This is a genomic window from Paenarthrobacter sp. AB444, from assembly GCF_028736865.1.
Lineage (GTDB): Bacteria > Actinomycetota > Actinomycetes > Actinomycetales > Micrococcaceae > Arthrobacter > Arthrobacter nicotinovorans_B.
Genome location: NZ_JAQZBY010000020.1, coordinates 1 through 42,651 on the forward strand (window position 1 = coordinate 1; position 42,651 = coordinate 42,651).

The 42,651-nt window shown below is 63.8% G+C and carries 42 protein-coding genes and 1 pseudogene; 21 read left to right on the top strand and 22 right to left on the bottom strand.

Features of this window, described 5'->3' with window-relative positions; all coding sequences use genetic code 11:
- Window positions 1-458: 458 nt before the first annotated feature.
- Together PQ627_RS18965 and PQ627_RS18970 are read left to right on the top strand one after the other, a co-directional pair.
- Window positions 459-584, top strand: a pseudogene (locus tag PQ627_RS18965) (hypothetical protein); the annotation flags it as partial.
- A gap of 152 nt (window positions 585-736) precedes the next feature.
- A complete protein-coding gene (locus tag PQ627_RS18970; protein WP_274262938.1) occupies window positions 737-1,642 on the top strand; it encodes a hypothetical protein in 906 nt (301 codons plus the stop codon).
- 27 nt (window positions 1,643-1,669) lie between these two features.
- Here PQ627_RS18970 and PQ627_RS18975 read toward each other — a convergent pair whose 3' ends face one another.
- Together PQ627_RS18975 and PQ627_RS18980 are read right to left on the bottom strand one after the other, a co-directional pair.
- Complete coding sequence (locus tag PQ627_RS18975; RefSeq protein WP_274262902.1) at window positions 1,670-2,803, bottom strand: App1 family protein; 1,134 nt, start codon at window positions 2,801-2,803, stop codon at window positions 1,670-1,672.
- Window positions 2,804-2,833: 30 nt separating this feature from the next.
- Window positions 2,834-3,400, bottom strand: coding sequence for a TetR/AcrR family transcriptional regulator (locus PQ627_RS18980; protein WP_274262903.1), 567 nt, complete (start codon window positions 3,398-3,400; stop codon window positions 2,834-2,836).
- Window positions 3,401-3,496: 96 nt separating this feature from the next.
- On the opposite strand from PQ627_RS18980, the gene PQ627_RS18985 reads away from it, so the two are divergent.
- Entirely contained in the window at window positions 3,497-4,330 is an 834-nt protein-coding gene (locus PQ627_RS18985) for an alpha/beta fold hydrolase (RefSeq protein WP_274262904.1), read from the top strand.
- Window positions 4,331-4,425: 95 nt separating this feature from the next.
- Here PQ627_RS18985 and PQ627_RS18990 read toward each other — a convergent pair whose 3' ends face one another.
- The 9 genes from PQ627_RS18990 to PQ627_RS19030 form a co-directional block, all read right to left on the bottom strand.
- Window positions 4,426-6,024, bottom strand: a complete 1,599-nt coding sequence (locus PQ627_RS18990; protein ID WP_274262905.1) for an ABC-F family ATP-binding cassette domain-containing protein — start codon at window positions 6,022-6,024, stop codon at window positions 4,426-4,428.
- A 178-nt stretch (window positions 6,025-6,202) separates the two neighbouring features.
- The gene (locus PQ627_RS18995; protein ID WP_274262906.1) at window positions 6,203-7,132 is read right to left on the bottom strand and encodes an NADP-dependent oxidoreductase; all 930 of its coding nucleotides are present in this window, start codon (window positions 7,130-7,132) and stop codon (window positions 6,203-6,205) included.
- 56 nt (window positions 7,133-7,188) lie between these two features.
- The gene (locus tag PQ627_RS19000) at window positions 7,189-7,422 is read right to left on the bottom strand and encodes a DUF6480 family protein (protein WP_144663359.1); all 234 of its coding nucleotides are present in this window, start codon (window positions 7,420-7,422) and stop codon (window positions 7,189-7,191) included.
- A gap of 97 nt (window positions 7,423-7,519) precedes the next feature.
- Window positions 7,520-8,392, bottom strand: coding sequence for an SMP-30/gluconolactonase/LRE family protein (locus PQ627_RS19005; protein ID WP_274262907.1), 873 nt, complete (start codon window positions 8,390-8,392; stop codon window positions 7,520-7,522).
- 10 nt (window positions 8,393-8,402) lie between these two features.
- Window positions 8,403-9,863 carry an MFS transporter gene (locus PQ627_RS19010; protein WP_274262908.1) on the bottom strand — a complete coding sequence of 487 codons (1,461 nt, stop codon included), beginning with the start codon at window positions 9,861-9,863 and terminating at the stop codon, window positions 8,403-8,405.
- Between the two features lie 163 nt (window positions 9,864-10,026).
- Window positions 10,027-10,830: an ABC transporter ATP-binding protein gene (locus PQ627_RS19015; RefSeq protein WP_274262909.1), complete on the bottom strand. Its 804-nt coding sequence runs from the start codon at window positions 10,828-10,830 to the stop codon at window positions 10,027-10,029.
- Window positions 10,827-12,602 (bottom strand): dipeptide/oligopeptide/nickel ABC transporter permease/ATP-binding protein, encoded by a 1,776-nt coding sequence (locus PQ627_RS19020; protein ID WP_274262910.1) that lies wholly within the window; start codon window positions 12,600-12,602, stop codon window positions 10,827-10,829. The genes PQ627_RS19015 and PQ627_RS19020 overlap by 4 nt, the downstream gene beginning before the upstream one ends.
- Window positions 12,595-13,641 (bottom strand): ABC transporter permease, encoded by a 1,047-nt coding sequence (locus PQ627_RS19025; protein ID WP_274262911.1) that lies wholly within the window; start codon window positions 13,639-13,641, stop codon window positions 12,595-12,597. Before PQ627_RS19025 ends, PQ627_RS19020 begins: the two co-directional genes overlap by 8 nt.
- 14 nt (window positions 13,642-13,655) lie before the next feature.
- Window positions 13,656-15,239, bottom strand: a complete 1,584-nt coding sequence (locus PQ627_RS19030; RefSeq protein WP_274262912.1) for an ABC transporter substrate-binding protein — start codon at window positions 15,237-15,239, stop codon at window positions 13,656-13,658.
- Window positions 15,240-15,554: 315 nt separating this feature from the next.
- Here PQ627_RS19030 and PQ627_RS19035 point away from each other — a divergent pair, with 315 nt between their 5' ends.
- From PQ627_RS19035 to PQ627_RS19075, 9 genes are all read left to right on the top strand, one after another.
- Complete coding sequence (locus PQ627_RS19035; RefSeq protein WP_274262913.1) at window positions 15,555-16,187, top strand: RraA family protein; 633 nt, start codon at window positions 15,555-15,557, stop codon at window positions 16,185-16,187.
- A 48-nt stretch (window positions 16,188-16,235) separates the two neighbouring features.
- The gene (locus PQ627_RS19040) at window positions 16,236-17,585 is read left to right on the top strand and encodes an MFS transporter (RefSeq protein WP_274262914.1); all 1,350 of its coding nucleotides are present in this window, start codon (window positions 16,236-16,238) and stop codon (window positions 17,583-17,585) included.
- Between the two features lie 93 nt (window positions 17,586-17,678).
- Window positions 17,679-18,482, top strand: coding sequence for a LamB/YcsF family protein (locus tag PQ627_RS19045; RefSeq protein WP_274262915.1), 804 nt, complete (start codon window positions 17,679-17,681; stop codon window positions 18,480-18,482).
- Window positions 18,483-18,509: 27 nt separating this feature from the next.
- A complete protein-coding gene (locus tag PQ627_RS19050) occupies window positions 18,510-19,265 on the top strand; it encodes a 5-oxoprolinase subunit B family protein (protein WP_274262916.1) in 756 nt (251 codons plus the stop codon).
- Window positions 19,265-20,293 (top strand): biotin-dependent carboxyltransferase family protein, encoded by a 1,029-nt coding sequence (locus tag PQ627_RS19055; protein ID WP_274262917.1) that lies wholly within the window; start codon window positions 19,265-19,267, stop codon window positions 20,291-20,293. Before PQ627_RS19050 ends, PQ627_RS19055 begins: the two co-directional genes overlap by 1 nt.
- A gap of 98 nt (window positions 20,294-20,391) precedes the next feature.
- On the top strand, window positions 20,392-21,189 hold the full coding sequence (locus PQ627_RS19060) for an SDR family oxidoreductase (protein ID WP_274262918.1): 798 nt from the start codon (window positions 20,392-20,394) through the stop codon (window positions 21,187-21,189).
- Between the two features lie 44 nt (window positions 21,190-21,233).
- Window positions 21,234-22,412, top strand: coding sequence for a pyridoxal phosphate-dependent aminotransferase (locus PQ627_RS19065; protein ID WP_274262919.1), 1,179 nt, complete (start codon window positions 21,234-21,236; stop codon window positions 22,410-22,412).
- Window positions 22,409-23,023 (top strand): TetR/AcrR family transcriptional regulator, encoded by a 615-nt coding sequence (locus tag PQ627_RS19070; RefSeq protein ID WP_274262920.1) that lies wholly within the window; start codon window positions 22,409-22,411, stop codon window positions 23,021-23,023. The genes PQ627_RS19065 and PQ627_RS19070 overlap by 4 nt, the downstream gene beginning before the upstream one ends.
- A gap of 18 nt (window positions 23,024-23,041) precedes the next feature.
- Window positions 23,042-23,629: a TetR/AcrR family transcriptional regulator gene (locus PQ627_RS19075; protein WP_274262921.1), complete on the top strand. Its 588-nt coding sequence runs from the start codon at window positions 23,042-23,044 to the stop codon at window positions 23,627-23,629.
- Window positions 23,630-23,679: 50 nt separating this feature from the next.
- Here the strand turns inward: PQ627_RS19075 and PQ627_RS19080 are convergent, their stop codons facing one another.
- Window positions 23,680-24,204 carry a hypothetical protein gene (locus PQ627_RS19080; RefSeq protein WP_274262922.1) on the bottom strand — a complete coding sequence of 175 codons (525 nt, stop codon included), beginning with the start codon at window positions 24,202-24,204 and terminating at the stop codon, window positions 23,680-23,682.
- Between the two features lie 769 nt (window positions 24,205-24,973).
- On the opposite strand from PQ627_RS19080, the gene PQ627_RS19085 reads away from it, so the two are divergent.
- From PQ627_RS19085 to PQ627_RS19100, 4 genes are all read left to right on the top strand, one after another.
- Entirely contained in the window at window positions 24,974-25,564 is a 591-nt protein-coding gene (locus PQ627_RS19085; RefSeq protein ID WP_274262923.1) for a gluconokinase, read from the top strand.
- Between the two features lie 701 nt (window positions 25,565-26,265).
- Entirely contained in the window at window positions 26,266-26,619 is a 354-nt protein-coding gene (locus PQ627_RS19090) for an ArsR/SmtB family transcription factor (RefSeq protein WP_274262924.1), read from the top strand.
- Entirely contained in the window at window positions 26,609-27,073 is a 465-nt protein-coding gene (locus tag PQ627_RS19095; RefSeq protein WP_274262925.1) for an SRPBCC family protein, read from the top strand. The genes PQ627_RS19090 and PQ627_RS19095 overlap by 11 nt, the downstream gene beginning before the upstream one ends.
- Complete coding sequence (locus tag PQ627_RS19100; protein ID WP_274262926.1) at window positions 27,070-27,843, top strand: alpha/beta fold hydrolase; 774 nt, start codon at window positions 27,070-27,072, stop codon at window positions 27,841-27,843. The genes PQ627_RS19095 and PQ627_RS19100 overlap by 4 nt, the downstream gene beginning before the upstream one ends.
- On the opposite strand, the gene PQ627_RS19105 is transcribed toward PQ627_RS19100, so the two are convergent.
- Entirely contained in the window at window positions 27,840-28,439 is a 600-nt protein-coding gene (locus tag PQ627_RS19105; RefSeq protein ID WP_274262927.1) for a TetR/AcrR family transcriptional regulator, read from the bottom strand. The two genes, PQ627_RS19100 and PQ627_RS19105, sit on opposite strands and share 4 nt — an antisense overlap.
- A gap of 113 nt (window positions 28,440-28,552) precedes the next feature.
- Between PQ627_RS19105 and PQ627_RS19110 the strand changes: the two genes are divergently transcribed.
- Window positions 28,553-29,632 (top strand): ABC transporter permease, encoded by a 1,080-nt coding sequence (locus tag PQ627_RS19110; protein ID WP_274262928.1) that lies wholly within the window; start codon window positions 28,553-28,555, stop codon window positions 29,630-29,632.
- Window positions 29,633-29,663: 31 nt separating this feature from the next.
- Here PQ627_RS19110 and PQ627_RS19115 read toward each other — a convergent pair whose 3' ends face one another.
- From PQ627_RS19115 to PQ627_RS19150, 8 genes are all read right to left on the bottom strand, one after another.
- Window positions 29,664-30,926: an MFS transporter gene (locus PQ627_RS19115; protein WP_144663350.1), complete on the bottom strand. Its 1,263-nt coding sequence runs from the start codon at window positions 30,924-30,926 to the stop codon at window positions 29,664-29,666.
- The gene (locus tag PQ627_RS19120) at window positions 30,923-31,384 is read right to left on the bottom strand and encodes a MarR family winged helix-turn-helix transcriptional regulator (protein ID WP_274262929.1); all 462 of its coding nucleotides are present in this window, start codon (window positions 31,382-31,384) and stop codon (window positions 30,923-30,925) included. The genes PQ627_RS19115 and PQ627_RS19120 overlap by 4 nt, the downstream gene beginning before the upstream one ends.
- A 227-nt stretch (window positions 31,385-31,611) precedes the next feature.
- Complete coding sequence (locus PQ627_RS19125; RefSeq protein ID WP_144663349.1) at window positions 31,612-32,901, bottom strand: adenylosuccinate synthase; 1,290 nt, start codon at window positions 32,899-32,901, stop codon at window positions 31,612-31,614.
- 196 nt (window positions 32,902-33,097) lie between these two features.
- A complete protein-coding gene (locus PQ627_RS19130) occupies window positions 33,098-34,876 on the bottom strand; it encodes a choice-of-anchor G family protein (protein ID WP_274262930.1) in 1,779 nt (592 codons plus the stop codon).
- Window positions 34,873-35,607 (bottom strand): LPXTG cell wall anchor domain-containing protein, encoded by a 735-nt coding sequence (locus PQ627_RS19135; RefSeq protein WP_274262931.1) that lies wholly within the window; start codon window positions 35,605-35,607, stop codon window positions 34,873-34,875. The genes PQ627_RS19130 and PQ627_RS19135 overlap by 4 nt, the downstream gene beginning before the upstream one ends.
- 7 nt (window positions 35,608-35,614) lie before the next feature.
- Window positions 35,615-36,181: a signal peptidase I gene (locus PQ627_RS19140; protein WP_274262932.1), complete on the bottom strand. Its 567-nt coding sequence runs from the start codon at window positions 36,179-36,181 to the stop codon at window positions 35,615-35,617.
- 48 nt (window positions 36,182-36,229) lie between these two features.
- Complete coding sequence (locus PQ627_RS19145; protein ID WP_260842552.1) at window positions 36,230-36,940, bottom strand: SipW-dependent-type signal peptide-containing protein; 711 nt, start codon at window positions 36,938-36,940, stop codon at window positions 36,230-36,232.
- A 203-nt stretch (window positions 36,941-37,143) separates the two neighbouring features.
- A complete protein-coding gene (locus PQ627_RS19150) occupies window positions 37,144-37,482 on the bottom strand; it encodes a hypothetical protein (RefSeq protein WP_274262933.1) in 339 nt (112 codons plus the stop codon).
- A gap of 259 nt (window positions 37,483-37,741) precedes the next feature.
- Between PQ627_RS19150 and PQ627_RS19155 the strand changes: the two genes are divergently transcribed.
- The gene (locus tag PQ627_RS19155) at window positions 37,742-38,374 is read left to right on the top strand and encodes a uracil-DNA glycosylase (protein WP_144663344.1); all 633 of its coding nucleotides are present in this window, start codon (window positions 37,742-37,744) and stop codon (window positions 38,372-38,374) included.
- A gap of 71 nt (window positions 38,375-38,445) precedes the next feature.
- Here PQ627_RS19155 and PQ627_RS19160 read toward each other — a convergent pair whose 3' ends face one another.
- Window positions 38,446-39,504: an ABC transporter substrate-binding protein gene (locus PQ627_RS19160; RefSeq protein WP_443192766.1), complete on the bottom strand. Its 1,059-nt coding sequence runs from the start codon at window positions 39,502-39,504 to the stop codon at window positions 38,446-38,448.
- A gap of 87 nt (window positions 39,505-39,591) precedes the next feature.
- Between PQ627_RS19160 and PQ627_RS19165 the strand changes: the two genes are divergently transcribed.
- From PQ627_RS19165 to PQ627_RS19175, 3 genes are read left to right on the top strand one after another with little or no spacing between them, the layout of a single operon-like run.
- Complete coding sequence (locus tag PQ627_RS19165) at window positions 39,592-40,698, top strand: iron chelate uptake ABC transporter family permease subunit (RefSeq protein WP_274262934.1); 1,107 nt, start codon at window positions 39,592-39,594, stop codon at window positions 40,696-40,698.
- On the top strand, window positions 40,695-41,750 hold the full coding sequence (gene fepG, locus PQ627_RS19170; protein ID WP_274262935.1) for an iron-enterobactin ABC transporter permease: 1,056 nt from the start codon (window positions 40,695-40,697) through the stop codon (window positions 41,748-41,750). The genes PQ627_RS19165 and fepG overlap by 4 nt, the downstream gene beginning before the upstream one ends.
- Entirely contained in the window at window positions 41,747-42,568 is an 822-nt protein-coding gene (locus PQ627_RS19175) for an ABC transporter ATP-binding protein (RefSeq protein WP_274262936.1), read from the top strand. Before fepG ends, PQ627_RS19175 begins: the two co-directional genes overlap by 4 nt.
- Window positions 42,569-42,651 lie beyond the last annotated feature (83 nt).

Below are 42,651 nucleotides of genomic sequence, written 5' to 3' on the forward strand. Positions count from 1 at the left end.
AGCCCGATCAGGCCCGGCGAGAATAAACTCCAACGGCCCCGACACGCTTATGCAGATGGCGTATCGGGGCCGTTGGCCTTTTAAGAGCGGGTAAAGGTACCGGCCGGCAACCCTCCCCAAGCGTTCCTGCCCGGTTAACCTCCGTGCCATCACGCTTGCCTACTGTGATCCCGCTGGGGGGGGATCGGAAACAACAGAGGGAAGATGCAATGTGCACCGGAGAACACACCCAAACCACGCACAGTCGGAGCGTGGAGCTGGCAGATGCCGAGTTGAAGTCCATGGGGTTGAGCCGACGACTCATCCTGCAGTCGGCGGGCATCCTGGCCGCAGGCGCCGCCGCCTCAACTGCGATGGCCAAGCCCGCCATGGCCAACCCCGGCGGCAACGACCCCCAGCTGAAATGGCTGGTCGGTGACCACCACGTTCACACCCAGTACAGCCACGACACGAAGTACATGATCAAGCAACAGCTGGACACCGCCCAAAACTACGGCGTGGATTGGTTGGCGCTCACGGAACACAGCAACTTCGGCCACGCCAACAACGGGGGCGCGGTCAACGCCAACAAAGAAATCCAGGCGCAGCGTGCGGCCCGTCCCGGAATGCTGATCTTCCAAGGGCTCGAGTGGTACATCCCCGGTGCAGAACATGCGTCCGTCGTCGTCGCCCCCGGCCCGAACGAAGTCAGCCTTCTGCGCACCTTCGAACTCGTATGGGACGGCAAGCTGAACCAGTGGGAGAAACCAACCCCGGGTACCCCGCAGATGCCTTCCGCCCCTACGGCGGCTTTGACTGGGCCACGGCAACGGTGGCTGGCGTATGGGATTCAATGCTCGCCGAAGGCCTGCCGTTCTGGATCACCTCCAACTCCGACAACCACCTCACGGTCAAGGACACCTGGAAGACCGGGCCGTACCCGGCGGTGGAGCCCTATCTCAGCCTGCCCAATGAATTCGACCGCTGGTCCGTCACCGGCAAGCGACCGGACCCGTTCGACACCGGAGAAAAGCAGGGCGGCAGCGACTACTGGCCGGGTCAGTTCAGCCGCATCCACACCGGCGTTACCCAGCACTCCTACATTGGAGTCTTGGAAGCGATGCGCAACGGCCGCATGTGGGTTGACCACGGTCACCTCCTCCAGGGACTCGATGTCCGCGTCCGCGAGGTGCGCGGGAACAGCGCCGCCAACAGCAACGGACGCAACGGCGTCACCTTGAGGTCGCGTCTGCAGGTGAGGCGAGGTGCCGACGTCGAAATTTCCATCACCATTACGACGACGGACTACCGCAACTTCGCTGGTATCCTCCCGAAACTCGCGCACGTTGACGTCATTGGTGGCGCCGTCACCGGCGCGGCAGCAGACCGCGACACCATGACGGCTCCGGGGACGACGGTTTGGAAGCAGATCGATGTATCCGGGCGCACGGGAACGTTCACCATCAAGCACGTCATCAAGGACGTCCAAGGATCCTGCTACTTCCGCCTCCGCGGAAGCGACGGCAACCGCCACGGCGCAGGCTACTACGGAGCGTCCGTGGATCCGGCCGGCCCCGTTCGCCATGGCCTGAACCTCGGCGACGCTGACCCGTGGGCGGACACCTGGTTCTACGCGAACCCGGTCTTCATCGACGTCGCGTAGCTGCTGGGCAGGAAGGCGGCAACTGGATCAGGACTGGACGTCGCCTTCCTCGGGGTCATCGGCAGAGCGGACCTCGTTCCTGATGATGCCCAGTTCCTCCAGCTGCGCGGACATCCCGGCACCATCGGGGGCGTAGATCCAGGGAACACCGGGGGTCGGCTGTCCACCGGACTTGGAGCGGCCACCTGCCAGGACGGCTTCACCGGCGGAGAGCTGGCGGATGGCGATGGCCCGGACGTTTTCGGGGTGGCGCTGGGCGAATTCGGAGTAGATGGCTTCGTCATGCTGCCCGTCATCACCTACAAGCAGCCATTTGATGTTGGGGAATTCCTCAGCGAGGCGTTCCAATGATGTCCTCTTGTGCTCCTGGCCGCTGCGGAACCAGCGGTCAGGCGTTGGTCCCCAGTCTGTCAGGAGCTTGGGACCGGCCGGGTACAGGTTGCGGGACAGGAAGCGGGACAGCGTAGGAGCAACATTCCAGGCACCGGTGGAGAGGTACAAGACCGGGGCAGATGGAGCGGTGCGTGCAATCCGTTCGTACAGGACTGCCATGCCAGGCGTTGGGGTCCTGGCGTGCTCGTTGAGGACGAACGTATTCCAGGCAGCCAAGAAGGGACGCGGAAGAGCGGTCACCATCACGGTGTCATCAATATCGGACACGACTCCGAAGTCGGCATCGTCGGCCACTACTTCCACGGGAGCCTCCACCGTTTTGGAGCCACCGGATTTCAAGGTAATGGTGTGCCATCCAGCCGTCAGCGCCACCGGGATCTGGGCGTCCACCACGCCTCCACGGTCGGCCACGACGTCATGGGTGGTGCCGGCGATGGTGACTTGCACGGCCGCATGTGCCACAGGGGCGCTGGTGAAGTTCCGCCAGCCTCGCATGCTCTCCTGCAAGGGGTTCGCGTGACCGGCAGCGTCCCGGGGATCACTTCGGACCACCCGGGCCAGGACCCTCACCCAGGACGTGCTGCCGTACCCGGTGTACGGGATGACGGTTTCCACCCGGCCACGGCGGATGGCCAGGCGGGTCTGCAGCCTCAGCCACGCGTCGTCGAGCCTCATCGCGATGTGGCGCGCTTGCTCGCGGGGCGGTGTCAAGCTGATGCTGCTGCCTGCAGTGGACATGGGGCGCGGCCTTGCGGGACGAAAAGACATGTTTCCAGTCTTCCATGGCCGGGACTTAGGTTACGGAACGCGACCCACAGCGGAATCAATCAGCACTTCGGCGGCTTGGCGCGCTTGTCCGGCGGCCTCGGGCGATCCGGCGATGGCCGCCGTCGTTTGCGCCCCCTCTGCCAGGATCGAAAGCTGCGGTGCCAGATACGGCGGTGCGCCCGCTTCGGCGGCGAGCCCGGCGACGTACTCCTGGAAGGATTCCTTGTGCTTCCGCGCATAGTCCGCCACTTCAGGGCTGACTGCGCCCAGCTCGGCGAAGCTGTTGATGAAGCCGCAGCCGCGGAACGAGTCCTGGCAGAACCAGCCGGCGAGGTAGTCGAATATGGCCAGCAGCTTGGCCCGCGGATAAGCAGCCTGGCGCACCGTTGCGTCCAGCCCCTGGGTCCAGGACTCGTGGCGGCGCTCCAGCACGGCCATCACGATGCTGCTCTTGGAGGGGAACTCCTGGTACAGCTTCTTCAAGGAGACACCGGCGGCCGTCCGCAATTCATCCATGCCCACGGACTGGATGCCTTTGGCGTTGTAGAGTCCATCGGCTGTCGCGACGATGCGTTGACGAACCTCGGAAATATCCATGGGTCAATAGTACTTGAATTGAGAACGATCGTTCTATAGTATTTGTCCTAGAGAGAGAACGATCGTTCTCTACTTCGAGAAAAGGGAAACAGAATCATGGGCTTCATCAAAGTCGGAACTGAAAACACCACGGACATCGAGCTCTACTACGAGGACCACGGCACAGGCCAGCCCGTCGTCCTGATCCACGGCTATCCCCTTGACGGCGCTTCCTGGGAGAAGCAGACCGCCGCCCTCCTCAACGCCGGCTACCGCGTCATCACCTACGACCGTCGCGGCTTCGGCAAATCCAGCAAGACCACCACCGGCTACGACTACGACACGTTCGCAGCGGACCTCAACACAGTCCTGGAAACCCTCGACCTGCAGGATGCCATCCTGGTGGGCTTCTCCATGGGCACCGGCGAAGTCGGGCGCTACATCGGCACCTACGGCGAGGCCCGGGTGGCCAAGGCCGTCTTCCTGGCCTCCCTCGAACCCTTCCTCCTCCAGACCGATGACAACCCCACGGGCGTTCCGTCCTCCGTGTTTGACGGCATCCGCAACGCCGCGATCGAGGACCGCTACGCCTGGTTCACCAACTTCTACAAGGACTTCTACAACACGGACAACTTCCTCGGAAACCGTCTCAGCGAAGAAGCACTGCGCAACTCCTGGAACGTCGCTGCGGGCTCGTCCTGGTACGCGTCGTTCGCAGTGGTTGACACGTGGCTGACCGACTTCCGCGCCGACATCGAGAAGGTCACCGTGCCCTCCCTGATCGTCCACGGAACCGGCGACCGCATCCTCCCCATCGACTCCACCGGCCGCGAATTCACCAAGCGCCTTCCCTCTGCGGAATACGTGGAGATCGAGGACGCACCGCACGGCTTCCTCTGGACTCACGGCGCTGAGGTCAACGAGATCCTGCTCGGCTTCCTGGCCAAGTAGCGCTTGCGCGCCAACTGATCAAAGAACGACGGCGGCAGCTCACCGGCGGTTCCGGAAGGAACCAAAGGTGGGCTGTCGCCGTCGTTTATGTCCGCTTACGCCGACCGCACTTCGGTGAGGGAACCGTCATGGTCCAGGCGCAGAGTGAGGTCCAGGTCGAGGCGGGCCAGGAAGTCGTCGTCGTGGCTGACAACAATTACGGCGCCGCGGTAGGAGTTCAGCGCAACCACCAGCTGGTCCACGCTCTGGATGTCGAGGTTGTTCGTGGGCTCGTCGAGAATCAGGACCTGGGGCGGTGGATCGGCGAAAAGGAGCCGGGCCAGAGACACCCTGAACCGTTCTCCGCCTGAGAGTGTTTGCACCGGCCGATAGACGCTCTCGCCACGCAGCAGGAAGCGTGCCAGCTGGTTACGGATCTCGCCCTCAGGAACGTTGGGGGCGGCCTCCTGCACGTTTTCCAGAGTGGTGGCGGCCTCGTCCAGGCCATCAAGGCGTTGGCGCAGGTAGCCGGCCCGCTCTGTGAGAAGACGACCACCCGCTGGCCCGTCGTCACCGGCAACGACGCGTTCGAGCAGCGTGGTCTTTCCCACCCCGTTCGCACCGATAACGGCCACCCGCTCAGGGCCTTCCATCACGAAATCCCGGTTGGTTCCCCGCAATTCCGCTATCCGGCGGCTGCGTGGAACGTCCGGATCAGGAAGATCCACGCTGATGCGCTCCTCATCCCTGATCCGGGAGGAGGCCGCATCCAATGCCGCCTGGGCGGCGACCACTTTGTTGTCCGAACCCGAACGAAGCTTCCCGGCCGACACCTGGGCGTCGGAGGCCCGTTGGTTCATGAGGATCTTGGAGCCCTTTTTGTTGTCGTAGCTGCTCTGGCCCGTCCGGGCCCGCTTTGCCAGCTTCGCTTCGGCTTCCTGCCGCTGACGCTTCTCAACCTTCACCGCCTGTTTCGCTGCCTGGGCAGCCTGCACTGCAGCGGCCTGCTCCTCCTCCAGGTGGGACCGCCATGCGCTGTAAGGGCCGCCGAAGACCCTGAGCTCTCCCCCGTGCAGTTCAGCTGTGTTGTCCATCAGCTCCAACAATGCGAGGTCATGGCTGACCACCACCAGCGTGCCCGGCCAGCCGGACAAAAGGCCGGACAGCTTGGCCCGTGCTTCGCGGTCCAGATTGTTCGTGGGCTCATCCAGGAGCGTGATCGCTGCCCGTTGGAGCCTCAGTCCCGCGATGGCAACCAGCATGGCCTCGCCGCCCGAGATTTCGCCGACGCTCCGGTCCAGGTCAGCTGACGACAGTCCGATGTGGCGCAAGGCCTCATCGGCGCGTGCCTCAATGTCCCAGTCGTCACCGAGCACTTCGAAGTTCTCCAACGACACGTCCCCGGATTCGATGGCCTTCAAGGCCTTTACCTTCGGGCCGATGCCAAGCAAGTCCGCCACGGTGGAACCCGTGGCGAGCGTCAGGGTCTGCGGAAGGTAGCCGACATCTCCGTTGATCGTGATGAGGCCACTGGCCGGTGTGAGGATCCCGGCAATGAGACGGAGCAACGTCGATTTTCCGGCCCCATTGGCGCCCACCAGGCCGGTGAGGCCAGTACCAAACGTTCCAGAGACTTCAGAGAGTGCGGGGGTGCCGTCCGGCCAGTGGAAGTTGACGTCGGTCAGGGTAATGGACGGGTTTTTTGCAATAGGCATGATGCTTCAGGACTCCAGTGATTTCAGCGAATGCGCTGCCACCGGCCCAAAAGGACATCAAAGATGTGTCAGCGCTTGGTTTGCGTCGCGAAACCTTGAATGTCCGTCAAAACATCGGCCTAACACTGGGGAACAGAGGAGTTCAGTCTCACAAAAACGGTCCATGAAGGCAAGTCGCCTAGGCGTTCCCGTCCACAGTGACCACGATCTTGCCACGGGTGTGGCCATCCATGTTGAGCCGGAACGCGTCCGCCGCATCAGCCAGCGGGAAGGTTTCAGCTACCTCAACCTGGAGTTTCCGCTCATCCACCAGATCGGCGAGCTCTTGCAGATCCGCCCCAATCGGGTTGACCCACATCCAGGTGCCTCCGTGCTCTTCCACATCGCTGTCGGCAATGGAGGCATGCCGGCCATTCTCCTTCAGCACCTCAAGGGTTGTTGAGAGGTTGCCGCCCACGAAGTCCGCAACGACGTCGACACCATCCGGGCGGAGTTCCCGCACCCGGCCCGCCAGCCCTTCACCGTACGCAACGGGTTCGGCGCCCAGCGACCGAAGGAAGCCATGGTTCTTCTCCGAAGCAGTCGCAATGACTTCCGCACCGAGGGCCTTCGCGATCTGGATGCCGAGTGAGCCGACACCACCGGAACCGCCGTGGATCAGCACGGTCTCCCCGGCGGCGAGTTCCAATCGCCTCAGGACCTGGAAGGCAGTCAACCCGGCAAGTGGCAGGCCAGCGGATTCGTTCCAGTTCAGGCTCTCTGGCTTGCGGGCCAGGAGCCGTTCGGGCAAGGCAATGTACTCGGCGAAGCTGCCACCGTGGACGAAGTCCTTGCGGCCGTAGGCGATCACCTCATCGCCGGGCTGGAAGTGCGGAGCGTCAATACCCACCGACTCCACCACCCCGGCAACATCCCAGCCAGGAATTGCCGGGAACTGGATGTCCATGAGCGGGTCAAGGTACCCCGCCATGATCTTCCAATCCACCGGATTCACTGATGCGGTCTTGACCTTGACCAGCACCATGCCGGGGCCGACCTTGGGCATCGGCTGCTCGGTGATTTCCAGGACATCCGGGTTTCCGTACTTGCTGTAAGTTATCGCCTTCATGTGAGTGCCAACTTCCAGTTGCGCCCGGCTATTCCTGTGCCTGACTATCTGCTGCCTTAGTCGAAGAAGCCCACGATGTACCCGATGAAGTAGAGCATGGACAGCAAGACGAAGACGCCGATGATCGCCATCCAAACAACCTGGCTGCCCTTACGCGGCCCGCCCTCGTCGTGGCCCTGCGGTCCGGCCGTGGATGATTCGCCTGGCGGGGTTTCACCCGGAGGCACTCCCCCGCCTGGTTCCAGTCCTGTGATCTTGTCCTCGTACGGGTCCGGATTGGGTCCTGACACGTTCACTCCCCTGGGTAGCAGTGGTGACGCCTTTGATCCAGCGTAGCGAACCACGGGCCAGAACCACAGCAGCCTTACAAATTCGGGGATGCTCCTGTCAGCGCGCCCACACGGCGTCCCGCGTCGCCGTCCGCAGTCGGTACAGCGATGTCGTCGCCGTGATGTAGAGGTCACGGCCATCGGGGCCGCCGAAACAAAGATTCGAAACTCTTTCCGGAAGTTCGACGGCGGCCAGCAGACCGCCGTCGGGCGCGTAAACCCGCACGGACGCACCCGCCGAAGTCCACACCCGGCCCTCAACATCAACCCGGAAACCGTCCGAGGCCCTGTCACCCTCGAGTTCCACGAAGGTGGTTCCGGAGCCGCACACGCCGTCCTTCACCGGATACACGGCCATCCGCAACGGGACGCCATGCGAAGGACCGGCCGTGTCCGATACGTACAGCAGCGATTCGTCCGGGGAAAAAGCCAAGCCATTGGGATGGACCAGGTCAGTGATCACCGGCCTCAGCTCCCCGGTGGAGGGGTCAAGCCGGAAGACGTAGCAGCCACCGTATTCCTGCTCTCCCTCGTGGCCTTCCACCGTGCCGGGAAGGATGCCGTAAGGAGGGTCGGTGAACCACACCGTGCCATCGCCGGCGACCACCACGTCGTTGGGCGAGTTGAGGCGATGCTCACCGAACGAGTCGACGATAGGCGTGACATCGCCGTCGTGATCCCGCTCGACGCGTCGGCGGCCGTGGCTGCACTGCACCACGCTCCCGTCGTGGTCGAGCGTGCGGCCGTTGGTGTACTCGACGGCGGTGGCGTACTCGCGCGTGGCGCCTGTGGAGGGATTGAACTCCAGGATGCGGTTGTTGGGTATGTCGCTCCAGCGAACCGTTTGCGATTCCGGAATCCAGACCGGCCCCTCGGCCCATATTGTGCCTTCGAAGAGCTTTTCCAAGGTGCCGGTGATCAGTTCATCCATGCGTTCGAGACTAGTCGTCCACAGCCCCCGAGGTGGCCTTTGCGTCGGCTGGTGTGTTGGCGTCTGCCCGCTGCGCACCAGGCATGGCGATCACCGCCACCACCGTGAGCACGGCGCTGACAAGCACCGCCAGGAACACCGCGCCGGAAGCGTTCACCGTGGTTTGCGGATCGGCACCACCACCCGGGCCGCCGGCGTAGATGGCGTTGGCGATCGCGCCGAAAACCGCCACGCCCAGTGCGCTGCCGATCGACCGGGCGAAGAGGTTGGTTCCCGTCACTACACCGCGCTCGTTCCATTCCACGCTCGACTGGGCAGCGATGAGGCTGGGAGTGGCAACCAGCCCCAAGCCCAAACCCACAACGAAGCAAGACAACGCCACCCAGACGACGTTGGGCGACGAAGCCGTGAACGCCAACACCGCCGCGCCGGCCACCGAAATGGAGATCCCGATCAAGGCCGTCCGCTTGAACCCGATCCGGAGGTAGAACCGGCCAGCCTGGGAGGCGCTGATCGGCCAGCCCAAGGTCAGGGCCGCCAAGGCAAGGCCCGCAAGAATAGGAGACGTCTTCAGCGCTCCTTCAAGGAAGGTTGGGACGTACGAGGTCAGGCCCAGCATCACTGCACCGACGCCGAAGGAGATCAAAGCAGTGGTTGCCAGGAGCCGCCGCGAGACCACCCACGCCGGCAAAATCGGCTCCGCAGCCCTGCGCTCGGCAAGCACGAAAGCACCGAACAACAATGCACCCACTGCGAAAACGGCGATGCTCACGGGCGAGTTCCAGGCCCAGGCTTGGCCGCCTTCAAGCGCTCCGAGAATCAGCAGGCTCAGGGAGACCGTCAACAGGGACGCTCCCAGGTAATCGATCCGGTGCTTGGCGCGCTCGACGTTTTCGTGGAAGGTACGCACCAGCATCCAACCGGCCAGGAAGCACAGCGGAATGTTGATCAGGAAGATCCACCGCCAGATCCCCAAGGACGCAAAAACACCACCCAGGGTTGGCCCCACCACGGAGGAAATGGCCCACACGCTGGCCAAGTAGCCCTGCACCTTGGCGCGTTCGGCAAGGGTGTAGATGTCGCCGGCGATGGTGATGGACACCGGCTGCACCGCTCCGGCGCCCAGGCCCTGGAGCACACGGAAAGCAATAAGCGCGGGCATGCTCCACGCCAGCCCACACAGGATGGAACCCAACAGGAACAGGCCAATTCCGCTCAGGATGAGCGGCTTGCGTCCCAGCATGTCCGAGAGCTTGGCGTAGATGGGGACCGACACGGCTTGTGCCAACAGGTACGCCGAGAAGAGCCACGGGAACGAACTGAAACCGCCGATGTCCTCAACGATGGATGGCACGGCCGTTGCAACGATGGTTGAATCGATCGCCACCAGGCCCGTGGACAGCATCAGGGCAATGAGGATGGGGCCACGCTTGGAACGGAACCCAACGCCGTCGGCAGTTTCTGTAGTCATATGTCTCGTTCCCCGTCGTCAGCTCGTTACGTTCGTTCCCGGGGCAAGCCCCACAGGGGGTAACGGTACGGGTGGCGGAATTAGTCCCGGGAGGCGGAAGAGAACGACGGCGGGTGGCTGGGGTAAGTCCGTTGCGGCGATCTGGAGGAGCATGCCTCTTCGTTCAGGCTTTGGCTGGCAGTCTTCTCGGCCCGATGTCGAATCCTGGCCCGCCGGGTACGGAGTCAATGAGGCGGCGGGTGTAGGGGTGTTGTGGGTTGCCGTAGACGGCGTCGACGTCTCCTGATTCGACGACCTCGCCGTGGTAGAGGACGAGGATGTCGTCGCTGACATGGTGCACCACGTCGAGGTCGTGGGAGATGAAGGCCATGGTCAGGTCGAGTTCCTTCCGGAGTCTGCCGATCAGGTTGAGGATTTCGGCTTGGACGGAGAGGTCCAGGGCGGAGGTAATTTCGTCGGCGATGATGAGCTTGGGCTGTACTGCCAGGGCCCGGGCGATGGCGATGCGTTGCCGTTGTCCGCCGGAGAACTCGTGAGGGTAGCGCTCTGCGACTTCGGGGTCCAAGCGGATTGTGGACAGCCAGTAGGAGATCTTTTCCCGGTGTTCTTTGGGGTTGGCCCGCAGGGGGTCGATGGCTTCGGCGAGGGTCTGGCCGATGGTCCGCCGGGGGTTCAGTGAGGAGTAGGGATCCTGGGGAACCATTTGCACCATGCGGCGCATGCGCCGCCGTTCGGCCCCGGACATCTTCAAAATATCCCTGCCCTCGAAGGAAATCAGCCCGCTGCTGGGTTTCACCAGGCCGACGATCGCCTTGGCCATGGTGGACTTTCCGGATCCCGATTCGCCTACGATGCCGAGGGTTTTTCCGGCCTGGATGCTCGCGTTGACGCCCTTCAACACGGTGGCGGCGGAGCGGCCGGAGCCAAACGTGACACGGACATCGGTCAATTCAAGAACTGTGCTCATTTGGCTGTTTCCTCGGTCCTGGTCGTACCGCGGTCGGCGGTCGAATCGTCGTCAAAAACTTCATCCATGGAAAAGTCCGAAGCCTGCACTGTGACCAGCTCGGCTTTGCGTTCGGCAATGGAGGGCGTCGCGGCGAGCAGGGCTTTGGTGTAGGGGTGTTTGACCTTGCCGGCTGCGAGTTCTTCACCGGTGAGGCGTTCGAGGATCTTGCCGCCGTTCATGACGATGACCTTGTCGCATAGCGCTTGGACGACGCCGATGTCGTGGGAGATGAACAGCATGGCGGTGCCCATCTCGCGGTTGATGGTGCGGAACTGCCGGAGTACGTCGGCCTGAACGGTGACATCCAGGGCGGTGGTGGGTTCGTCCGCGATGATCAGGCGGGGATCGGTGACCAGGGTGGATGCGATCATCGCCCGCTGGAGCATGCCGCCGGACAGCTCGTGCGGGTGTTGTTTCATGCGTTTCTCCGGTTGGGTGATCCGGATGTCGGCGAGGGCTTTGACCATGCGGCCGAAAGCGGTCTGTCGGGACTGGCCCAGGTGGACGCGGCTGACTTCGGTCAGCTGGGAACCGATGCGCAGGGCCGGGTTGAAGCTGGTTCCGGGGTCCTGGTAGACGAGCCCGATCGAGGTTGCCAGTTCGCGCGGGTTGTTTTTCTTGAGCAGGTTGAGCTCGCCCAAGCGCATGGTCTTGGCGTTCACTCCGAGTTCTTCGGGGAGGAGGCCGGCTATGGACATGGCTGTCAGCGATTTACCGGAACCGGATTCACCTACGAGCCCCACCACTTCCCCGGCGCGGATGCTGAGCGATACGCCCTTGACCAGTGGAACTCCCGACGGCGTAGTGACAGTGAGGTTGTCCACCTCGACGAGTGCTTCGGCGTCGGCGCGCAAGGAGGCCGGAACCTCCGATGCCTTCCGGAGGCTGCCGAATTTGCGTCCGCCGCGTGGGTCCGTTGCTGCGGCGAGTCCGTCACCGATGAGCATGGCGGACAGCCCGGTGATGGTGATCATGATGGACGGCATCACGGCTTGCAGGGGTTGTGAGTAGATGTTGACCAGCGCCTCGTTGAGGAGCCGGCCGAAGTCGTACTCGGGGTTCTGCACGCCTAGACCGATGAAGGACAGGCTGGAGAGGTCGATGAGGGTGGTGGCGAACACGGTGGCCGTGAGGACCAGGAGCGGTTCGGCCATGTTGGGCAGCAGGTGCCGGGTGATGATGTGCGGTCCGGAAACTCCCAGCAACCGGGCCGTCGACACATAGTTGCGTTGCGAGATCGATGCGGCCATATTGGCTGTCAGACGGGCGAATGCCGGGATGCTGGCAATGGAAATCGCCAGTACGGCGGACCAGGTGCCTTGCCCCAGGATGGCGGCGATCAACAGCGAGAAGATGAGGCTCGGATAGGCAACTGCAGCTTCGATGATTCGCAGGACGGCCGTGCGGATGGGACGCGGGGCGAGCCAGACGGCGGTGCCGATGGCGATGCCGGCAATAACGGCAATGGCGGTGGTTGCCGCCGTCATGAGCAGCGTGAGCCGGGCAGCTACCAGTGAACGGGCCAGGACGTCCCGGCCGAAGTCGTCGGTGCCAAGCCAGTGCTCGGCGCTTGGGCCCTGTGATGCTTGCGGGGTGAGTTTCTCCGCGGCTTCGGTGAGGAACAACGGTGCAATCAGTGCAGTGAGGACCATGACGGACATCAAGGCGATGCCGACGATCAGGCCGGGGGTCCAGCGGAACCGGCGGCGGGGACGGGCTGTCTCAGCCATTTGATTTTCCTCCGAGCGTACGGGGGTCGATGAGGCCGAGGATGACGTCGACCAGCAGGTTCAGCACGATGGCCAGGAAGCCGAGCACCAGGATGATGCCTTGGATCACGGGGTAGTCCTTGTTCACGATAGCGGTGACGATTTCCCGGCCCAGTCCAGGCCAGTTGAAGACGTTTTCGACGATGATTGCCCCGCCGAGCATGCCTGCCAGGATGAGCCCGGCGAGGGTGAGCGCGGTGGTCAGGAGGTTGGGCAGCGCGTGCCGGGCGTAGAGACGCAAGGCCGGCAAGCGCCAGCCGCGGCCGGTACGCAGGTAGTCCTGTTCAAGGACGGTGGACGTTTCGCGGCGCACGACGCGGGCGATGGAGCAGATCGGGGCGATGGACAGGCCGATCACGGGAAGGATCAGCGAGCTCAGTGATGCCGCTCCGGCTGCGGGGAGGACCTTGAGGATGATGGCGAAGACCACCACCAGCATGGTGGATACGACGTATTGCGGAACGGCTTGGAAGAAGCCGGTGAGCACGCCGAACGAGACATCCAGCCACTTCTTCCGGCCTCCGCGGGTCAGGATGCCTACCAGCATGCCGGCAGGAACGGAGACCACGAGCACCAGGATGATTCCCAGCAAAGCGATCTCGGCTGTGAAAGGGAGCTTGGTGGCGATGATCTGGGAGACCGAGGTGCTGTAGGCGAAGGACTCGCCAAGGTCTCCGGTGAACAGGCCGCCGACGTAGTTGATGAACTGGAGGTGGAGGGGATCGTTGAGGCCGAGGCTGTTGCGGATGGCCTCGATTTGCTCGGTGGTGGCGTCCGCGCCGGCTACAGCCACTGCCGGGTCACCCGGGATGAGCGGCACCATGAAGAAGGTCACGACGACGAGCAAGGCGACCGAGAGAAGGACACCGCCGGCGCGGCGAAGGGCGTAGTCTGCCCAGGGCGAGAGGCTCAGGGCCCGGCCCCGGGGGCCTTTGGCGGCCCCCGGGGTTTGGCTCTCAAGGATCTGTACTTCCTTGGAGAGCATGGTTGGTTCAGTCATCGTGAAGCCTTTGCCTACTTGGTGATTCGCATGGTGGCGTAGTCGACGATTCCGGACGGTGCCTGGATGGAGAATCCGGAGCGCTGGGCGACGATCTGCGGTTCGCCGACGAAGGGAACAATGTCGTTGTCGTTGAGGATGCTCTTTTGTGCCTTGGTGTACGCGTCGCAGCGGGCTGATTCGTCAGTGGCTGCCTGGGCGGTGGCAATGTCGGCGAGAATGTCCGCATTTTCGCCGCCACCGATGTTGCGTCCGCCCTTTTCCGTGGGAACACCGGCAATGCGGGTCAGGGAGGCGGCCACGGTGCCTACGAAGTTGGCGTCGCCTTGGACTGTCAGGTCCCACGTTTCGGGCTTGGTCTGGGTCATGGTGGCCCAGGTTCCGTTGTCCACGAGCTGGAGATCCACTGTTGCACCGGCAGCGCGGAGTGCTTCCTGGACGTAGGTGCTGCCTGCACCGTTCGGGCCGATGCTGGTGGTTCCCACCATTTTGAAGGTCTTGCCGGCGAGCACTGCCTTGGCTGCTGCTGCGTCTTCCTTGGTGAGGCTGGAGTTGTCCGGCAGGACACATGGCACGGTCGGGGCGACGATCGAGTTGTAGGTGATGCCCTTTCCTGCGTAGGCGGCGGCGTTGAAGGCCTGCTGGTTCATCAGCTGGGCCACGGCTTTGCGGAGCGCCGGGTCAGTGAAGGGGCTGCCGGGGCGTTGGTTGAAGAGCAGGAAGATCCCGGCGAAAGGGACAGAGGTTACGGTGTAGTCCTTGTTGCCCTCGAAGCGCTGGACGTCGGCCGGAGCGATGTCCGAGACATCCATTTCACCGGTAAGGAGCTGGTTGGCCACCGTGGTCTTGTTGACGCCGGGGAAGAAGCGGACCGTCTTGGCCGGGGTTCCTTCCAGGGGCTTGGAGTATTGCGGCCAGGCTTTGTAGTCCTCGCGGAGCGTCATGTCGTAACTGACGCCGTGGCTGGCTTTGGTCAGCGTGTAGGGGCCGGAGAAGGCACCCTTCACGGCGCCCTTCGCCAGGCCATCGAGGTCGGCAAGACCGGCCGGGCAGATAATGCCGGTCTGGGCAAGGGTCAATCCGCCAATGAGTTCGGACCAGGGTTGGGCAAGCTTGATGTCCACGGTTCCGGCGGCGTCGTCACCGGTGATGGTGGGCTGCCCCGGACCGAACACGAGCTTGCCGAAGTTGTTCTTGGTGGCCGGGTCTGCGAAGTAGCTGAGGGACTTGGCCACGATGGTTGGCGTGATGAGTGTGCCGTCCGCGCAGGTGGCGTCTTTCCGGATGGTCAGCGTGGCGTTCGTTGCGGTGGACTTCCATTCGCTGGCGAGCCCACCGATGAATTTGCCGTCCGCGTCCCGCCTGACAACGGTGTCATACAGGAAGCGGGCCACCTCGTAGTCGTCTTTGGCGTTCGCCTTTGCAGCATTGAAGGTAGTGGGGTCGGCATTGAGGGCGGTCCTGATGGTGTCCGTGGACATGGCCCCGCCGCTGGCGTTTCCAGCGGCGGCCTGGCCGCCGGTAGTGCAACCGGTCAGGAGAAAAGCGGCAGCCGTGACGGATGCCGCGGCGGCCATGAAAGTGGAACGTCCTTGCATAGGGGGTAAACCTCCTGCTCGCCTTCGGGGGGCGCTTTCCACGGCGGATGCGGTGCACCGTTGGCCGGCTGGGACCGAAGGATGTGAAGTGCGATAACTTTCGCGAATGAGAAGAGATTCACACATCACCGGAATGAAGTCAACGCTTTTTTGTGAGGTCGCCCACAAGGACCGCCCGAGTGCACCAACCTTTTACACGGCCGAAACATCGAGGGCTTGACGGGTGAAGAAAAAAACGCGAAACTTTTCTCATATGTGATTGGCGTCTCAACCTTGCCAGCGCATCCGAAACCGGACCAACCAAAGGTGGAACACATGGCAACGACTCTTGAGCTCACTGTCCGCAAGGCTCAGTGGACCCGACCGCCGCGGGAACTGGTCCGCGCTTTCGAGGCTTTCCCCGTGGCCAACATCGGCGATGCCATGGAACGGCTCGGCCTGGTGGACGGCAACATCAACCCCGTCTGGGCCGGCGCCAAATGCGTAGGTTCAGCCTTGACCGTCCTCGGGGCAGCAGGCGATAACGCCGCAGTCATCGAATCCCTCAACTACATCGAACCCGGCGATGTAGTGGTGATCAACGGCTTCGGCCATGAGCACCGTGCACTGGTTGGTGAACAGCTCTCCCAGCGCTTCGAAGCCGCCGGCGCAACCGGTGCCATCATCGACGGTTACATCCGCGACCGAGCAACCATCACCGAGATCAAGTTCCCGGTCTTCGCACGCGGCACAACCCCCGCCGGCCCCTTCAAGAACGGTCCTGGCGTCATCGGCGAACCCGTGGCCATCGGCGGCATTGTTTGCTCCGCCGGTGACATCGTCGCCGCAGACGATGACGGCGTCGTCATCATCCCCCAGGCCCGCGCCGCGGAAATCCTGGAGCTGGTCAAGGCAGTCGCGGTCCACGAGGCCGAAATGACCGCCGAGATCACCCGCGAATACAGCTAACCCCTTCTCCCCTCCCCAACAGCGGGACCTAAACTGAGAGAACCACCAATGTCTAGTTCATCGACGGAATCAGTGGATCTGAACACCGCACAAGTAAAGGTCGTCACGGCTGACGGCAAGATGGTGCGCAAGGCTACTATTGCCGGCACCATGGGCTCCTTCGTGGAGTGGTACGACTACGGCATTTACGGGCTTCTGACCACGTACCTTGCCATCAACATCATGGGCTCCAAGGACATCGGGTCCCTGCTGCTTACCAACGTGGGGTTCCTGGTCAGCTTCCTGGCCCGCCCGTTCGGAAGCGTCATTTGCGGCTACCTTGGCGACAAGCTCGGACGCAAGAACCTGCTGTCCATGCTCCTGCTCCTGATCTCCGGGGCCACGGCCTGCATCGGCCTCATCCCGTCCTCCTCGGTGATCGGCTGGGCCGCGCCGGCCTTGTTGATCCTGCTGCGCATCCTGCAGGGCTTCTCCGCAGGCGGGGAAGTGGCCGGTGCCATGGCCTTCGTGGGTGAATACGCCCACAACAAGCACCGCAACTTCTCCATGAGCTTCATCGCCGTGGGTTCCTTCTGCGCCTTGCTCTTCGGCAGCGGATTCTCCGCAGTCCTCATCACCACGCTGGGCGACTCCACCATGGAATCCTGGGCCTGGCGCATCCCGTTCCTCTTCGCCGTGCCCCTGGGCTACGTGGGCTACTACATCCGCTCCAAGATGGAAGACACCCCGCACTTCGAAGCACTCCGCGAACGGAACGAGGTAGAGCGCAACCCGCTACGCGCCGTTTTCACGTCCAAGCGCCACCTGAAGGCGATCGCCCTGACCATCTTCCTCCCGGCAGTCAACGGCCCCGGCTACTACCTGCTTTTCGCCTACATGCCGACCTACCTGAAGACGCAGCTGGGCTCCGGCAACAACTTCACGATGCTTCAGGCGCTGACGGTGACGGCCTTCAGCCTGGTGGCCATCATCATCGCCATCCCGCTGATGGCCCGCTTGTCCGACCGGATCGGCCGCAAGCCCGTCCTGGCCCTTTCCGCGGTCCTCATGGCCGTGGTGTCCTACCCGATGTTCGCCATGATCACCACGGGCAACATGCTCATGGCCTGCATCGCCACCGTGGTCATGGCCATCGCCTTCTCCGGTCACGCAGCCGTGGTGCACACGGTCCTGACGGAAATGTTCCCCACCACCGTCCGGTACAGCGCCTACAGCATCGGCTTCAGCCTGAGCACCATCATCTTCGGCGGCAGCGCCCCGTTGGTCATGACCGAGATCATCAAGGCCACCGGCAACAGCATGGTCCCGGCCTACGCCTCGATCGGCACCGCCCTCATCACACTGGTTTCGGTCTACTTCCTGAAGGAAACCAAGGGCCAACCGCTGGCCACCCACTAACAAAACCCGGTACGACGGCGGCCTGCCGCCATTGCTGCCAGGCCGCCGTCGTTGGACCATAAAGCACTACAACAAGAACCATAGGGAGTCACCTTGGGCATCAACTCAGTCGCCGTCGTCGCAGACCTCGGCGAAAGCTACGGCAACTACACCATCGGCGATGACGACGCCCTGCTGGGCCTGGTCACTGCCTCCAACATCGCCTGCGGCTTCCACGCCGGGGACCCCCGCGTCATGGACGCCACGGTCAAAGCCTGCGTTGAACGCGGCATCGAACTCGGCGCACACCCCGGTTACCCCGATCTGGTTGGATTCGGCCGCCGCCTGATCGAGGCCAGCGAAGAGGAAATCCGCACTGATGTGCTCTACCAGATCGGCGCACTGGATGCCTTTGCCCGCATCCACGGCGGCAAGATCAGCCATGTGGCACCGCACGGCCGTATGGGAAGCATCGCCCAGACCGACGCCAAGCACGCCCGGGCCATCACCGACGCCATCAAGGCCTACGATCCGTCCTATATCGTGATCTGCCAGAACGGCCTGCTCGCTGAAGAGTCACGCAAGCGCGGCCTCGAAGTCGGCTACGTGTTCCTGGCAGATCGCGGCTACGGCGAGGACGGCATGCCGGTCTCCCGCAACACCGAAGGCGCACTTCTCCACGATCCCGAAGAGATCGGCCGCCGCGTGGTCCAGGTGGTCACCGAAGGCACTGTCCGCGCCGTCACCGGCAAGGTTGTCCCGCTCGGCCACGACGCCGACGTCGTCCTCCTCCACGGCGACCACCCGCAGGTCCTGGAGAACGGCACGGCCCTGCGCGCCGCCTTGGACAAGGCCGGAGTGAAGGCCACAGGACTGCAGGAAGTGCTGGCCGAGAAGGCCAGGCTCGCCACCGTCTGACCCACCCCACCAACAAGCCAAGGACACATGAGTACGCACCCAGCGCCCGGGCACACACCGGAGATCAAGGCCGTTCCCTTCGGGGATTCGGCATTGATGGTCAGCGTCGCCTCTGACATTGACGAGGAACGCCAGTCCGGAAGCCGGACGCTTCGCGAGATCCTCCTGGAGGTGCGTCCGGTGGGCCTGCTGGACGTGGTGGCCGGTGTTGACTCCCTCCTGGTGGAGTTCGACAACCTCGCCATCAGCCACGGCCAACTGGCCCAGACCATCCGGCTGGCAGCGGCAGGCGGTAGCTTCGAAGCCAACCGGCCCTCCAGGGATGGCAAACACTTTGTGATCCCCATGGTGGTCAACGATGCCTTTGCCCCGGATCTCTCCGAAGTGGCAGAGGAACTCAGGATCAGCCGGGAAGCGGTTCTGCAGCATCTGGAGGACTCCGAGTTGAGCATCAACCTGCTGGCCTCTGCCATGGCTCCCATGATGGGTCGGGTGCAGTTCCCCGGAGCTGTCAGCCGGTGCAGGGAACCACGCACCAACGTGGATCCAGGCTCGGTGATGGTTGCCGGAACAAACGCCATCATCCAGCCTTTCCCGGGCCCAACGGGGTGGAAGGTCATAGGACGGACGCCGCTGGTGATCTGCGACATCCATGAGGACCCACCCACCTCGTACAAACCCGGGGACAGCGTCCGGTTCAAGGTCGTGCCAGAGAGCGCATGGGAACGGCTCTCGGGCCGGTTCCTGCTTGCCGGTACTTACACATACGAAAGGGAACACTGATGCCGGCGGTTGAGCGGAGCGTCACCATCAAGATCCGCGAAACGGCATGGCTGGCTACTTTCCAGGACCTGGGCCGGCAGAACTCGGAAGCTCTGGGCGTTCCCTGCGGCGGCGCCGCGGACCAGCACTCGGCAGCAGTGGCGAACATCCTGGTGGGCAATAACCGCACGGCGACCCTGCTGGAACTCATGGGTGGCCGGTTCACGTTCACCACCTCCAAGCCGGTGCTCATCGCCGTCACGGGAGCACCTGCCGATGTCACCGTCAACGGCAGCAAGGTGTCCATGTGGGAGCCGGTCTGCGTTCCCGCCAAAGGACAGGTGGTGATCGCGAACGCCCGGGGCGGCATGCGGAACTACCTCGCCTTCAGCGGAACCCTCGCCGCGGATCTCTTCATGGGCAGCGCTGCCCCCGAAGCCCGCATGGGCTTCCCTCAGCAGATTGTGGCCGGGCAGCACCTGGAACTCCGGAGCTCCTACACGGGCTTTGAGCACCCGTACCTGACCCAGCCACTCTTCCGGCTTCCCGTGCCGGTACCCTCCTTCGAGCATCCCTTGTGGACCATCGACATCACCGAAGGCCCGGAAACTGATGCGGCATTGGGGATCCGGGAACTGTTGTCCTCCCGTGAGTACACGGTGACCGCCAAATCCAACCATGTGGGTCTGCGCCTGGACGGTCCAGTGGTACACCCGGAGGGCCTGGGCGAAATCGTCTCCCATGGCGTCCCCATCGGCGCTTTCGAGGTCCCGCACGGCGACGAACTCATCATCCTGGGCCGCTACCGGACCCTCACGGCCGGTTATCCCATCGTGGCCTTTGCCACGAAAGCCTCCTTGCCCATGTTGGGGCAAGCGCGCCCCGGCCAGCGGATGACCTTCCGCTGGGTCAGCCAGGAACAGGCCGTAGCGGACCACCATGAGGCCCAACGCCTGTTGGGTGTGCTGGAAGCGCGGGTGCAAAGCCTGTTCTCGGCTATCGATCTCCCACACCATTCACGCCAAGTGCCCGCGAAGGCGGCAGCCTGAGCACCAACTGCCGCGGGCACTTGACCGGCGCCCTTCGCAAATGAGAAACTTTTCGCATATGTGACAGTTGTCGCAGCATAAACCAGAGGAACGGAACCATGGGACTTCTTGAAGGCAAAGTCGCGGTCATCACCGGCGCAGGAACGGGGATGGGCCGCTCGACGGCGGAACTTCTCGCAGCCGAAGGTGCCCACGTGGTGCTGGTGGGCCGCCGGCTCTCCGTCCTGGAGGAAGTCGCCGCAGCGATTGCCTCCGACGGCGGGGCCGTCCACCCGCGTGCCGCGGACATCGCATCCAAGGACGACGTCGACTCCCTGGTCGCGTGGGTTTCCGAAACCCTAGGCCCTGTCGACATCCTCGTCAACAACGCCGGCAGCGCCAGCAAGGTCCTCAACGTCCGGTGGATCAGCCAGGAGGAATGGAACAGCGTCCTGGACGTCAATCTCAATGCCGTCTACCTGCTGACCCAGGCCGTCCTTCCGGGCATGCTCTCGCGGAACACAGGCACCATCATCACCGTTTCCTCGCTCGCGGCCGTGAACCCGAACCTGCTCGGTGGCGCAGCCTACGGTGCGGCGAAGGCAGCGGTGCGGAACTTCATGACCTACCTGCACAACACCTTCCGCAACGAGGGTCTGCGCGCGGTCACCGTCCTTCCGGGCGAAACAGCAACACCCATCCTGGACAACCGGGCCAGGCCACCTAAGTCCGAGGAACGCGAGGCCATGGTCCAGCCCGAGGACGTCGCCCGGGCCATCCATCTCGTCGCGACCCTGCCCCAGCGGACCGTGGTGCAGGAACTGGTGATCGCCCCGACCGTCCAGCGCGATACCTCCGGGGACATCGAAATCAGCCGCTGGGCAGGCGCCCCGGCAGAAGACCTCCCCCAGCTGTAGTACGCCACCAAACTTCCCTCCCGACCAGCCAGAGCAGGATTGCCATGACCCTCGAACCATCCACCGCCGTCGCAACCTTCCAGCCTTCCGAGGCCGTACAGCGGGTACAGCGCACCTCCTTGCGCGTCCAGCAGCCGCAGTCGAAGGGCGACCTCGTCTCGCTTGCCATGGGCGAGCCGGACTTCGACACCCCCGAACAGGTACGTGCCGCAGCCGCCCGCGCCCTGGAAGAGGGACACACCCACTACTCGCCGTTGCTCGGCGAGCTGGTGCTTCGCGAGGAGCTGGCTGCCCGTATCGGCCAGCTCCTCGGCGAAGTGGCCAGCCCCGGCGACGTGCTCATCACCCAAGGCGGAACGGCCGGCCTCTCCGCCGCTATCCTGGGCATCGTCAACCCGGGCGACAAGGTGGTCATCCCCGACCCCACCTACTCCCTGTACGCAGACCTGGTGAGCATGGCCGGGGGCGAGATTGTCCCAGTCCCGCTGGCCGAGGACCTGCACTGGGACCTTGAGGCACTGGCCACAGCCCTTCGGGGCGCCAAGATGTTCGTCTTCTGTAATCCGTCCAATCCCACGGGCATCGTCCATTCCCGCGCGGAGCTTGAGGCCCTGGCCGACATGGTGGCCGGCACGGACACCTTGGTCCTCTCCGACGAGGCGTACAGCGACCTCGTCTACACGGCAGAACCGTTCACCTCTGCGCTGGAAATCCCGGGCCTTGCAGGCAGGACGATCTACTGCCAAACCTTCTCAAAGAGCTACGCCATGACCGGCTGGCGGGTGGGCTACCTTTGGGGCCCGTCCGAGGTGATCGCCGCCGCAGCACGCGTGCACAACACCTTCAACGGCTCCATGAACACCGCGGTGCAGTTGGCCGCGCTGACCGCCCTGAAAACCTGCGGCCCGGACATCAAGCGTATGCACGCCTCCTATGCCGGACGCCGCGAGCTGATGTTTGAAGGACTTAGCAAGATCCCCGGCCTTACGGTCAGCTCCCCCGAAGGCGCCTTCTACCTCTTTCCCAAATACGACGTGGACGTGCCGGCGGCGCAGATGGTGGCGCACCTGCGTGAATTCGGAGTCGCCGTCCGTCCGGGCAGCGAATTCGGCCGCAACGGCGAACACCACCTCCGGCTCTCCTACGCCGCCAGCGCCGAAGCGATCACCGCCGGCGTCGGGCGGATCGCCGCCGGACTCGCAGCACTCAGGCAGGGCAAGTGACAATACTCGATCCGCCGCCCGGGCTCCGCGTCGACATGCAGCGGAACCGGACGCTTTTGGTGGACGCGGCCGGCCGGCTCTTCGGAGCCGGCCGTTCGGCTACCATGACACAGATCGCCGCGGAGGCCGGGATCTCCCCCGCCACGGCGTACCGCCACTTCGCCTCAGTGGACGACGTCCTGGCCGCCTACCGGTTCGAAGTGGGCCGGGAGCTCCTGGAGTTCAGCCGCGCCCAACACTCCGAGGGGCTGCAGCTGCTGGAGGCCGTGTGCGCCAAATGGGTGGAGCTGGTGGTCAGGCACGGTGAGTCCATGATCCACACCCGCTCGGCCGAAGGGTACCTGGCCCGCGTCAAAGCCGGAGCCTACTACCTGACGGTCCAGGCCGACGCCCTCGCCAGGCCACTCGAGGAGGCCGCACGCGAACTTGGCATCGAACACCCCGGGGACGAAGCACTGTTTCTCTGGAACGGCTTCTTCGACCCCCGCGAAATCAACGACCTCATCCACAGCCTCCAGCTCACAGCCGAGGAGGCCTCCGCTCGATTGGTCCGGACCTTTACGGCAGCCCTGGCAGGGTGGTCCGCTTCGAAGGACCTAAGCTTGAACTGACGAAAGGGTGCCCAACACATGCGTAGTGACACACAGCGCAACCGCAGACAACTGGTCAAGGCCGCGGGACAGCTCTTCGCGTCCCGTCGCGGTCCCATCAGTATGGCCGACGTCGCCAAGCAGGCCGAAATTTCGACGGCCACCGCCTACCGGCACTTCGCGTCGGTCGAGGACATTCTTGCGGAATACCGCTTCGGTGTCGGCGAGAAGCTGCGTGACTACAGCCTCAAGCAGCAGGAAGCATCCGGCGTCGAACTTCTGACCATGGTGAGCCGTAAATGGGTGGACCTCGTCACCCGCCACGGCGGTGCGATGCTGTATACCCGTTCGGGCGAAGGCTACCTGGCCCGCTTGCGCAGCGGCGCCTACTACCTGACCGTCCAGGCTGACGCATTGGAGCGTCCTTTGCGCGAAGCCGTCGAAGAACTGGGACTTCACCCGGTTGGCGATGAAGCGATGTTCCTGTGGAACATCCTGTTCGACCCCCGCGAAATCCTGGACCTGATCAATACTGTGGGCCTGACCAAGGACCAAGCGACGCTGCGCCTTATATCTGCCCTGAAGGGCGCCCTGGCGGGCTGGAGCGAAGACCGCGCACGGGCGTAGGTTGCTGGCGCAGAAAGCCGGGCTCCTAGGCCCGGCGTTCCCCTCAGTGCTTAGCCGGTCGCTCGGATCAACTCACGGATCCGATCCGCAGGCAGCGCCGTCAATGCTGCAACCCTGAAGATGTCCATGCGACCGCTTTCCAGTCCTTCCAGAACGTCAACCCGGAGCCTTTCTACACCGCGCTCTTTGTCCTGAAGGGCGTCCTCCAGTTGCCGGACGATCGCCACAAGACCGGACAGATGCCACTCCGGCTGCACCCCCGAGAAGTGGAGGTCCTGATACGCGCCCCCGAGTCTCTTGACGTCCGTGGCGCGGATCCCGACGACGGCGGAAACTGCAGCAAGGGATACTTTGTCGGCCAATGCTGCAGCGATTGCCTCGTTCCGGCGGCCGAGGAGCGTGCGGACGTGGCTGTCGATACGGGCACGGGAGACCCTGGACCCGGTCAGCCGCAGTTCCAGTGAACTCAACCGGGGCCTGTGGGCTGCGGGCCGCCGGCGTGGCCTGGCTTCAGCTACGTAGGTCACGGTGCGTAAGGCCCTGGACCAGGTGCCAAACAACTGCTTCGTTGCCATGTGTAGGCATGATGCTGCCCTCCAGCACTTGCAGGCTGGGGCCTGCCTTGCCTACGGGGGTCCACATGCCGCTAACCGGGCAATGGCTCCCGGTGCCGGCAACGTACCGGCAACGGTGTGCATGGCCGACTGAGTGTTCTCCAACGATGCGTCGCATCACAGGCCTCCGAGGGTTGGGAGTTCGCTTGGAAACTCGGGAAATCTGATGCTTTAAGCCTATGTCGCAGGTCACCTTAAAGCAAGAAACTTTTCTCATTTGTTTAAAGTTTCTCATGTGTTTCGAAGCCCTCACTGGAGGTATCTGAAGGCCGTCCAGGAGCCGGCGAGGAGAGCGCAGCCCACCTTATGCCGCGAGCCAAAGGCTGGTGTCTTCTTTTTCGAGGGAGCCCTGTAGAAGGCCGGCGATCCGCACCCGAGGCAGACGAGCCCTCGTCTATCGCTCTTCCGCCAGGCGGGGTCGCGCTGATCGAACTCCGAGGCATGCCAATCCTTGCCATCCACAGAGCTTCGCGCCCACTTCATGCGGCCGCCAGGGCCGCCCGGGCCACCAGCCGAGCAGAACATCCAGTGGATTCTGTCCGCTTGCGCGTTGTTTTGACACATTCGCCCAACTGCTCCAATGCAGTCTTCCTCCATTCGCCAGTTCACGATTAGATATGAGAAACTTTTCTCATATCTAATCGCGCACGTCAAGCGATTCCGTATCACAGGAAGTACTTGACTGCATCTTGGAGCATCTGCGAATCTTTTCTCAAATATGATTTTTGCCATGCCCGTCCGCAACGGCGCGACCGGAAGGAACCTGAACATGAACCCCTCTCCCCTGCCTCCCCTTGTTGTCATGGGCGTCTCCGGATGCGGAAAGTCCACCATCGGCTCTCTCCTGGGCGAACGGCTTGGCATACCGTTCCAGGACGGTGACGACCTGCACCCGGCGGCGAACAAAGCCAAAATGGGCGCAGGCATCCCCCTGGACGATTCCGACCGCCAGCCGTGGCTTGAAGAGATCGGGCGCACGCTCCGGGCCTCGGCAGAGCAGGGCACCCCGGCGATCATCGCCTGCTCGGCACTGAAGCGCAGCTACCGCGACCTGCTGCGCTCCCACGTCCCCGACATCGTATTCGTCCACCTCAATGGTGACCGCGGCACGCTGCTGGAACGGATGAACGCCCGTGACCACGAGTTCATGCCGTCCAGCCTCCTTGATACGCAGCTCAGCACCCTCGAGCCCCTTGGGCAGGACGAGAAACACATACTCGCGGACATCACGCTCACCCCCACCTCACTAGTGGAGAGCCTCTGCGATCAACTTGCCGTACGGACGTTGGCGGTTGGGCCGGCGTTTAATAATGGTCGCTGAGCGTCAGGTACGAGGAACTTCAGTTGAAGGCGTGCTGGCCGCAACAGGCGGGCGCGCTCCAGTCAGCGGTTGGTGGCGGCCCGACGGTGACCCTGCGCCATTTCGGTACGTCCAACAAGAGACTACGTTGCCCACGCTGGAGGGGCAGCCTGCACTTTGGCTGCTGGTTTACCCCTTGCCGTCTGGCCGTAAAGTTGTCCAACGGCATTTCCGACCGCACTCGGACGACCGAAACCACTCTCGTCGAGGCAATCCTTGGGAAGAGTCACGAAGAGCCTCTCCTCGACACGCCGTCGTTTCGTGAAACCGTCTGAATCACTTGATCCATGAACGGTCCATCCTGCTGCGAACAGAATCACCCGCAATTCCAAAAGCCCGGGTGGGACTAATCTCCAGGGTCGAAACGAATAGCGCACCGGAGACGGCTCAAGGCACTCCAGAGGCAAACTCGCAACAACGCCAACTGCGATTCCTGAAGGATGCCAGAAAAACACTTGCCTTTTAGGCACTCCATGCGGTACGACAACTCAAAACGACACCATCGCCGTGAACCCAATATGCCCTCGATCCAGCCGTCAAGGTATCGAACGGCAATGCGAGGGAGCGAACATCGTCGACGTCGCAGGAGGGTGTTGCTCTTTGCTGGGAAAATGCTCGTAATTAACTACCCCGTTAATTAACCATCCAGTAAACTAACCACTATGAACAGCGCACCAGCGGTCCTGGATGCAGCCTTTGCCGCCCTCGCGGACCCGACAAGGCGGGCAATCCTGTCGACCCTCGCCCACGGCGACGCCACGGTTTCGGAACTAGCGGCCCCTTTTGCCATGTCGCTGCCGGCCATATCGAAGCACCTGAAGGTCCTGGAGGCCAGCGGCCTCATTTCCCGCAGCAGAAGCGCCCAGTTCAGGCCGTGCCACCTGGAAAGAGCTGTCCTTGACGACGTCGATGACTGGATCCAGGAACACCGCAAGGTATGGGACGAGCGCCTGGACAAACTGGATGAACACCTCAAAAACCTTCAAAAAGGCGGGGACGGCAAAGATGGGAAATAGCACCCGGAACAGCGAAGCAGGGCTGAGCTTTGAGCGGGTCTTCGACGCCCCACCCGAGCTGGTCTTCGCATGCCTGACACAATCAGGGCACCTCAGTCATTTCTGGGCTCCCCTGGGAGCAAGCGCACCCGTGGAAGAAATCCGCATCGATCCGCGCCCCGGCGGGCGATTTGAAACACTCATCGTGAACGACAGCTCGGGCGCGACGTACGCGACACGTTCGGTCTTCTTGGAGGTCCAAGCACCGACGAGCCTGGTGTGGCACGAAGAACACTCAGGCATGACCGTCCGCATCACCCTCTCAGCACTTCCGGAGGGCAAGACCCTCTTCCATCTACACCAAACAAACGTGCCCGACACCGTCAGGCAGCCCCGGAACCAAACCGGGTTCAAGACAACACTCGACAAGCTCGCAGACTATGTCCACTCCCTGGCGCACGGAGGTCACCAATGATTACAACGACGTCGCTCGACGGCACTGCCCTGGCAATCGACATCACCGGCACTGGACCGGCACTCATCATCGCGGCGGGGGCTTTCTGCGACCGGCAGTCCAAAAAAGGCCTCGCCGCACTGCTCGCGGATAGATTCACTGTCCATGAATACGATCGCCGCGGTCGTGGTGACAGCGGTCCGCTGGGAGAGAACTCCGTTCAACGGGAAATCGAAGACCTCGCTGCTGTCGTAGCCCGGATCGATGAAGAACCATTCATCTTCGGAGATTCATCCGGGGGCGCCCTCGCCATCGCCGCCGCAGCCGCCGGGGTCGGATTCCGCAAGATAGCAGTCTACGAGCCGCCCTTCACACCAGGACCCAGCAATGACGTCGCCGAGCAGCTGTCATCCCTGGTTACCGAAGGGAACAACTCAGGGGCAGTGGAGCTTTTCCTGGGACTCATGGGAACGCCTGAACAGGCAATCCGCGGAATGAGGCAAGGGCCCTACTGGGGGCACCTCGAAGCCCTGGCCCACACCTTGCCCATTGACGTCAGGCTATGCAACAACGGGCAAGTTCCGGAGGAGCAGCTGGCCAGGATCCAGGCCCCCTTGCTGGCCATCGCCGGCGGCAACAGCCCGTGGGCCCCCGACGTCATGGCAGCAGTTGCCGACCACGCACCGCGCGGAGAGTCGCGTGTTCTCGCCGGCCACGGCCACGCCGTTCCGGACGAGATTCTCAGCGAAGTTCTCAGCGACTATTTCGGCGCGGAGAACCCGAAACCCTAAAGCTCCGACAGAAGCGTTCGCGCGGACTCCAGGTAGGCCGCCTCCGCTTCTTCTCCACCGAGAGCGGCCTGAACCGCGAACCCTTGGATCAGCCCCATGATGGCAGGGGCGAGCCGGCGGGCCTGCTCGGCCGCGGCGTCATGCGGACTGGATGGACTGGACACGCGCAGCCAACCCTCAAGGTACTTCTCTATGTGCCCCCGGATCTCGGCAAGGATTTTCCGCGCAACGACGCCCAGTTTGTCGTTGCGGACGGCCTCGCCCCAGACCTGCACCGCTACGCCGGGAAAAAAGTCCATCTGCGCCAGCCCAGTCATCAAAGCCGTCACGGCCTCTTTGGGCGGAGGCACTTCTCCCCCGCTGCCGAGCCGCTCAAGCGCTGCCATGCGTTCTTCGAAGACCAGTCGACCAGTGTCGACAATGAGTTCTTCCTTGCTTCGGTAGTACACATAGACCGCGCCCGCAGAAAGTCCAGCCTCGGCGATGATGTCCCCCATGGAAACGCTGGAGAAGCCCTTCTCCGCGACGCACGCAAGCGCGGCCCGCTGAATGCGCTCACGCATCCCTGCACGATGTTCCTCGGTCACTTTTGGCATGAACCCACCGTACCTGAAAAAGAAAACGAACGATCATTCTTGACGCGGAAACCACCCGGCCCCACAATGAAGAACGAACATTCTTTTTCGAAACTCCCTGAGAGGAGAGCCCGATGACAAGCGCGCACACCCCCTGGCCCCACGCCTTGCGCACCGCCTTGCTCGCGGCCGTCGCCGTGTGCACCGTGCTGCTGGCGTTCGCGTGGCCGAGCGTCACGGCCAAAGTCCAGAACCTCCCTGTTGCGGCCGTGGGCAACGAGGAACAGATTTCCCAGATCACCTCCAAGGCCCCGGCCGGGAGCCTGGACCTGCGCACAGTGTCCACCCGGGATGAAGCAGTAGAGCTCATCAAACAGCGCCAGGTTTATGGCGCGGTCGTCCTGGGCGCCTCGCCGGAGATTCTCGTTGCCAGCGCCGGGAGTCCAGTCGCATCGCAAGCCCTGAGCCAGATGGGTGCCCAGATGCAGTCCCAGATACAGACGACGGCGATTACCAAGCTCCAAGGGGCACTCACCCAGGCAGCGCAGGCAGCCGCCACTGGCCAGGCACCACAGGCGGGACAAACCGGGCAGCCCCAGCAAAGCGGGCAAGCGGCCGCGGTCCCCCAGGTGACCATCACCGACGTCGTACCGCTTTCATCTGACGATTCACGCGGAACCGGGCTGGCGGTCGCAGGGCTACCGCTCGCCATGGGAGGCATGATCGGCGGCGTCCTCATCTCGCTGCTTGTCTCCGGAACGTGGCGCAGGCTTGGAGCCATCCTGGCCTACGGCGTGATTGCGGGGCTGGGACTCGCAGGCATCCTGCAAGGCTGGTTCCACACCCTCCAAGGCAGTTTTTGGCTGAACGCGTCTGCCATTGGCCTGGGCGTCATCGCGACGGCGGCGATCATCGTTGGCCTCAACGCGCTCATCGGCCGGGCAGGCATCGCGGTAGGTGCGGTCATTACTCTCTTCATCGGCAACCCGCTCTCGTCATTGACCCAGCCCAAGGAATTCCTTCCTGCACCCTGGGGCGAGGTGGGCCAGTGGCTGGTTCCCGGGGCTTCTGGAACACTGCTGCGCGACCTCTCCTATTTCCCGGACGCCTCCGCGGCATTCCCATGGCTGGTTCTGGGCGGGTGGGCCGTGCTCGGGGCGGTCCTTATCGCCGTCGGGCACTTCCGAAACGCCCCCGCCGCGGTGGCCGCCTGACAGCGCTGACAGCACCGACAGCCATACTGCACTATGAAGCCGGAGCCGACCGCCTGCGCCGCCATACGCTGCGCACGTGCTGGTGGAGCGTCTTCTTGCTGCGTCGGCTCACCATGATGACGCACGCCACGCCGGTCACCAGGACCACCGCACCGCCCCCTGCAACCGCCCAACGCGCCCCGAACTCCGTACCGATCCACCCCATGAGGGGAGAACCAATGGCGGTGCCGCCCTGCAGGATGGCAAGGTAAAGAGCCAGGACCCGCCCACGGAACTGGGGCTCGACAGAGAGCTGGATGGTGGTGTTGCAGCTGTTGAGGAAGGTAATGGAGGCAAGCCCAACGGGAATCAGCGCGGCGGCGTAGATCCAGAAGTTCGGCGCGATGCTGGCCAGCAAGGTGAAGGCACCCAGGCTCAGGGCGCCACCGAGCAGGAACCGCAGGCGCGGGCCGGAACGGCGGGCGGCGAGCAAGGCCCCGGCAAGGGTTCCGATGGCCATGATGGAACCCAGGAGGCCGAACTCCTCAGGACCCATCCCGAACTCCGCTGTGGCCATCAACGAATTGGTGACCGGGAAGTTCATGCCGAACGCTCCCAGCAACCCCACCATGACCATGATGAGTACCAGATCCGGCCGTTGCCGGACGTAGCCGAGCCCATCCATGAACTGATGCTTGCCGCGCGCCACTGGCGTCGCGGGCTCCAATTCAGAGGTCTTGACGCGCATCAGCGAAATGATGACCGCGACGAAGCTCGCGGCATTGAGGAGGAAGACCGGTCCGGTGCCGATCCAGGCAATGAGCACGCCGGCGATCGCGGGGCCCGTGAGCCGCGCGCTGTTGAACGACGCCGAGTTCAGGGCCACTGCATTGGCGAGCTTGTCCGGGCCTACGAGTTCCGAGACGAAGGCCTGTCGGGCCGGTGCATCCATGGCCGCCGCGAGGCCCAGGGCAACTGCGGCAATGTAGACGTGCCACAGCTGGGCAACCCCGGTCACCACCAGGAGTCCGACTACGAGGCCGCAGATCCCCATGGCCGCCTGGGTCCAGAACAGGATGACGCGTTTTCGGTAGCGGTCGGCCAGCACTCCCGCATAGGGGCCGAACAGCAGCATGGGGAGGAACTGCAAAGCCGTGGTGACACCTACGGCCGTTCCGGAATGATTCGTAAGGACGGTCAACACCAGCCAGTCCTGTGCAACCCGCTGCATCCAGGTACCGATGTTGGAGACCAGGGCGCCGCCGGCCCAAAGGCGGTAATTGGGACTTTCCAGAGCCCTGAACATGGCACTCATTTGGCGCTCATTTCCTGCATGATGCGGGCAGCTCGGCTGAGTACCAGCCGGTCCTCTTCGCTCAGCCCCGCGACACGCTGGGCCAACCACGCGGTCCGTTGGCTCCGGGCTTCAGCCAGGACTTCCCGGCCCTGCTCCGTGATGCTGATCTGGACCTGCCGCCCGTCTGCGGGGTTTGCCTGCCGCGACACGAAGCCCTGCTCGGTCAGTGCATTCACGATGCGGGTCATCGAGGGTGCCTGCACATGCTCGCGATCTGCCAGCTCCCGGAGTGACTGCGGCGCGACGTTCAAGTGGGCCAACACCGTGTATTGACCGGGAGTGATGACATCGCCGGTCGCTTCGATGCGAAGCCTGCGGGACGTGCGCATCACGGCCGTTCGCAGGTCTATGGCGAGGATGTCCGGTTGGATGTCGGGATCGATTGCTGGTTTTGCTGCCGCGTTGGCTCCGGTCACTGGGAGGCGCCTCCTATGATTGGCATAATAGTTAGCAGTGCTAATTAGCTCCGCTAACTATTATGCTCCTCTCATCAGCAACCTGTCCATGGAATGTGATGAGGGCTATGCGGGGCGTTAAAAGAACGACGGCGGGCCGCCCCTAAGGTTCCCAGGAACCCAGGGTTCCGGAAAGCTTAGAGACGGCCCGCCGTCGTCGTTGATTCAGCCAGCCGCAGCGGCAGACCTTAGTCGTTGATGAGGTCGTGAACCACGATCGTCTGGTCGCGGTCCGGGCCGACGCCGATCGCCGAGAAGCGCGTGCCGGAGAGCTTCTCGAGGGCCAACACGTAGTTGCGGGCGTTCTCGGGGAGGTCTTCCAGGGTGCGGGCGCCGGTGATGTCCTCGGTCCAGCCGTCGAAGTACTCGAAGATCGGCACTGCGTGGTGGAACTCGGTCTGCGTCATGGGCATTTCATCGTGGCGGACGCCGTCAACGTCGTAGGCAACGCAAACCGGGATCTGCTCGATGCCGGTGAGGACGTCCAGCTTGGTGACGAAGTAGTCCGTGAAGCCGTTGACGCGCGAGGCGTGGCGGGCCAGGACGGCGTCGTACCAACCGCAGCGGCGGGGACGGCCGGTGTTCACGCCGAACTCGCCACCGGTCTTCTGCAGGTACACGCCCATGTCGTCGAACAGTTCCGTGGGGAACGGTCCGGCGCCGACGCGGGTGGTGTAGGCCTTGATGATGCCGATGGAGCGGGAGATACGCGTGGGTCCGATGCCCGAACCAACGGAAGCGCCGCCGGCCGTCGGGTTGGAGGAGGTCACGAACGGGTAGGTGCCGTGGTCCACGTCCAGGAAGGTTGCCTGGCCGCCTTCCATGAGCACAACCTTGCCCTCGTCCAGGGCGTTGTTGAGGACAAGGGTGCTGTCGATGACCAGCGGGCGCAGCCGCTCGGCGAAGGACAGGAAGTACTCCACGATCTCGTCAGCGATGATGTCGCGGCGGTTGTAGACCTTGACCAGGAGTTCGTTCTTCTGGCGCAGCGAGCCTTCCACCTTCTGGCGGAGGATCGACTCGTCGAAAACGTCCTGGACGCGGATGCCCAGGCGGGCCACCTTGTCCATGTAGGCCGGGCCGATGCCGCGGCCGGTGGTGCCGATGGCCCGGCTGCCGAGGAAGCGCTCGGTGACCTTGTCCAGAACCTGGTGGTACGGGGCCACGAGGTGGGCGTTGGCTGAAACGCGCAGGCGGGACGTGTCCGCGCCGCGGGCTTCCAGGCCGTCGATCTCCTGGAACAGGGCCTCGAGGTTCACTACGCAGCCGTTGCCAATAATGGGAATTGCGTTGGGGCTCAGGATGCCCGCGGGAAGGAGCTTCAGCTCATACTTCTCACCGCCAACAACCACGGTGTGCCCGGCGTTGTTACCGCCGTTGGGCTTGACCACGTAGTCAACGCGGCCACCGAGCAGATCGGTTGCTTTGCCTTTGCCTTCGTCGCCCCACTGGGCTCCGACGATCACGATAGCGGGCATGGGATCCTCCCCCATTCTTTTCGGGCCAAGCCGGTGTGGCCGGGCGCCGTACATGAGAACGCCCCGATGCTTACTGGTGCAGCCCACCCGAAGGCAAGGCGTACGCAAGAGGTTCGGGGCTCTTACCAGCCAAGTTTAGCCGATGGCAACGGTTTCTCTGGTGTTTGGCTGCCATTGGGGTGCAGTTATGAAGAAGTCAAGGAACCTTCAGGGTGGAAGGACCCGCCGACGAACTACCCAGGGACAAGCTGAGCAGGCCGGCACTGTCCACGAGCCCCACGCGGATCGCGGAAACCTTGTATTCACCCGCTGCGGCCGTCACATCCGCCGGCTTGGTGCCGGGCCAGCTTTGATCGGGTTGGACGTTGACATTGATGGCCACCAGGGTGCGGACTGCTGTGAGGACAGGTCCGACCGCGTTGATCACCGGGGTGATGAGCAACTGCAGGCTGGCGCCCAGGTTCGGGATGAGGCCGGCGTTGAAAATAGTGGCGTTGAGCACGTTCTTCACCACGTTGTTGCTGCCGGCGATGAGGGCCGAGGTAATGGGCCCCAGCAGGGCCGCAACCACACCTCCCAGGTCAAGGCCGATAACGTTGGCGGTCACCTGAGGCGCCACGGCGGTTCCATCAAGGAAGTCACCAAGAGATATGCCTGTGATGGCGCCGGTGGCCGAGCCCATCTTGACGGCGATGGTGGCCGCGTTGACGCCGGCCAGTTTCAGGGTGATGTTGGTGGTGGCGTTCAAAGTGATGGCACGCAGCGCGGTGGTCAGCGCAGCCAATACGCGGTTCTTCCATGCATCCAGCAACGCAGTCACCCTGCTGGTAACGGCCGTTGTCATGGCGGCGTCCAGAACCACCGCATGATTGGGCTCCATCCCATTCAGTCCGGTGGTTGTGCTTCCGGTCAGGGATGCGATGTCGACCTTGACCGTCCCGTTCCCAAGGTTGACGGTGACGATGCCATCGGTCATGGACTCGGTCATCATCGCGGTGACGCCGCTCAGATTAGGGGCGGACAGCGTTGCCGAAGTGCTGATGGACCCAAGTGACAGCGACCCCAACAAAGGATTGATGAGGGCAGAGATACCGTCGGAGATCCCCGTCGTGAGCCCGCCAGTGCCGAGCAAGGCATTCAGCTGCGTCGGGACAGCCCCCACCAACGAGGCCCCGCTGGTGGACAACGTCCCGACCGCAGGAATGGCGGCCGTCAGGTCCAACCCGGCTATCCCGTACTGGCGCTGCACGGTGGGGGTGGGGCTCAGCATCGGCCACCCGTTGGTCATGACACAGGAATCAACCGCCGACGAGGAGGCAAGCGCGCCAACGTCCAACGTCACCCCGGACAGTGAGGCCGGAACGATATTGCCCAAGGAAATACTGGCTGATTTAGGCGCGGTGGCTGCTCCTTGCGAGGTGCCGGCAACGTCGACGGCGCCGGTCTGGTCGGACACGAGACCAGAGGCCCCGTGCGCCTGCCCGCTCTTCTGCGAGCGCGCCCACTGCGTGTAAGTACCAAGGCCGCCCACCGGAGCCCCGAGCCCCAGCCCAACATTTACCGGGCTGCTGCCCAATGCCGTCACCGGGATCTTGGTGACGTAGGCATCCGTTGTTCCGGGCACCAGGACGGCAGACAACGGCGTAGGCGTGGCGGTCGTTCCGTTGTTGACCACAGTCAGCCCCTGAACGCCGGCCACAGTATCCAGGTTGGTGTTCAGCACGCTCCCGTGCAGCTGCCGGGACCAGGCCTGGTTGGTGAACATTGAGTTGGTTGTGCAGTCGCCGGGCGAACTCACTCCGACGGCGCTGCGCACCCATTCGTTGTCCGTCCACGCGGCTGTGGTGATGCTGGTTGTCGCGGCCACAGCAATGGCGGCAACTGCGGCGACAAACATGGACCGGCGTGGCCGTTTCAGGAAAGCCCCTCGGACGGCCCGGCGCCGGGGCTTGTCCAGGGCGTGCCGGGGCGTCATGTGCTCTGCTCCGTGGTTTCGCGGGGCCGTTTCACCAGCGCCAACACGGCTGTTCCCAGGAGGAGCAGGGCGCCACCGGCGAACAGTGCGGGAAGGGAAGACGCTCCTGTATTTCCAAGGGGCTCCTTGCTTCCGCCACCGGCCACCGGAGGCTGTAAAGGTGCGCTGCCGCCGTCGTCGTCCCCCATGGCGCTGATCCCGATGCCCAAGGTGAGCGTCGCACCCTGGGCGGGAGCGGCGTCGTCGGGTCCGCCGAGGGTGAAACGGAGGTAAGGTGACGTCCCGGCGCGGAGGTCGCTGAGCGGGATGCGCAGGCCTTGGTCCCATTCGCCGAGGCGGGTGGATTGGACCCTGGGCGTTGAGCCGACCGGGCATTCCAGGCGCTGGTTCAGTCCACTTTCGCCCTGCCACGGGGTCGGACATTCATCAACGGTGATCGCGTAGCCGTTGGCGCCTGCGAGGCTTCCCGTCGCGGCGAGTTGGAGCGAGGACGTGGCTTCAGGTTTTTCCAACGACAACCCAATCTGCCACACGAACGAATCCCCGGGGGCAAGCTGCGGGAACTCCAGCGGATACACGGACGAGGAAAGCCGCAGGAGCCCCGGTGTTCCGTTCTCGGGTACAGGAATGAGGTGGTCGGCAGCATGGGCGGGAACGGCGCAGCCCAGGATACTGACGACGGCGACACAGACCGCCGCCGCTGTCCTCGCCACCCTGCTCCACTGCTTCACCGTTCCTTCACCTCCCTGTTGACACCACACCTTTGTGCCGGGCAACCCGTTTTGGCCAGTAAGCCCACACCACCAGCCCGGCCACCGCCATCGTGGCGGCTCCGATGAAACCCGGGCCCCGCATCGCCATCACCCAGGAACCCACGGCCGGTACCGTCACCAGTACTTTCCGGGCAGTCTCCACTTGGTACGGCAGCGGATCTTCGGAACTGTTCGCATCGCCCTTGAGCCGCAATGAAGCACCGGTTCCGGACGGTTCCACGGACACCACGCGGTGGGTGACAAGAACGCCGGACTCTGCCCGCTTCACGGAAACGACGTCGCCGGGTGCCAGTTCCGCGGCCTGTACCTGCACGGTGAGGGACAGGGCCCCCACCGGATAGTGGGGCTCCATGGACCCTGTCCTGAAGACGACGAACGATGCTTTGTAGACGAATCCAAGGACCAGCGCCAGAATGCACACCAGCCCAAGCACGGCCACCAACGTCAGGGCAATCTCACGGGAAACCTTGAAGATGCGGGACAGGACGGCCCAGAAGCCCGCCCCTCCTAAGGCAGGGGCCGAAGGGGGCACTGGGGACGAGCTTCTGGGCCGGGTCAACGGCTCTGGCACAGAGCTGTCTTACGAGCCGACGATGCTCGTGAACCTCCACAACGGAACCGTCTGCTTTCCCTGCAACGTCACGTCGGTCACCGAAGCCGGGAGGGTGATGGCGAAGCAGAGGTTGACCGCGGCACCCGCTGTTGCTGCGTCAGCACCCTTCGGCAGCGAGATGGGAGTGGCGGAAACGGTAGTCAGCGGAACGCTGGCTCCCGCGGAACCCACCACGTCAGTGCCGCCGGTGAGAGTACCGGCCGCGCAGTTTGCCGGGGTGACTCCCTGAACCGCACGGTAGGTCAAGGCATTGTAGAGAGCCAAGGAGTTGGTGGCGGTGTCCACTCCGTTTCCGCCGAGCTTCACAGCCTCAGCAAGGGTGGCCGTGAGCGCTTCCGAGCCAGCGGCTGCGCGGAGCTGCATGGGAGCGTAGGCCGTGTCGCCGGGCTTCAGGGCTGCGGAGATGGCGCCGAACGTCAGCGCACCATCAGTGGCCGAACTCGGCACCGTGGGGATGTTTGGCTTGTCGCTCCACGCATCGGCGCCGGTGCCGTTGGTGTTGCTGAAAGTGTTTTGCTCCATGTGGTAGCTCAGCGTTCCCGGCCCGTTATCCCCACCGGAATTGCCGAACACCCACTCGTTGTCCGTCCAGGCGGCCAGCGTGAACGCGGCTCCCACACCCAGGACGAGCCCGCCCGCAAGAAGCGCGCGGACCTTCGTAGCCTTATTGGATGACATCTTTGAGACCATTATCTAACCCCCACGGTTGACGATGCTGAGCTGGTGGGGAGGCCTGACGGTTTCCCCCGAAACCAGTAGTTTCACCGTCATTATCCGGGCAGGAAAAGCAGCACCCTGAGAAGGTGCACTTTAGGGTTAATGCAGGGGTTCGACGCCGGCGCGGAGCCCCAGGGCAGCTTAGCTGCCGCCCACGAAGCAGCTTAGCTGCCGGCCACGAATTCGAGGGCTGCTTCTGCGAAGGCGGGCCATTCCGTGTGCGAGCTGAAGGGAACTTCAACCCAGTCCTTGAAGGGGCGGTTCATGCCGGAAGGATCAAAGAGGGCAGCTCCCGGCAGGGCCAAGGCACGCGCGTGTTCGGCGGTCTCCTTGCCCAGTTTGAACGTCACCTTGTCGCCGTTCAGGCAGGCCAGCGCCTTCTTGCCCAGCATGAGCGAGCTTGCGCCGAACATCTTCCCCATGACCACTCCGGCCGGGGCCAGCTCGGCACCCAGTTCCTCGAAAGCGGAAACGGCGGCAGCGGGCGACTCTTGTTTCTCCATACCGGGCATCTTGCCGGAAGGACGCACCGGCGTCGAGAGTTGCTGCCGGGAAGCGGGCGGCAGCGCCGCCGAGACGCCCGCCACGTTTCCGGTGCAACACGCCGTGTCGCATTCGGTGGCGCGCCGGGACGGACCCGGGAGAGGCACTGAGTCCGGTAAGGTTAGTTAGCCCCCAACAGCACCCTTCCAGGTTTCGCTGCGGCATGCCCGCGGCCCCTGCGTTCCGGTGCGCAGTAACACCTAGGAGACCTAACCCCTGATGCAAGAACTGGCGACTGAATCACCCGAACAAACCCTCTGGAACCGCCGGTACGAACCGCACATCGCTGAGGTCAACGAACTGTGCGACTCCATCAAGGAACAGAAGCCGGGCAGCGAGGTCCTCTACATCGATCCCGCCCACAGCATGGATGACTGCCGGATCGTCAGCCTTTTCTCCAACCAGCGCACCACCTCCGGTGAGGGCTTCATCACGCCGGGCGACGCGGAAGCCAGCACCCGCATGCTCGGAATGCAGTGGCAGCTGGGCCTGCGTCCGGAACTCGTGATGCCGTGGAACGCTTACCCGTGGATCGAACCGAACGAGGAACCGGGCAAGCTCACCCCCGCCAACATCACCGAAGGCCTCAAGCCCCTTTTGCGCCTGCTGCAGCTGCTGCCGCGCACCTCTGCCCTGGTGGCCCACGGCAATGAGGCACACCGCCTGGCCGACCAGCTCATGAAGGCCGCACCGGCAAGCATCGCACGCCGCGGTTTCAAGACCTTCAAGGTCCGCTCGCTGGGTGGTCGCTCCTTCGCCGGAACGCCCGAGCGCCAGCAGGAATACCTGGACGCCATCCACGGTGCCTACGCCGAAGCCATGGCCCGCACTGGTATCCCCCGCAAGTCCTGACCCAACTGGGGGACAGCAAACGCTCTACTGACGCGTCATTGGAACGTTTGCTGTCCCCTACTTGGGCGCGGTTAGCCGACCAGCATGGCCCGGAGGTCCTTCAGGATCAGCTGGGCACCCGTGGGGCCGAGGCCAAGGAACCAGACGTCGTCATTGACGGATTTCGCTTGGCCGGCCTTGACTGCACTGAGCTTGGGCCAGACGGCGCCTTCCACCACGGACTTTTCGCCCGTGGCCGAGGGTTCGCCGTAGCTGCTGTAGAAGATCCAGTCGGCATCGCCCTGCTCGATGTTCTCGGCGGAGATCTCGGCTGCCAGCTCGTCGATGTCCTGGTTCTCCGGACGGGCCAGGCCTGCGTCCTTCAGAATGACGCCGATCAGCGACTTGTTGGCATACAGGCGGATCTTGCCCGGAAGGAACCGGACCAGGGAAATCTTGGGATCGCCCTTCACGTCTGCCTTGAGGGCATCGGCTTCCGTCTGGTAGTCGTTGAGCGCTTTGACGGCCTTGTCTTCCTCGCCCAGGGACTTGCCCACCAGGAGGAAGTTTTCCTTCCACGGGAAGCCCGGGCGGATGCTGAAGACCGTCGGCGCGATGGACGACAACTGCTTGTACAGCTTGTCTGCCCGGAGCTTGCTGCCAAGGATGAGATCCGGCTTGAGTGCAGCGATCGCTTCGAGGTTGAGGTCCTGGATAGTGCCAACGGAAGCAACATCCTTGACCTTGTCGGCCAAGTAGGTGGGAACCGGGTTGGCACCTTCGGTGGTAGCCATACCCACCGGGGTGATGCCGAGGGTGACGACGTCGTCAAGTTCGCCCGTGTCCAGGACCACCACGCGCGTTGGCTTCTTGTCCAGGGTGGTTTCCCCGTTGGCGTGCTTGAGTGTTCGCGGGAAAACGCCGGGCGCAGCGTCCGTGCCGAGCTTGGCCGTTTCCTGGTCCGCGGTGGTGAACTTGGAGCCGCCGGTTGCAACATCGGCATTGCCTGCACCGGAGCCTGAGGCCGAACCGCCGCCCGTGCCGCAGCCCGCGAGCAGGCCCACCAGCAAAGCACCACCAACAGCCTTCATCGCAAGGTTTCGTACACGGGAGCGCCGGGGCGGCCGAACTTCAAAATCGTCATTTTTCACTGGGTAAGGCTAACCTAATTAGGGCACACTTCTGTGACGTTGTGACGACAGTCACGACTTGCCCCGCTTTCCTTGCCCTTCTCCGAAATGGTCCTTGTTGTGTCCCGACTGATGGCTCCCGCTCCCAAGTCCCATGCCGGCGAGCCAGCAGCCACCGCCCTTCCAGCCATCAGCGCGAACCCGGGCCGCGGCGTCGTCAATCGGTCCGGCTGGCGGGTGCTCTTCCTGGTCGCGGCGGCAGCAGTCCTGCTGGGAGCCGTGGTGTTGAGCCTGGGCGTGGGCGCCAAGTTCATCCCGGCCTCCACCGTTCTCCAGGCATTCGTGAACCCGCAGGACACCGCCGATCACGCGATCATCCTGGAAAGCCGGCTGCCGCGCACGGTGATGGGAATCGCCGTCGGAGTGGCCCTGGGTGTTGCCGGTGCTCTGATGCAGGCCATCACCCGGAACCCCCTGGCCGATCCCGGCATCCTCGGGGTCAACGCGGGTGCTTCTTTCGCGATGGTGCTGGCCATCGGCGTCTTCGGCGTTGCTTCGCTGAACGGGTACATCTGGTTCGCTTTCGCGGGGGCCATCCTTACCGCGGCCGCCGTGTATCTGATCGGCACTTCGGGCCGGAACGTGGTCAATCCCATCCGGCTCACGCTGGCCGGCGTCGCACTTGGCGCTGTCCTCACCGGCGTCGGATCCGGGCTTACTCTCCTGAACCCCAAGGCCTTCGACCACCTGCGTTCGTGGAGCATCGGCTCGCTGGATACGCGCAGCATGGAGTCGGTTGCCACGGTGGCGCCGTTCATGGCTGGCGGGCTGCTGCTCGCGCTGTTCTGCGTCCGGGGCCTCAACGCCATTGCCCTGGGCGACGACCTCGCCACCTCCTTGGGCGCCAACGTCAACCGCACCCGCATCCTGGGCGTTGTCTCCATTACCCTTCTCAGCGGTGCTGCGACTGCCGGAGCCGGGGCCATCGGCTTTGTGGGACTCATGATTCCCCACGTCGCCCGGTGGATCGTAGGCCCCGACCAACGGTGGATCCTGGCCACAACCGTCCTGCTCTCCCCCATCCTGCTGCTGATCTCCGACGTCGTTGGCCGGATTGCCGCCCCCGGTGAACTCCAGGTGGGCGTCGTGACCGCGTTCATTGGGGCTCCGGTGCTGATCGCCTTGGCGCGCCGCCGGAAGGTGAGCGGACTATGACGCGCCTGGCACCCGTCGACTTCGGGCGGCCCGTTGCTGTGCTCCGCAGCCGTTCGCTGAGCCTGCGGTTGGATCTCCGCAGCATCCTCGTCTGCATTCCGCTTCTCCTGGCAGCGCTTGCCGTCGGCATTGTCAGCCTGGCCACCGGTGACTACGACGTCTCCGTGCAGCAGGTCCTCCAGGCCTTTACCGGAGACGCCCCGGGACTCGCCCAGACCATCGTCATGGAGTGGCGGCTCCCCCGGGTCCTGTCGGCGCTCGTGTTCGGTGCAGCCCTGGGAATGAGCGGCGGCATCTTCCAGTCCATGACCCGCAATCCGTTGGGCAGCCCGGACATCATCGGCTTCAACACCGGCGCCTACAGCGGTGCATTGATCGTGATGCTGACCGTAGGTGGTGGGTACGCAGCGGTTGCCGGAGGGGCCCTGCTGGGCGGAATCCTCACGGCCCTTGCCGTCTACTTGTTGGCCTACCGCCGCGGGTCCCAAGGATTCCGGCTCATCATCGTCGGCATCGGCATCAGCGCCATGCTCGCCGCTTTGAACCACTGGCTCATCCTGCAGGCCGAACTGGAGGCCGCGCTGGCAGCTGCCGTCTGGGGAGCCGGGTCGCTCAATGGCATCACGTGGGAGCAAGCGGCGCCTGCCGCCGTCGTCGTCGTTCTTGCGGGCCTGGCCACGCTGGTGGCCGCGCGCCGGATGCAGTTTTTGGAGATGGGCGACGACGCCGCACGCGCCTTGGGCGTCCGGGCGGAACCAACCCGTTTGCTGCTGCTGGTCCTGGGCGTGGCGCTGACCGCGGCCGTGACCGCCGTCGCGGGTCCTATCGCCTTTGTCGCCCTCGCCGCACCCCAGTTGGCCCGCCGGCTGACCGGAAGCGCCGGCATTTCGCTGCTGCCATCGGCGGTGATGGGTGCATTCCTGCTGGCGGCCAGCGACCTTGCCGCGCAACGGCTGTTCGCCCCGATCCAGCTCCCCGTCGGTGTTGTGACGGTGTGCATCGGCGGTATCTACCTCGTCTGGCTGCTGGCCAGGGAAGCAAGGAAATCATGAGCACTCTCTCCACCGCGCCGCAGTTGCAGGCCGAAGCCCTGACCATCGGCTACGAGCGGCGGGTGATCTCCGAAAACCTCTCTGTACGCATCCCCGAGGGGCAGTTCACGGTGATCGTGGGGCCCAACGCCTGCGGCAAGTCAACGCTGTTGCGCGCCCTTGCCCGGCTGATCAAGCCGCGCAGTGGCCAGGTGTTGCTCGACGGGAAATCCGTGACCTCCTTACCCGCAAAAGAACTCGCCCGACGTCTTGGGTTGTTGCCCCAGTCCTCCATCGCGCCAGACGGCATCACGGTGGCCGATCTCGTGGCCCGTGGCCGCTATCCCCACCAGAGGCTGCTGCGGCAATGGAGTGTGGAGGACGAGTCCGCAGTTGTTGACGCGATGGAAGCCACAGGGATTTCCGCACTGTCCGGTCGACTGGTGGACGAACTCTCGGGTGGTCAGCGGCAGCGTGTGTGGGTGGCCATGGTGCTCGCGCAGCAGACGCCGTTGCTGCTCCTGGATGAGCCGACGACGTTCTTGGACATCGCCCACCAGATCGAGCTCCTGGAACTGTTCCGCGAGCTCAACCTGGACAAGGGCCACACCCTGGTGGCGGTGCTGCACGACCTCAACCATGCCAGCCGCTACGCGGACCACATTATCGCCATGAAGGACGGGGTAGTGGTTGCCGAAGGCGCTCCCGCGGACGTCATTACCGAGGCGTTGGTGGAGGACGTCTTCGGGATGGCGTGCCGGATTATCGACGACCCCGTGACGCACACCCCGCTGGTGGTCCCCCTGGGCCGCCCCCGCTTACCCAACTGTGAGTCTTGATCGTGGCTGGTCTGGGACTGGCTGGCAGGATGGGTGCAGGCCGTTCCGCCCGATGGATGTGACTCGTTACCCAACTGACCCGG

Bases quoted from the DNA above. Each gene is read 5' to 3' on its own strand.
- PQ627_RS19085 (WP_274262923.1), top strand. From the start codon at position 24,974: ATGCCCGTCCGCAACGGCGCGACCGGAAGGAACCTGAACATGAACCCC.
- PQ627_RS19030 (WP_274262912.1), bottom strand. From the start codon at position 15,239: ATGCAAGGACGTTCCACTTTCATGGCCGCCGCGGCATCCGTCACGGCT.
- PQ627_RS19100 (WP_274262926.1), top strand. From the start codon at position 27,070: ATGATTACAACGACGTCGCTCGACGGCACTGCCCTGGCAATCGACATC.
- PQ627_RS19005 (WP_274262907.1), bottom strand. From the start codon at position 8,392: ATGGATGAACTGATCACCGGCACCTTGGAAAAGCTCTTCGAAGGCACA.
- PQ627_RS19110 (WP_274262928.1), top strand. From the start codon at position 28,553: ATGACAAGCGCGCACACCCCCTGGCCCCACGCCTTGCGCACCGCCTTG.
- PQ627_RS18980 (WP_274262903.1), bottom strand. From the start codon at position 3,400: ATGGATATTTCCGAGGTTCGTCAACGCATCGTCGCGACAGCCGATGGA.
- PQ627_RS19020 (WP_274262910.1), bottom strand. From the start codon at position 12,602: ATGGCTGAGACAGCCCGTCCCCGCCGCCGGTTCCGCTGGACCCCCGGC.
- PQ627_RS18990 (WP_274262905.1), bottom strand. From the start codon at position 6,024: ATGCCTATTGCAAAAAACCCGTCCATTACCCTGACCGACGTCAACTTC.
- PQ627_RS19010 (WP_274262908.1), bottom strand. From the start codon at position 9,863: ATGACTACAGAAACTGCCGACGGCGTTGGGTTCCGTTCCAAGCGTGGC.
- PQ627_RS18985 (WP_274262904.1), top strand. From the start codon at position 3,497: ATGGGCTTCATCAAAGTCGGAACTGAAAACACCACGGACATCGAGCTC.
- PQ627_RS19050 (WP_274262916.1), top strand. From the start codon at position 18,510: ATGAGTACGCACCCAGCGCCCGGGCACACACCGGAGATCAAGGCCGTT.
- PQ627_RS19145 (WP_260842552.1), bottom strand. From the start codon at position 36,940: ATGTCATCCAATAAGGCTACGAAGGTCCGCGCGCTTCTTGCGGGCGGG.
- PQ627_RS19095 (WP_274262925.1), top strand. From the start codon at position 26,609: ATGGGAAATAGCACCCGGAACAGCGAAGCAGGGCTGAGCTTTGAGCGG.
- PQ627_RS19155 (WP_144663344.1), top strand. From the start codon at position 37,742: ATGCAAGAACTGGCGACTGAATCACCCGAACAAACCCTCTGGAACCGC.
- PQ627_RS19015 (WP_274262909.1), bottom strand. From the start codon at position 10,830: ATGAGCACAGTTCTTGAATTGACCGATGTCCGTGTCACGTTTGGCTCC.
- PQ627_RS19090 (WP_274262924.1), top strand. From the start codon at position 26,266: ATGAACAGCGCACCAGCGGTCCTGGATGCAGCCTTTGCCGCCCTCGCG.
- PQ627_RS19035 (WP_274262913.1), top strand. From the start codon at position 15,555: ATGGCAACGACTCTTGAGCTCACTGTCCGCAAGGCTCAGTGGACCCGA.
- PQ627_RS19060 (WP_274262918.1), top strand. From the start codon at position 20,392: ATGGGACTTCTTGAAGGCAAAGTCGCGGTCATCACCGGCGCAGGAACG.
- PQ627_RS19105 (WP_274262927.1), bottom strand. From the start codon at position 28,439: ATGCCAAAAGTGACCGAGGAACATCGTGCAGGGATGCGTGAGCGCATT.
- PQ627_RS19175 (WP_274262936.1), top strand. From the start codon at position 41,747: ATGAGCACTCTCTCCACCGCGCCGCAGTTGCAGGCCGAAGCCCTGACC.
- PQ627_RS19080 (WP_274262922.1), bottom strand. From the start codon at position 24,204: ATGGCAACGAAGCAGTTGTTTGGCACCTGGTCCAGGGCCTTACGCACC.
- PQ627_RS18975 (WP_274262902.1), bottom strand. From the start codon at position 2,803: ATGTCTTTTCGTCCCGCAAGGCCGCGCCCCATGTCCACTGCAGGCAGC.
- PQ627_RS19025 (WP_274262911.1), bottom strand. From the start codon at position 13,641: ATGACTGAACCAACCATGCTCTCCAAGGAAGTACAGATCCTTGAGAGC.
- PQ627_RS18995 (WP_274262906.1), bottom strand. From the start codon at position 7,132: ATGAAGGCGATAACTTACAGCAAGTACGGAAACCCGGATGTCCTGGAA.
- PQ627_RS19165 (WP_274262934.1), top strand. From the start codon at position 39,592: ATGGTCCTTGTTGTGTCCCGACTGATGGCTCCCGCTCCCAAGTCCCAT.
- PQ627_RS19055 (WP_274262917.1), top strand. From the start codon at position 19,265: ATGCCGGCGGTTGAGCGGAGCGTCACCATCAAGATCCGCGAAACGGCA.
- PQ627_RS19075 (WP_274262921.1), top strand. From the start codon at position 23,042: ATGCGTAGTGACACACAGCGCAACCGCAGACAACTGGTCAAGGCCGCG.
- PQ627_RS19065 (WP_274262919.1), top strand. From the start codon at position 21,234: ATGACCCTCGAACCATCCACCGCCGTCGCAACCTTCCAGCCTTCCGAG.
- PQ627_RS19125 (WP_144663349.1), bottom strand. From the start codon at position 32,901: ATGCCCGCTATCGTGATCGTCGGAGCCCAGTGGGGCGACGAAGGCAAA.
- PQ627_RS19115 (WP_144663350.1), bottom strand. From the start codon at position 30,926: ATGAGTGCCATGTTCAGGGCTCTGGAAAGTCCCAATTACCGCCTTTGG.
- PQ627_RS19130 (WP_274262930.1), bottom strand. From the start codon at position 34,876: ATGACGCCCCGGCACGCCCTGGACAAGCCCCGGCGCCGGGCCGTCCGA.
- PQ627_RS19040 (WP_274262914.1), top strand. From the start codon at position 16,236: ATGTCTAGTTCATCGACGGAATCAGTGGATCTGAACACCGCACAAGTA.
- PQ627_RS19150 (WP_274262933.1), bottom strand. From the start codon at position 37,482: ATGGAGAAACAAGAGTCGCCCGCTGCCGCCGTTTCCGCTTTCGAGGAA.
- fepG (WP_274262935.1), top strand. From the start codon at position 40,695: ATGACGCGCCTGGCACCCGTCGACTTCGGGCGGCCCGTTGCTGTGCTC.